Below are 57,671 nucleotides of genomic sequence, written 5' to 3' on the forward strand. Positions count from 1 at the left end.
AGATAGTAATCATCTGTAGCTTCATTGTATTCCCAGGCAGAACCACTGAAAACCGATTCCCAATTATTCGGTTCCTTGCCGTTTTTACCGGGACGCCAAATATAGTAGTCACGATACGGATTATCCCTCGATTGCTTTGCTTCCATGAACCAGTGATGTTCGTCTGAAGTATGGTTGACGACCAGATCCATGATCAGCTTCATCCCACGGTTATGTATTTCGGCAAGCATCCGATCCCAATCTTCCATCGTGCCGAATTCATCCATGATTTTTTGATAGTCGCTGATGTCATAGCCATTATCATCATTCGGAGATTCATAGACGGGAGACAGCCAAATGACATCGATTCCCAGTTCCTTTAAGTAGTCCAACTTTTCGATAATACCGGGAATATCACCAATTCCATCACCATTGCTGTCATTGAAGCTGCGGGGATAGATTTGATAAATGACACTCTCTTTCCACCAGGTCCGTTTCATAGCAGATTCCTCCCTCATAAGTTGCGCAAACGTTTTCCCGTTCATTTTAACATAAATATAGCAACAAAAAATGAATAAGTTACCCTGGAAGATCTAGTATTTATGAAGTCGAACGAAACACTTGCCCCTGTGTTGATACATCGTATCAGCTATCAGACTGAATGATGAATTTAAAGCCTGCTTAGAAAAACTTTGAACAAATCAAGGAAAGATTGTCTGCTTTAAAGGGGATTACCTACCTGGTATCCCTCCAAGGCTATCCATCCAATAAATCACATACAATTTTTAAAATACTTATCGAAAGACTATACCCAGGTATAATATTTTTTCTATATGTCCGGTGATAAAGTATAACTAATGTGGATACGCCAAGGAAAATGAAAAGGAAAGGTGGGAAAAGTATGGAATCTCAAGACGTAAACCAGACCTCTGGTGCAGCGACAAGTCAAGATGTAGAAGATAATAAGTTGATGGCTATTCTTGCTTATTTTATTTTCTTTATTCCATTGCTTGCTGCAAAAGAATCTCCATTTGCCATGTTCCATGGCAATCAGGGATTGTTGTTATTCCTGTTAGCTGTGGCAATCAATACAGCAGGTACGATCATACCTGTCATTGGCTGGTTAGTAATTCTGCCTTTTGGAAATATCTTAGTTTTCGTTCTCTGGGTCATGGGTATTATAAACGCATCTAAAGGGGAATTAAAGCGGCTTCCGATGATCGGAAAATACGATATCATCACAGTGCCCGAACAAAAATAAAGCGTGCTTGCTGCTACAATCCCAACCATCTGAGAAGAACAGGTCTCCCTGTTCTTCTTATACATTTCGCGTTATTTCCATGATTCGCTTGATGAGTTGCGTACGATTTTTAACCTGAAATTTCTTCAATACACTGCTAACGTGCTTTTTGACAGTTATTTCTGTAATATAGAGTTCTTTTGCAATAGCTTTGTTCGAATACTCCTGGTGGATGAGACGGAGAATTTCCTGCTCCCGAGGCGTCAGTCCCAGCCGCTTAATCTGTGCAACATCCAACGATTGTTCTTGAGAATACATCCGAACGACAAGCTGCTTCAAATATTCAGCCAGCCTCGTCCCCCTGACATCCAAAATATATGTCGGTGAAGGCGCATTCGGACCATAATCATAATGAGTGGCCTTTGTGACTTTTTCAAAACCAAATACTTGGATCAATTGTTGAAAAAAAGGAATCGGTGTAGAAGTGATGATTCTTCCTCCAGATAGCAACAAAGGAAATAAACTATATAGCAGATAAGAACGTGTTTCCGCATCATTTGTATCCAGACAATCGAGCATACGGATGAACCAGCCGGACCGTGTGTCCTCTGAAACTGCATATTCTTTTTCCTCATTAGTCGTCAAGCTGGTAAAATAAGCACGCGAGACTGGTTCCTTTTTCAGATGTGGAATTGTTCGACGGTTAATCGGCACGATAATCGAAACTCCTATCGTTTCACCTGACTTACTCTTTACTAATCTGCATACGTCATTGCCCAATTTCCTCACATAATCCGCTCCAATCAGCTCGGATTCTTTCTGGTTATGCTCGAAAGACACATAGTGCTTGTAGGTTTGTTTTGACTCACGATGATAATAATGGGCGATACTCTCCGAGAACTGCTTGCCTCGCCTTTCAAAATAATTTTCTACCTCCGGGAAATTGTGGTCCCCTACTGGTTCGATATAAACATCCGATGAAGCAGGAGCCTGAAAGAAAGCAGACTGAATCATCTCTTCATCCAGATGATAAAAGAATTCGGCCATTTCTCTTTCCGCTTCTTCATTGGACTGAATACGATCCAAATAATAAAAAGCACTATTCATTTTTAACGTTTTATACCTGTCTGGCTTACGGTGCTTTAGATCGAAACAAATAGCAGAGCGCACCAGGTCATGTAGCGCCCAGCCACGCTTATTCCTTTTTACAAAGGAAAGCTGGTTAAGCTTTCCAAACATCGAAAACTCAATTTTTTCTTTTGTTACATATGCCAAAACCTCCTGATCAAAATGCCGAAGGATTGCCGCTGCTTCCAATAGCTCTTGCAACTCCGGGTCAGCTACTTCGCTTAGCCAGCGCTGTACCAAATATGAAAAAAGCTCATTTCCTTCTTCCTGTTGGAGCATAGCACCGAGATCTTCGTCACGGTTGATCACACTTAATGATAAAGTTAATGGATGCCCTCTGGTGAAATACCAATATTCACTAATGGCATCTTTACTGCTAATCCCCGCGTTATAAAGATATTGCTGCGTCTGTTCCTTATCAAAAGATGATATTTCCAGTTGTTTAATCAACCTGCGCCAGGAAGGGGATTCTATCCATGAACCAGTCAGCGGTTGACGGCCCGCCAGGACGATCGACACGTTTTCGGGAAGCTGTCTTAGGACAAAGTCACGGAACCATCGGTCGAGATGGTTCATTTTTTCGTACGTATCAATTGCCAGAATTAGATGATGAGTTTTTGCAGCTTGCTGTAATCGTTGAAAACAATCATTCATTGCGGGAGAAGAAGGGTGAACTTGATCAGCAGCTGACTGGGTAGCTGCTTCTAACATCGTTATGATATGCCCGGCAAGCGTTGAAGGAGAATGGAGGAAATCTTCACTATCTAAATGCAAATAGATGGTTGCTTCCATTTGAAGGGCTATCCGATGGAATGCATGTAGCAAAAATGTTTTACCAACGCCTCCGGTTCCGTAAAGGTGAAGAATCTGTTTATTGCTGTCACTTCCACTAATAAAATTCTGGAATTCTTCCAGCTCTTGTTTTCTTCCAATAAAAATATCATTTTCACTCGTCATCAAATGCGTGTCTAAACCTTCCAAAGCCGTTCCTTTATCAGGTTCAGGAAAATACATGCCTCGCCCTCCTTATTTAAATGGCCGTTTCAGTAATATGCATCCAGCTTTTGAACTTTAGAATTGAATGTATGAGAGAGGTGTATGGATGAAACAGTGGTTAAAACAAATATCTGCAAAACGCAGTCCTCCTAATAGTATATTAGTTATATTTTGCTTTATCGGTAAAAATTCCTGTTTTTTAGTAAAATAGATCTATGAAACTGTTTTATCATCAAAAAAAGCGTGGAGTGGTCTCCACGCTTTCTAATTATTTAGCTGCTAAAATTAAAGCTCCTTTTATGCCGGCTTCATTGGTCAAGCCAGGCGGCACAATATAGTTATCTACGCGATCTGGAGTCAATAACGGAGAGCTGACATAACCGTTCAGCATGTCCACTACGTTTTTTCTGATTAAATCGAACAAATGGGATTGCTGCATTACGCCGCCCCCCATGATCACCCGTTCAGGTGACAAAATGTAAATGTAATTGACGATTGCCTGCGCTAAATAGTAGGATTCCATTTCCCTTACCAGTTCATTGTCTGTTAAATCTTTACCAGGTTTTCCCCAGCGCTGTTCAATGGCAGGACCTGCCGCCATTCCTTCCAGACAGTCGCCGTGATAAGGGCAGGTTCCTGCGAACGTATCTTCTTCATGACGCCGGATAGCAATATGCCCCATTTCCGGGTGGGATAATCCTTTCAGTGTTGTACCGTTCACGATGGCTCCGGCGCCAATGCCAGTACCGACCGTAATATAAAGGCAGGACCTCACATCCGTAGCATTTCCCCATAAGGATTCAGACAAAGCTGCCACGTTGACGTCAGTATCCACAACTACCGGAACGCCTGTATGTTTATTGACTTCGTCTGCAAGCGGAAAATCGATCCACGCGGTCTTTGGTGTCTTTTGAATTGTTCCATAGGTGCCTGTTCCTTCATTTAAATCAATCGGACCAAAGCTGCCGATGCCTATCCGTTCTATACCGGTATTTTTAAAAAACTCATAGACTTTGGGCATTGTTATTTCCGGCTTTTCTGTAGGAATCACGATTTTCTCATAAACGTCGCCATCTTCATTCCCGACTGCACAAACAAACTTCGTACCTCCTGCTTCAATTGCACCAAGCTTCATAGATTTTCTTCCTTCCCTTATATCATTTTCATCTAAACGTCCTGATGGATAGCGTTATTTCTCAGCTTCCATGCTGTCAGTTTCAAACGCTCTTTCCCTTTATGCACAACCTTCATCATGCGTTCATCAGGGTCAGCAAAAATGCGTGATGTGAATACTTCTTTTCCATCATTGACAAAGATCTCAACGGAAGAATGGTCAATGAATACGTGCATTTGCTGTAACCCTTCCACTAAACGGCAACTGCGACTTTCTGTATTGCCATTCGCCAAACTGGAACGTTCCATAGTAAAGTATCCTGTTTCTTTACTATACGATAATTTAAGATAATCGAACAGCTGCAATTCAAATTGGTTAAGCGAGCCATCTACATCCATTACCAGTTCAGAAGTACGGGGAAGCTCATACGATAAATCAACTCCTACTACTTCTTCAAACAGCTTTTCTTCCCGCAGCTGTTCTATTTCTTTTACCGGCAGTTGATACAACTTTCCATCTACAAGCTTCAGTTCTCTCGGAAGCGTCAGATTATGGATCCAATGATGCTGAATTGTCGGATGGTGTTTTTCGTTTTGATCAGGTACCCCCATCCATCCAACAAGTAAGCGTCTGCCTTTTTCATCAAGCATGGATTGCGGGGCATAAAATTCAAATCCTCGGTCTAATTCGGTGAAAATTCCATGTTCCAGCTTCCCCTTTTCATAGTCCATCTCCCCGACGACATAACCGGTTTGATACTGATTATTGAAATCGATACCTTGCGCTTCCACTCCTTGAGGAGAAACAATCAATACATCTTTTCCATTCAAAGAAAAGGCATCCGGGCATTCCCACATATAACCGAGTCCTTCTACAGGGCCAGCCAGCTCGCCTTTATGAATCCAGTTTTCCAAATCCTCAGACTCAAGAAATGCTACCGTTCCCTGATTTCCCAGAGTTTGTGCACCAACCACCATGTACCATTTGCCTTCATGCTTCCAGACTTTTGGATCACGGAAATGAGCGGTATACCCTTCAGGGAGCTCGAGTTTTACACCTTGTTTTATAAAGTCAATCCCATTTTCCGATTCTGCCAGGCATTGATAAGGTTCTCGTTCACCATGTTCATTACGCACATTCCCTGTATAAAAAACTTTCAATTTATCATCATGCTCGATAGCACTGCCTGAATAGCAGCCATTTTTATCAAACCAGTCACTCGGCGTCAATGCAATCGGTTCAAGCTCCCAATCGACCAGGTTTTCAGAGCTGTAATGCCCCCAGAACTTGGCTCCATGTCCGGTATGGAACGGCATCCATTGAAAAAACATATGGTACGTCCCTCGCCATTGGATCCATCCATTCGGATCATTCAGCAAGCCGACTGGCGGCATCATGTGATAGCCCTGTCGGTAAGGATCCTTTTGTACAGTCTCTCTATATTTTTCCACAGCTTCATAAGCTTGTTTACGTAACTTTTCTTCAGTAGTAATCATGGCTGCACTCTCCTAACCTTCCAATATCAAAACGGAAGAAGACCCAGTACAGGATGCCCAGGTCTTCTTATACTCCTTATTTGTTATCTACCATTTTATCGTTGAAACCAAACAGGTAAGTCAATACAAAAGCAGTTCCGATGGCAACGAGGTTGACTATAATATAACCGAAAATCTGACCATTCAAGTACAATAGTGTACCAGGGATAACTGTAATTGCCATTCCTGTTGCTTTCAAGCCCATAATTGCTGCGAGGAAGCCGGAAACACCGCCGCCGATCAGTGCCATCACGAATGGCTTCATGTAGCGAAGATTGACACCGAAGATAGCTGGTTCCGTAATACCAAGGAATGCAGACAGAGCAGATGGATAACAAAGTGCTTTCAATTTCTTTGACTTCGTTTTGACACCGACAGCAAGTGCTGCGCCACCCTGGGCTGCAATCGCACCTGTGATAATCGGGTTGAATGGGTTGAAGCCGAGGCGTTCCAGCAATTGAATTTCCATAAAGTTAAAAATATGATGGACACCAGTAATGACAATGATCTGGTTGAAGAAACCAATCAGCAGACCACTAAGTCCGAATGGTAGTTCCAATAAGAACATGGTGCCAGAGAAAATCCAATTTTCTACCGAATGGAAAACCGGACCAATCGCAAACAATGCCGCTGCGATCATAATTAGTAATACTAAAAATGGCGTAAGAATCAAATCAAGTGCTTCTGGAATTCGCTTACGCAGCACCTTTTCAAGCTTTGCACCTAAGATACCGGCAATGAAAGCGGGTAATACAGAACCCTGATATCCTACGACAGGAATAAAGCCTAAAAACGTAATTGGCGATGCATCACCGGATGCTACTTCCCAAGCATTCGGTAATGCCGGTGACACCAGCATCAGCCCAAGTACCAGACCGATGACCGGCGTTCCTCCGAATACCCGGAAGGTCGACCAGGCAACAAGTGCCGGTAAGAAGACAAATGCTGTATCCGTTAATACCTGGGTAAATAAAATGAAGTTTTCTGAAACACTATCCGGCGTAAGTCCGAACCATGAAAGAATTGCTTCCTGCATGACCAGACCCCGGAGCCCCATAAACAGCCCGGTAGCTACCAATACGGGAATAATCGGGACAAAAACATCACCAAAAGTACGAATGGCACGCTGGAATGCATTACCTTGTTTGGCTGTCTCTTCTTTCATTTCTGATTTGGATGTTCCATCGACATTATATTTAGTTATCTCTTCATAAATCCTGTTGACCGTACCCGTACCAAAGATGATCTGGTATTGACCAGAATTGTAAAAAGCACCCTTAACTTTTTCAATTTGTTCAACTGCGTCAACGTCCACTTTATCTTTATCATGGACCATGACTCGCAGCCGCGTCGCACAGTGAGCGACAGACTGAATGTTTTCTTCGCCGCCGACAGCTTCAAGTACTTCTTTAGCAATTTGAGAATTACTAGCCATTGTTTAAATCCTCCTTGGAGTGATTAGTTGTGTAATCGATTACACACCATGTAAAAAATATAAGCGTTAAAATGAATACAAATAGGGAATCGATTCCATATTGCTTAAAAAAATAATGTAAGCGGTTAATTAATAGTTTAAAAAAAGAGAGAGGAATGTGTGTAATCGATTCCATATCCTTTGTTGGTTAGTACTATACACTATCTCTCTCAATTAGTCTATAATTTTGAAGAAACTTTTTCTTGGTATTTTTATCCTGCAATTGCTCTAACAATAATTCAGCTGCCATGGTTCCAGCCTCTTTATTGAAATAATCAATGGTCGTCAATGATGGGCTTATATATTTGGACATTACCGAGGCACCTATCCCGGTAATGGCGATGTCTTGAGGAATCCTAAACCCTTGTTCCTTTAGATATTCCATTGCACCTACCGCCATTCGATCCGTGACGACAAAAACTGCTGTAGGCAGATTACCTGGGTTGGCTTCGATGATTTGCTTCATACTTTCATAACCTGATTCGATGCTAAAATCACCGTATCCTATCCAATTTTCTTCCAATTCAAGACCAGCTTCTTGTATAGTTTCTATAAACCCTTGTTTACGCAAGACACCTACTGCCGGATCATCTTCTCCCACCCCAATATAGGCAATTTTTTTATGCCCTTTTTGTATGATCATGTTAGTCATATCTTTCGAGGCATGATAATCGTCGTAGACAATTGATGTCACACCAGGGAGTTCCTGGCCAAGCGATATGAATGGCAGGTTGGCAACCTCGATTGCATTCAGCAGCCGATCATTGACATTGGTGGCAAGCAAAATGATGCCATCTACATGACGACTATGCAACAATCGGATATATTCTATCTCTTTATCGTGGTTTAATTCGGTATCGGTCAAGAGAATTTGAAATCCTTCTTTTGCAACCACTTCATTGATACCGCCTACCACTCTGCTGGCTGTCTCTGTACTGATTTTTGGTAAAATAACCCCGATTACACCAGAGCGTTTGGTACGTAATGATTTGGCTGAAACACTTGGGATATAACCTGTTTCTTCAACAACTTTCATGACACGCTCCCGGGCAGACTCACTGACGTAGCCATTATTATTGAGTACACGGGAAACGGTCGTACGGGAAACATTAGCCATTTTTGCAATATCGTTGATTGTCGTCATAAGCCTTTCCTCCATGAATCTGAATCTATGTACATACTATTGCAAATGACTGGAAATGTCCATCATGAAAAAAGAACGTCCTTTGTGTGTGAAAAACAGCAAAAAGCAAGGCCACCTCAGGTCCTCACAATTTAGAGAAACCAAGGTGGCATGTAGTTACTAAAATGGAATTTTTTCACCATCAAGCTCGATCACTCGTTGGACCGGCTCTTGAAGAGGCTCTCGCCCGTTCATATATGCATCTTCTTCATATAAATTCTTTATTTGGACTTTTCCGGTAAATGGGGACCCTTCCCAAGGAACCATTATTATTTCAAAAACTTCGCTACTAGTAAAGTATTGCTTCATTTCCTCGCTTACAGAAAGTCCATTCACCATTACAAACCAATTACGCTTATCTTCTTCATGCGCAATTAATATACCTTGTTCAAACACTAACGGTTTCCCGTCAGGCATTATGACTATTCTTAATGGAAACGACAAAGGCATTGGCAGTATCACTCCTTCACCTATGCAATTCGACAGTTTTAGATGAAATCCTCTCATCCAATTTTCGTATTTTATACCTTTGATAACAGATTACTTCACTTATAGTATGAAACTTTCATCCTATATGCAGGAAGCTTAGAATAATACCCCAAATAATTAAATTCTCTAAAATAAACAAAAAAATCTACAATATTTAATTTTACCCTGTTTTATAATGTCGAAAATTTAATATGACAAATAGGAAGAATTGGTTTATGATAAAATAATACTACTTATTTTAATAAATTAATATAAAGGAGCATTCTTATGGCAAAAGGAAACAAAAAATACGATTATGACCTTAACCAAGTCAAACAACTCCTCGAAGAATCAGACAAAAACTACCGCCAGATTGCTGCAGAAACAGGTTGCCCCTACTCTAACGTAGTATACCACGGCCGTAAAATTCGCGGGAAGCGATACAAAAACAACGTACAGGAAGTCGTTTCTTTTGTAACGACAGAGGACAAAGCCCCTGCCCAATCACTCCAATCAGAGAATGAGACGGTTTCCAATCGAGCAAATTCTCCATCAGATGATAGTATTCCGAGATTTGAAATCACTACTGCTAATCTTTCACTGGAACAGGCAGAAGAAAAAGCAAAAAATATGATAGAAGCTGCAAGAGTGTTAGGAGTCAATAAAGTGACTCTACAAATCAGTAGTCATAAAGAAGAAAATTAATAAAAAATAAACCGCTGTTATCGCAGCGGTTTATTTTTTATATGTATTACCTTTAAGCTTGGAGCATATAATTCAGCTTATTTAAAAGTTGATCTAAAGATTGGGAAACAGAAACTAATCGCGGATCAGAAGGATCATTTTTATATAATTGATACATTTCCTGTCGTAAAGCTTCAATTTCAACTTCCAACTCGATTGTTGCAGCCATACCATATCCTCCTCATGTAAGCTTCAAAGTTGTCTATAACTTAATTTCCCGTACCACTATCATTCCCATTCGGATCCTCTGGTGCAGGCGGTTCTTCCTCTCCTTCTTGAGAAGGTGGAGTCTCATCCTCCGGTGGGGCAGTTTGGTCTTCATCTTCACTTACTTCTTCATTATTTTCATCGTTATCTTTTTCTGTGTTCTGGTCTTGGCCTGAACCCTCATTTTTATCTTTTTCTCTCTCGGTTTCTTCTACTTGAGGAGTGGTATCCTGGCTTTCGTTGGTTTCTTCATTATCCTTCGTTGTATCTTCCTTTTCAGTTACAGAGTCACTTTTATCGTCCTTACCTTTTCTGCTACTTGAGGAAGACGAAGATGATGTGGTTGAATTGGAAGATTCGGCAGTTGAATTTCTTTCAGCTGGATTTTCGTCCGGTTCCCAAGTTAGAGTAGTTTCCTGGCTTTCTATGGTCTCTGCTTCTGTTTCGGTCTCTGAATCTATTACCATACTTTCTTCCTCTAATTCAGTATTTTCCTCTTGCATTTTTTCTTCCATCCCACTAAAAAAATCTTCCGATGGATTACCTATTCCTGATTTATAAAAACGGCCTTTTTCTTGATGCAGCTGCGCATCACGAGGTAGCTGGTAATCAGCCTGGGCAGTTAAGACAGTCCTTCCATCTTTTATGCTCTTCACAACAAAAAAGCCGCTAACAGCTAGACCTGCTGCCAGCATTACTGTTGCCATAATAGCGATGGTTTCTTTATTTATTTCCATTACCTTCTCTCCTCCCTCCCCACTAATTTACCATAAAATTATCTTCTTTATTTATATTTCGGCAGGATTAGCAGGTAGTTTTAGGAAATTGTCGAAATAAAAGACCAGACGACAAAGTTCGCCTGGCCATGGTGTTAACTATCTTTATTTTGCAGGGAAGTCATAAAAGAACTTCGCTGTTACCGATCCATCTTCATTTTGTTTAATATCAGTTACATGGATACCGGAGTCTGCCGGGACAGGATTATCTTCTCTCCAGAAGTAATAGGAACCTGTATGGACGTTTGCAGAATTAGGAGTGATTTCATCTCCAGTTGTGAAGAAGTCAGCTTCGTCCCCACGGTTGTTGTTCCGCTCCAAGTCATACTTGCCATCTGCCTGCAACACAGACAAACCGTAATGAGTAATCAGGGCTCCGTCTGCTGCAGTTGCCGATTGGTTATATTGGAAACGTTTGTTCATCCAGTTTTCTACGTTATTCGGACGAAGACCGGCAGTGTGGTATTTATTGATGATATTTTCATCAACATGCCATGCAACCAGCCCTTCTGCATTTTCCCCAACGCGGGCAAGCCCTTTATTGAAGCCTTCCTGCTGTACATTTTCAAATAGGAAATACTCTGTACCATTAGAACCAGGAACATCCATTTTCACAACATCTTCGGATTCATTGACTGGGTTCAATGTCAATTCCTGAACACCGTCTTCAGGTGTAACTTCTGTCGGTTCCAACCAGCCTAAGAACATTTTGGAATATGGATCAAAACCGGTTGGTGAATTGCCGGAATAAGCGGAAGCATTCGGGTAACGCATCCAGGAACCGCCGGCCATCATCGAGAAGTTTCCAATTCCTTCAGAAGAATAAGCGGTATCATAGAAATCAGGCAAACCAAGTGCATGGCCGAATTCATGGGCGAATACGCCTGGCTGCGCCGGATAAGGTCCTGCTTCCAGTTCTTCTTTGTAAGTGTCGTTAGCGAAATCATAACCAGCAGCATTTCCTCCGATAGCCGGTTCGACGGTGTAATTGTTGACTACTACGCCATCATAAGTCAAATCTTCTTCTGTTGTTTTCTTGATCCATTCGTCCATAGTCAAACCTGCTTTTTGATCAGCTGTCACACCATCATCGTAATATGGACCGTAATACAATGCGCTTAGTACGCCCCATTTATGAGACCAGATTTGTGCAGGGTCACGACTGAATTCCGCCCCAGTTCCTTCATGGACAACGAAGATATTAGGAACCTCTCCGTTTTCTGCATATTTAGAGAAATCGACATGAGGGTCAGCAGCTTTCAACAAATCGCGGACCAATTCTCCCATATGAGCATCCCCATTGGCATTACCATTTACGTAGGTACCGCCATTGGCATATTTGCCTGTCTGGTCAAGGTAATAAGAAGCTCCTCTTGGCAGCTCAACCCAGCCGATATCGGTCATATCGTCATATGTAGTCAGCTCGACTTTTCCATAACTGGATTCCTTATAAATATTTTGCATGGTGCTGTTTGTCGGAACCTTTTCGCCTTCAAACTCTGCATATTGTTTGAATTCCTCTAATTCGTACGGGTTATATTCTTCTCCAAAAATCAAGTCATTCAAATACTTCGCTGGTACCGGTTCATCCAGTGCACCTTTAGGCTGATCACCGTCCGGGTATTTTGCCAGCAGGACAAGCATAGGGACTTCGCCTTCAGTTTTTTGATAAGTAACTTGGTCTCCTGCTGCCTGTTCAAATTTAGAACCTTTATTGGCAAATTTCTCAGCTGGATCATTTTTAGAGATATCGACGCCAGCTTCTTTCGCTTTTTCCACCAATTCCGGTGCTGCAGGAACATAATGGCCTGGTGATAAATTGTAACTCTCAGCTGCTTCTGCATCGGTTGCAGTTCCGTCTGCAAGTCCTGTCGTCAGTCCGGAGACTAACAATAAAGAAGCTGCTGCGGAAGATAAAAATTTCTTATTCAACATTGTGTTTCCTCCCCCTATTATCTAGTTGCTTCCAGTTAATTGTAGAATATTCAGAATATATTTGAAACAAAAACTTACAAATTAAGTAATTAAGTCTAGTAATTCTTACTAAAGCGACAAAATACGACAAGTGGATAGTGGATCTTTTGTCTCATTATCAACTTATATCTACCGCTAAAATACCTACCCCTTATCACACACAAATCCAGATAAAAAAGCCTCATGGGAACTCTTCCCATGAGGCGGTTTCACACTATTTAGTTGAATTTCTCTATCTAAGATTGATACTCTTCAATCATGCCATTCACTTTTTCAACTTCTTCCTGAGGAACATTTAAATAGTAAATGCCATCAATTCTAGTTCCATTACCTTTAATTTGGTAGGTTTCAGTTTTCTTACGGGCGCTGCGATAATCGGTGCCCAACTTGCGCATATCTGAAAAATCCATGTTGGTATTGACATTCGTGCCAAGGACATCCATAATATCACCGATTTTATTTACGCCTCCAAGACTTGCTCCTTTTTCAATAACTCCTTCAATCACCTGACGCTGTCTTTCATTTCGTCCAGCGTCTCCTTGAGGATCCTGCTTTCGCATACGAACATAGGCCAAAGCTTCTTTCCCATTCAAATTCAGTTCACCTTTTGGAAACTCATAACTGCCATTCGTGAATGCCAGATTATTATTCACGGTAATACCGCCTACAGCATCAACCAACTGCTCCAGCCCTTCCATATTCATACGGACATAGTAATCAATCTCGATGTCCAGAAAGTTCTCTACTGTATTTACGGACATATCACTGCCGCCAAAAGCATAAGCATGATTGATTTTATCTTGAATTCCTTTACCTACAATTTCGGTACGTGTATCACGCGGGATACTAATCATCTGCATCCGGTCATTATCAGGGTCTAATGTCATAACAATCATCGTATCAGAACGGCCTTTGTCATAATTCCTTTCATCAACACCCAATAAAAGTATATTTAATGGTTCTTTACTTTTGACTTTCTTCTTGGTCAAATCCGTGTCGATGGAGGAAACCGGAGCGTGTAAATCATTATCTACCGTATTCTTAACATTACTATATATCGAATATACATAGGCGCCTGCCCCTAACACAATCAATAACATTACTAACAGCGTAATCTTCCACCATTTACCTTTCTTACGCTGTTGTTTCTTTTGATCTTTACGACTTCTCATGTCTCCACCTCATTAAATAAATATCAAACCATTAATCTATTATACTGAATTTGACGAATGTTGTAAAAGTAGATTCTTTCACTCTGAGTAGTCCCCGTGTTTATTTTCTCAAAGATTTACCCATACTTGTGATAACTATAAGAATCCTTGTTGGATGGGGGTTGAATATGAATAAACTAAGAGGAATGTTAGCGCTGTTAGCACTTATTACTGTTCTTGCTTCCACGGGCACGTTACTTTTACTCATGGTAAAAGTTCCAGAAGAAACAACAGACGATAATTGGAAGACATTTGTGCAATCTGATTATGAACAGCAAGCAGATAAACAAATATCCTGGGATGAACCAATCACTGAAAAGCCCATCAGTACCCTTCCTTATCGAAATGAAGAACAGGAACAAGAAATCACAGCGGAAGACATAAAAGATGATTTTCAACCAAAGCTCAATGAACTCGAAAAACAAGTGTACGTACGTATTGACCAGTTAATTGAAAATGCAGTAGCAGAATACCAGGAGCAAGTGGAGAATGGGGAAGCAGTATCCTTTGTCCAGTTATATCAGAAATACACCAAGGCAGCAGAAGAATTAGAAGAGAAAACCGATGAAGCTTTCCAGGAAATATACAGCGACTATCAAAATGAACTAAAAACCAATGGTATCAGCCCCACAGAAGCAGTGGATCTGAAAAAACAATACGAAGAAACAAAAGAAAGCATCCGAACAAACCTCCTCCGTGAAGTAGCCAGCCGCAGCTAAAAAAGACACCTCACATTCAGAAGGAATGTGAGGTGTCTTTTAAATTGGTCCAGTTAAACGTGGTTGATGATTAATCATAAAAGGGTCATTCAACTATAGAGTGTAAAGCCCAAGACTTGATTTCGAGAAAAAACTCTAAAATAATGCCGAATTAATTGTATTTTCTGCTTCAAAAACACACCATTCTTGAGAGGAGTTTCGAGAATCTAACCCTTGTATGGTGGTTGGGAAAACGGTGAGACTCCTGTGGGATGAACATGATCGGTGAGATCCCGCAAGGCGAAGCCTGAGGAAGCTCACCACATGCCCACGGAAAGCGAGTGATTTCCCGGACCTCCAAACGCTCACAACCGTAACGGAAACAGTTTCTCTCGAAACTGAGTCTTCAACAATAGGAAGCTTTAATGAAATTTATACTGAGATTTATTAAATATCGAGCATCGATTTGCGATTAGAGTAAAAGATAGGCAATCGGTGTAACGATGAGAATCGTCAAAATCGTACGTTCAATCCAAATCACAATCAACTTCGGAATACTGACCGGTATATCGGTTGATAAAATACAAGGAATAAGCGCAGAAAAGAAGAGAATCGCTGATACCGACAACGTCCCGATTACAAACTTCGTAACCATCGGCGCCTCAGCGACCAACAGCGCAGGCAAAAACATTTCTGCAATCTCAATAGCCGAAGCCTTGGCTGCCAGCAAAGGTTCCGGAACTTGCACCAACAACGTGAATGGATAAAAGATATAGCCTAAAATATCAAATACTGGGGTAAATTCAGCAAGCACCAGACCAAGCAACCCCACAGACAGTATCGATGGTAAAATCGCCATCGTCATGATGAAGCCATCCTTCAAGTTCATCCCTATATTTTTCCCAATCGAGGGAGAATGTTCTGCAGCCTCCATGGCCTGCTTCCAGGCTGCCTTCACTCGATTGCGCTTGACCACTTCTTCCGGCTGGCCCTTTCCATCAACATAGTCATCACTAATTTTATTAAGCGGCCATATACGTACAGTTATGGCTGTCACCAAAAATGTAACGAATAGCGTGACCCAGAAATAAGTGTTCCAAATTTCCATCAGTCCAAGTGTTTTGGCAACAACAATCATGAAGGTTGCCGATACGGTCGAAAAGCCAGTGGCAATGATGGTCGCTTCTTTGATCGTATACTTGCCTTCTTTGAACACACGATTGGTAATCAATAACCCGATGGAGTAGCTGCCGACAAACGAAGCGACGGCATCAATAGCAGAACGTCCAGGTGTTTTCCATATCGGACGCATGATCGGCTGCAGGAGGACACCGATGAATTCAAGCAGACCATAGCCAACAAGCAAGGCCAGAAAAACAGCACCGATTGGAACAAGCAGCCCGACTGGGATCACCAATTTCTCAAATAAGAACGGCCCCATACTAGGTTCGAAAAGCCAGGCTGGCCCGAAGTTAAACATTAACATTGCCGCAACCAGCACACCAAGCACTTTGAAAAAGGAGAGCGTCATATTGACTGCATCCCTATTCCATGTCTTATTGTAGAACGGATAGGCTGCGCCTAAAATGATGACAAGCAGCGCATAATATGGAACTACAGCGCCCATTGACGTCTGGATAAAGGTGACGATATGATCCAGCGGAATCGAGGACGTGCCTTTAATAGTTACGGGTATAAAGAAAGTGAAAATACCAATCAAACTGTACAAGAAAAACTTTAATAGATTTTTTCCGCTTGACGACTGAGGTACTTCAGGGAGCTGGACATCCTTTTGCACATTCTCCATTTTTCCTACCTCCTGTTATGTGAATAATCAGATAATTTGAAAGGTAAAGGAAGGACGAGTTTTCCTCGCCCTACCGCTTACAATAACCGGTCAAAAAAGACAGCATGACATGAACCGCACTTTTCACTGCCACCTCACCGACATCTTTTCGTGGATCTAAACAAACGATATCTAACGCCTTCACTTTTGAATGCTCACCGGCAAGCTGGACCGCTTCAAATAATTCTTCCGAATACATCCCACCTGGGGTTGCTGCAGGAGCAGCCGGATTATGGGTGATATCCAGCACATCCATATCTACCGAGACATAAATCGTGTCTACCTGCCCTGATAATTGTGCCAGGGCACTGGTGACGACTTCTGTGATACCTTTTTTTCGTGCCTGCTTCATCGTTGTATAATGGAGGCCAACCTCATCTGCATAGTCTTTCAGCTCTTTCGCATTGAAAAAACCATGGAGGCCAATGTTATGAACATGTCTGCCTTCCACTGTGCCGCTTTCAACCAGGTTACGGATCGGTGTTCCATTTGCAGGCCCTAACTCACTAACATCACGTAAATCAAAATGAGTATCAAACTGTAAAATACCTACTTTTTCATCCGGATGTGCCTGCTTCCAACCCTTGACGAGCATCGCCGTTATCGAATGATCGCCACCCATCGCCACTGGTAACGTGTGGGGATGGTACGTGCGCATCGCAGCCATCGCTTCGGTAATTTTCTGATGGGTGAACGCGATGTCTGTGACATGCTGTTTGACATCACCAAGATCGATCGCCTTCAATTCAGCAAGGTCAATATTCTCATCCAAATTATACGTGCCGAATGATTTCCAGGCTTTCCGCATAGCATCCGGGTTTTCACTGGCAGCCGAAGTGCTGATCGACGACTTTGAAAGGGGCACACCAAAAATCGTCACATCATAACCTTTCCAAGCAGGGGTATGCTCCCCAATCGTTTCAATCCATTCATGCACCTTTAAATCTGAACGCTTCTCTGAGTTACGGGACCAGACCATGCTCGGCCTGTCGAGCATCGGATAAGGATAGCCACTCATTGCAGCTGCCCTCCCAGTACCAGCGCCTTGCCTGCTTTGATGACCGTATCAACATGATTCATGCCATACTGATAAGACAATACGAGATAGTTAGGTACATCAAAAATCGTTACATCGCCTTTTTTTCCTGGTTCGAGACTTCCGATCTCTCCGGCTGCGCCAATCGCATGGGCCGCATTGATGGTAGTCGCAGTCAATACTTCTTCCGGCGTCATCCCCATTTTCAAACAACCGAGGTTCATAATGAACGGCAGGGAAATGGTCGGTGATGACCCGGGGTTGGCATCTGTCGATAACGCTACGGCAACGCCGCCATCAATCATCCGGCGTGCATCAGCGAATTCAGCCATTAAGAAAAACGCTGTACCAGGCAATAGAACCCCGACTACATCAGCCTCTGCCATATCTTTGATGCCCTGTTCCGAAGCTTTCAAAAGGTGATCTGCTGAAATAGCACCGACTTGTGCGGCTAACTCTGCTCCACCATATGGTTCGATTTCATCAGCATGGATTTTCGGGATCAGTCCATGTTGTTTGCCAGCCTCCAGAATCCGCTTCGATTGTTCTGGTGTGAACACCCCGCGTTCACAAAATACATCATTGAAAGTTGCCAGTTTTTTATTAGCCACTTCAGGAACCATTTCATCGATTACCCGATTCACGAACGGTTCCGGATTATCTTTTTCATCCATTGGTACCGCATGAGCCCCCATGAATGTCGACACGATATCGACCGGGTGGTCGCTATCAAGCTGCTTAGCCACTTCCAGCTGTTTCAATTCATGCTCAAGCGTCAGACCATAACCGCTTTTTGCTTCAACTGTCGTGACCCCGTGGAGTAAAAATTGATTAAGACGCTTCCGGGACTCCTCATATAACTGTTCATGACTAGCCGCTTGTGTCGCCCGTGTCGTCGCATGAATCCCACCGCCTGCCTGCATGATTTCCATGTACGTTTTACCTTTCAAGCGCATGGCATACTCATTTTCCCTGGTACCGGCATGCACCAGGTGAGTATGAGGGTCGATCAGTCCTGGCGTGACAACCTTCCCTGTTGCATCTATATGTGACTCCGTGCCAATCAAGTCCTGATAGTCAGCTCTGATCTCTTCGTCTGTTCCAACAGCAACGACTTTACCTTCCTCGATATAAACAGAGCCATTTTCGATAATTTCCAGCTTAGACATTGCTTCCTGTTTTGCGGGATGGTCGTTATGACCGGACATCGTAATCAATTGTGCTGCATTGGTGATCAATAGTTTCTGTGTCATATGCATCTCCTCCCTGTTAGTTTTTCATCATTGGTATTTGGACGCCTTTTTCTTTCGCTGTCTTTTTTGCCAGATCATAACCGGCATCAGCGTGGCGAGCTATTCCCATCCCCGGGTCGGTCGTCAGTACACGTTCCAGCCGTTTTTCTGCATCTTTTGTGCCGTCAGCAACAATCACCATACCGGCATGAAGCGAGTAACCCATCCCGACACCTCCGCCATGATGGACACTGACCCAGCTGGCTCCACCTACACTATTGATCAATGCGTTCAAAATAGGCCAGTCGGCTACTGCATCGCTGCCGTCTTTCATCGCTTCTGTTTCCCGGTTCGGTGAAGCAACTGAACCGGAATCGAGGTGATCACGGCCAATTACAATCGGTGCCTTCAACTCACCGCTTGCAACCATGTCGTTGATGATTTTGCCGAACTTCGCCCGTTCTCCATAGCCGAGCCAGCAAATACGTGAAGGCAGCCCCTGGAAACTGATTTTATCCTGTGCCATCCGAATCCAGTTGCACAAATGCTCGTTGTCGCTAAATTCCTTTAAAATCACTTCATCTGTCTTGTAAATATCTTCTGGGTCCCCGGACAAAGCTACCCAGCGGAACGGTCCCTTTCCTTCACAAAATTGCGGCCGGATATAGGCTGGAACGAAGCCAGGGAAATCAAAGGCATTGGTGATGCCTTCATCTTTTGCCACCTGACGGATATTGTTGCCATAATCGAACGTTACCGCACCTTTTTGCTGCATCTCCAGCATCGCTTTGACATGAGCAGCAATACTTTGTTTGGAAAGCTTCACATATTCTTCTGGTTCTTCAGTACGTAAGCGGGCTGCCTCCTGTAAATCCATCTTGACCGGGACATACCCGTTCAATGGATCATGCGCGGAAGTTTGATCTGTCAATACATCAGGTGTGAAACCTTTCGCTATCATCTCCGGTAAAATCTCTGCTGCATTTCCAAGCAAGCCAATCGATAAAGCTTTTCCCTGATCACTTGCTTCCTTAGCCATCCGAATCGCTTCCTCAAGGTCATCGGTCGAGGTATCCAGATACTTGGTGTCCAAGCGGCGCTGAATACGGTGTGGGTCAATTTCAATCGCAATACATACACCGCCATTTAAAGTGACCGCAAGTGGCTGCGCTCCACCCATTCCTCCAAGGCCTGCGGTCAGTGTAATCGTACCGGCCATTTTCCCGTCAAAATGCTGGCGGGCACATTCGGCAAACGTCTCATAAGTACCCTGGACGATTCCCTGGCTGCCAATATAAATCCAACTTCCCGCCGTCATCTGGCCAAACATCATCAACCCCTTGCGGTCAAGTTCATGAAAATGCTCCCAGTTGGCCCAGGCCGGCACCAAATTTGAGTTAGCGATCAAAACCTTCGGGGCATCCTTATGGGATTTAAACACTGCTACAGGTTTTCCAGACTGGATCATCAGTGTTTCATCAGCTTCCAATGTTTTTAAAGAATCGACGATTGCATCATAGCTTTCCCAACTACGGGCCGCTTTCCCGATCCCACCGTAAACGACCAATTCATCAGGATTTTCTGCTACATCAGGATGGAGGTTATTGCTAAGCATCCGTAAAGCAGCCTCCTGAATCCATCCTTTCGTATGCAAATCCGTGCCGCGGTATTGTTTCACTTTATCTGACTTCGTATTTGTCATCGTACCCATCCCTTCTTTGGATTTCATAGTTATAGCTTAGCAATCCACCTGGCCGGATAATAGATGACTAACTTTCGAATTATGATATTTTAATATTAAAAAGATAAACCTATATATTAAAACGCTTTCAATTTTAGCAATAATTTTATGTAGAGATAAAAATAATAGAAAAACACCCAGCAAGTGGGTGTTTTGGTTAAGAAAGCTTGCAGCATATAAGTTTTGCTTCCAACATCGCCCCTGTTAGTAGTCTATTTAATAGTGGAGGGGACTTAGCCTTGCAAATCCCGGTACTCACGGGGGGTTTTTCCAGTCGCTGATTTAAAGACACGGCTGAAATAGTTCGGCTGGTTGAAACCGACTTCCGCCGCTATCTTCTGAATGGTATCATCCGTAGTTTCAATCAGTTCTTTTGCTTTTTGAATTCTGATTTGAATCAGCATCTCACGAAACGAATGTTGGTATTTCTTTGATAGCAAGTGGCTGAAATAAGCGGGACTCCTTCCGATATGTGCAGCAACATCATTAAGCGATAGACTTGCATTCTTATAATGCTCTTCCATATAGGCGAGCGCAGCTTCCCCGATATTTCCTGTTCTTGCACCTTTTTGAGTCGATAAGGATTTAATAAGCTCATGGATGAAAAGAACAACTTCTTGCACGATTCGATATAAGACAGGACTATATAGGATTTTGTCGAATATTTTTTTATATTTGACTTCATTCTCATCAGTTTCTAAGCCTTTTCGAATCATAAACCTCCGGATTTGAGCCAGTATACTTGTCAGTCGAGTTCGAAGTAACCCAGGATCAGGATAGGGTGGTTGAAGATTGAAAAATTCACGATACAACCACCGTTTGATTTCTTCTGATTGACCCTCATCAAGACTACGAACCCAGAACCGCTGTTCATCCATAGTCAGAAAAGGATCCATATCTCTCCATATATATGCTTCATTGTACGTCAGCACCTGTTTGTAACCTGTAAAAAAAGTAGCCTCCATCACCTTTCGTAGACGCTGGTAAATACTATGTAAGGATAGAAAGTCATCCTTTTCATGGACAGCGATAGCAAGCGGTCCTCCGCCAGCCTGTTCCCATTCGCGCAAAAAACGCCTTGCTTGCTGAAAAGGTTCAGGAATAGCCTGATGAAATGCAAGGACTATCTGATCACTAGTTGAAAATACGAAAGGATGACTATAAAAGTCGAACTGTCCAATAAAAGAACGCAGACGGTATAAATCACGGGGATACTCCGGTCTTACCAGATAAACTGGATAAATGTAAGGTAGATGATCATCAATAAATAAAGATTCATAATTGATGATAGGAGGTGTGCTTACTCCCGTTTCTCCGCCCTGTCCATGGGTAAGCATCCGGCATCCTTGCTGAACAGTATGTTTGAGACGAGATGGCGATATCGGTTTGACTAACAGGTCGATTGCGTTAATTTCGATCGCTTGCATAGCACGTTCAAAAGTTGGCTCGACTGTAACTGCTATTACTTGATTACTAAACCTCTGGATGAAAGTCTTCGCAAGCTCCCATTTGGTTTCAGGGATCATATCAAGTTCAATAAAGAGAAGGTCTGGACGATCATTTTCCAATGAATCCAGTATTTCAGCAAATTGGCCTGCTCGCTTGATTGTTGAAACAGGAAAAGAATATTTTGATAGTAACCACTCGATTCCGGCGAGTTCCTGGCTGTCACGATCTGCCAGCAGCAACTGATACATGCACTCCCCCTCCTTTATCCCTATTCTACCTTAAACGCCCCAGATCCTCTAGATAGTACAGGATCTGGAGCGTAACTATTTGTGTCGATTTCCCGGGAAATAAATTAATTTGTGTTAATAAGTGTCGATAAGTTACGAACAGCTTTGATAGCGTCACATAAGGTTTACATGTACAATGTAGACCCTTTGATAACTACCTTATGGCATTATATAACACTATATCTATTTATCTTCTACTACAATATAGGTAACTTTGATCGGTCCATGGACACCTACAATCAAGTTCATTTCAATATCTGCACTGTTGCTTGGCCCAGTGATGAAGCTGACACAGGACGAGACTTCGTGCCCCTGCTGATTAGCTTCATGGATATGCCTGGCAGCCTGCGTTATCCTCGGTACAATTGTACTTTTTGGTATGACCGCAATATAAGTCTTCGGGAGCAGGCTGATCGAGCGGCCATTCCCTTTATTGTTGAAGAGGGTTACAGTTCCGGATTCTGCAAGCGTCGCATCGCTGAAAGTGATACCCACATCCGCCCGCTCGGCGAATACTTGATTTTCTTTCCCTTTCCCGGCATCCCAAATATGGACTTCAACTCCTTCAGCTTCCATTCGTTGATAAAAGCTGTCCAGGCTGTATTCCTGGTTGCGCGAATCATCAGCTGCAATGATTGACTTTCCTTGGTAACGGTCAACCGTCTCTTTCAGAACATCCTGTAATCCAGCCGCATCCGTTTTTCGAAAATCCGTATGAATGACTTCACATTGCTTTTTCAGAACATCGACCAGCTGATCCTGAGAATAACCCTGGTAAACTTCCCACTGGGGGCTTACACTCCACTCCGGGCGCTCGACACCTTCTGTACGCCGACTACGGCCAAGATTTTCCGCCAGATTATTTAAAAATGATTCACGATTTTGAATTGACATCAGGATTCATCCCCTTTCTTACGGGATTTGTACCAGGAACGGAACGACTGCTTGCTTGGAGCCGGGAAGTCCCGGACATCTGTCCAGGCTTTCATCGGACCTGGTCCGTTTTCAATTTTTTCGTCTTTTGTCCAAGGTTTCAACGCAGTACGAGCCATTTTGGTACTCATCTTATAGGCAGCCGGACTTGATCCCCACTTGGCAAAACCTTTCATCGCAAGCTTCTCAGCTTTAGGAGCTTTATTTTCTTTTTCTACTATGATCTGCCGGTGTCGGATTAAATGCTCATGAAGGGGAATCTTCACCGGACACGCTTCGGTACAGGCAGCACAAAGCGTAGATGCATACGGCAGTTCCTTATGGTCGTCATATCCATCAAGCAATGGCGTTAATACTGCCCCGATCGGCCCTGGATAAATAGAACCGTAGGAGTGTCCGCCGACATGCCGGTATACAGGACAGGCATTGATACAGGCAGCACAGCGAATACAATGTAGCGCTGACTGGAACTCGGTCCCTAAAATCTTCGAGCGGCCATTATCAACGATTACCAGGTGGAATTCTTCCGGTCCGTCCACTTCTCCTTCCAGACGGGTTCCAGTCAAAGAAGTGACATAACTGGTCAGCTTTTGACCAACAGCTGACCTGGTCAGGAGACTGACTAACACTTCAAGATCTTCCCATGTCGGAACAAGGCGTTCCATCCCCATTACAGTAATTTGCGTATCGGGTAGCGATGTGACCAGTCTTGCGTTCCCTTCATTGGTTACAAGGGTAACTGCCCCTGACTCCGCTACAGCAAAATTGCACCCGGTGATTCCGATATCTGCTGACAAAAAGTCTTTCCTGAGCTGCTCTCTCGCAAATAAAGCGAGCTCCTCCGGTTTATCGGTCTTATCATAGCCTTTCTTGGCGGCAAATGTTTCCCGAATTTGTTCTTTATTTTTATGAAGTGCCGGTGTAACAATATGGGAGGGGGGGTCTTCATCCAATTGCAAAATCCATTCACCGAGGTCCGTTTCGACCACTTCGGACCCGGCTTCCTCCAGTGCCTTATTCAGCCCGATTTCCTCGGTCACCATCGATTTTGATTTTACTACTTTCTTGCCGTTCTTTTTCTTGATGACATTTTGAATATAGTCATTCGCTTCCTCAGCTGTTTCTGCAAAAAAGACATTACCGCCACGTTTGGATACTTGCTCGCTCAACTGTTGAAGATAAAAATCAAGATTTTCCATTGTGTGATTACGGATTTCTTCCCCGAGGGTGCGCCAGTCTTCCCAGTTTCCAAGTTCTTCTGCCGCTTTCAGACGCCCGCTCCGGAACCGTCCTTGAGCAGACGATACCGCACCGCGCATGAAGTCATTTTTTATCCCTTCCTGAACTCGGTGCTCAAAAGAATTCGTGCCAATTCGGATACTCATAGAATCCCCTCCGTTCTATTATTGATAGTTAAGTATATTGGCGATATGCAGGACCTTGACCGGTTTGCCATTACGCGTAAGGCGCCCGCCGATATTCATCAGGCAGCCCATATCCCCACCGACCAGGTACTCCGCTCCAGTTTCTGTGACATGTTCTGTTTTCTCCTCGACCATCTGCTCAGAAATCACTGGATTCTTCACCGAAAATGTACCACCAAACCCGCAGCAGTCCTCTTTCACGGGAAGTTCTACAAGTTCCAAACCTTTCACATTCTCCAACAACGTCATCGGTGCATCTTTGACACCAAGCAGTCTTGTCATATGGCAGGAAGGATGATAAGTCACTCTTCCCTGGAATTTAGAGCCGACATCTGTGATTCCCATGACATCCACTAAAAACTGCGTCAATTCATAAGATTTACCCGCCAGGTCATTAGCCGCTTCTTCCCATTCGGTATCCCCTTTGAAAATATGCGGGTATTCATGCAGCATAGCTACACAAGAACCCGATGGCCCAACCACATATTCCGAGTCTTTGAACGCCCGCATCATCTGTTTCATCGATTCCTTTGATTCTTTCAAATAGCCGCTATTATAAGCCGGCTGCCCGCAGCATGTCTGCAGCTCAGGAAAATCTACCTCACAGCCCACTTTTTCTAAAACTTCCACCGTGTCTTTCCCGACGTCGGACGACATGATATCACACAAACATGTAATGAATAAGGACACTTTCATGCCATTCACTCCTTCTTTTAAATAAAAGCAGGTCATCTGATGACCTATACGAAGAAAAGACTGGGTCCAGTCTGATCATTCGATATACTCTGCTAACGCCTGCTCTACTCCAACTAAATGATTCAGCATATGCTTTTGTGCGAGCTCTGAATCTCTGTTCTTAATTGCTTCAAAAATCAGCCAATGTTCTTCTAACAGCCTGGCTGTACTTTTCTCGGAATGCAGCCAATGCCTGCGTGTTTCACGCATCGTTTCCATCATAATTTCGGAGACACTATTCATCAGATTGATCAACATTTGATTATCGGTCGCACGGGCTATAGCGATATGGAACTCCAAATCAGCTTTCTCACCCAGCTCGCCATTCCCTTTCGCTTGTTCCATTGCATGGAGCGCTTCAACCATAGCCGCTATGTCTGAATCACTATGTCTTTCGGCAGCAGAACTAACAGCACCCGCTTCCAGAATTTTTCGTACTTCCAGTAGTTCTTTGACGTCTTCGCGTTTCATGATGAGCGCTGCAGCAACAGGCAGTGAAAAGCGTGAGGCGTCAAACTCTTTGATATACGTACCTTCGCCCTGCCGCATTTCAACAAGCCCCATCGCACGCATCGCACTGAGTGCTTCCCGGATAGCTGAACGGCCGACATCGAAATTCTTTGCCAGCTGTTCCACTGAATCTAATTTATCGCCAGGCTTCAGATCGCCGTTTTTTAACATGGCAACCAAAGAATCTGCTACTTCTTCATAAATTTTCCGTGCGCGTATTCGTTTATATTCCACTATTTCTTCCTCCAACTGCTTATTACCTTCATTTTAATGGAAAGAGAAGGAATTGGAAAGGCGGACTGTATTTACAAAAATTGTATCAACATAAACCCTCCGACACCGGCAAGTAAACCATATAAAAGAGCCGGACCCAATGTCTTTCGGATAATGTCACCTTCCTTACCGGATAACCCAACGACCGCAGATGCGGCAACGACATTATGCACACAAATCATATTTCCTGCCGCAGCACCGATCACCTGAACTGATAACACCACATCAGGGTTCAAACCGGTTTCATTGGCAATACTGTACTGGATTGGCGAAAAAGTCAGGGTAGACACCGTGGCACTGCCAGTGATGAATGCTCCTAATTCACCGAGAAATGGGGCAACAAAAATCCACATCGGCCCAAAACCTTGTGCCAGGGCCTGTGCGATATATTGAGGCATGCTCATCAAATCATTCATATTCATTCCGGAATTCGTGAAAACCTGCACCAGTGCAAGGGTTGAAATCAAAGCAAGTCCCGCATTTTTAATCGAGCGGAGTGACTCTTTGGATGCTTTCTTAAAATTAGAAAACGACTTTCTTTGGATCAGTACAGCTAAAATAGCGGCCAACACCAGTACCGTTCCTGGCGAATATAGAAGCTGCCAGTCAGAAGTAATGCCCTCAATACCGAGAATATTGCTCCAAGTGAGGTCGATGGCTGTCAATGTAAAATCTTTAACAACCGGAATAATGCGGGTGATTAACAATAGCCCTACTACAACCAAATACGGAGACCACGCTGTTACCAGACCCATCTTGGACTTTTTCGTTTCAGGCTGGAATCCTTCCTTTAAGGCATCTGTCCATTCTTCCTTTGGCAGCAGGATACCTTTTTTAGCCGTCAAAGTTGCTACGATAAGTCCGGTTAAAGAGGCTAGAATGGCAACGAATTCATGGCCGAACAGTGTAGCATAAAGTAGTGCGGATGCCGTATATGTAACCCCGATTAATAACGTCCATGGCAGCATGGCTACAGCATCTGTGATTCCTTTTCTTTTTCCAAAGAAAACAGTCAAAATAACAATCAAAATGAATGGAATGAACGTCCCCGCGAACATATCAATCATAGCGATCTTGACACCGACGTTTTGAAAGAATGGAATATCTGCCCCTGGTATGTTACTTAACCCTACTTGAATTGGTGTTCCAACAGCCCCAAACGAAACACCAGGACTATCAGCAATCAGCGCCAGGGCAGCCGCCGCCATCGGGTTGAACCCTAATGCTACCATCAGCGGGCCGGTAACTGCAGCGGGGGTTCCGAACCCTGCAGCCCCTTCAATCAAAGCGCCAAATAAGAAAGCGACGATGATAACCTGGACGCGCATATCCCCGGAAATACTCCTGAACCCTTGATTGATCCGGTCGACAGCACCAGTGTGTCGAAGTGTATTTAATAGAACGATTGCTCCAAATAAAATCAATAGAATCGTAAACGCTTTATGTGTCCCCTGTAGTATAGAAGCGAGAACAACTTCTCCTTCCATCCCCCACGTAGTAAGCGCTAACAAAATAACGATAATTGCACTGAAAAACATTCCTTTGAGCGCAGACATCCTCAATAACACCAGGAAAATAAATGGTGCGATAATGGCACTCAAAGCCACAAGCAACAACATAGCTGAAAACTCCCTTCTGGTTGATTACTAGTTTTCGATAAAACGTTTTCAAAGATAAATATAACTAATAAGGTCATCAGATGACCTGCTAACTAATCTACATTTTAATCTCATTTACGAGAAAACACAAGTTTTTTTGAAAACACTTTCATATAATTAAACCATTTATTCTCCCGCCTCCTACTGCCGAACAAGGATGATCTGTTCTAATAAGCAATGACAATTTTAGCGAAACGTTTCACTTATAATGAAGAGCAAAGCGGAAACTATCCAGCAACCACCACTTTTTGCTCAGTTATATCTTCCGAAAAGACTATTACAAAGGATTTATTTTTTTAATTTTCTGAAATTATTTCTTTTAGAGCATTTACGTTAACGCTGGATTTTTGTATACTCAACTCGAAACGTTTCACTAATCCACCGAAAGGAAGTGACATATTGAAGAAATTCTTTTCCAGTATTTTAATTCTCATTGTTTTGGTAAGTATAGTTTTACCGGCAGGATCTGCAGCCCAACCGGCAAACAAAGGTAATGAGGTGGCTTTTTCTAAACAATTGAAAACGATTTCAAAACAAACCTACCGGTACTTTGAAGATTTTACAAATGAAGAAACAGGACTTACAGATGATGCTGTCAGATTAAACGACGGTACAATTAAACCTCAAACGCATACATCTCCAACAAATATCGGAATGTACATGATGAGTACAATCTCAGCTCAGGAAATGGGTCATATTTCAAAAGAAGAAGCAGTTGATAGAATTCAAACCACCTTGAATACATTAGAAGGGCTCGAGAAATGGAACGGATTATATTACAACTGGTATAACACGGAGGATGGCTCGCTGATGACCGATTGGGGACAGTTCATTTCCACGGTAGATAACGGATGGCTGTCAGCAGGGTTGATTGTTGCAGGACAAGCATATCCTGAATTGAATGACCAGACCAGCAGCCTGGTAGAAGCTATGGACTACTCAAAGCTTTATACTCCTGAAGTCGGACAAATGAGAGGCGGTTATGATGTCGCAGCCGGAAGCTATACTGCTCACCATTACGGAGCCTTTTATACGGAACCCCGTGTCGCGAGCTACATCTCTATTGGGAAAGGAGACGTACCGTCCGAACATTGGTGGAAGATGTACAGAACCATGCCTGACAGTTGGGATTGGCAGGCTCAAAAGCCTGAAGGCTATCCAGTGACCTATGATGGAGTGGAAGTTTTTGAAGGTCACTACAGTTATAATGGGAAAAAATATGTTCCAAGCTGGGGAGGAAGCATGTTTGAAGCATTGATGCCGCAGCTGGTTCTTAAGGAAAAAGAGCTGGGGAAAGATGCGCTCGGCCTCAATAACCAACGTCATGTCGATATTCAAATCGAGTATGCAGAAGAACAAGGGTATGAGGCTTGGGGCATGTCACCGGCTGCAACACCGGAAAACTATTCTGAGTTCGCTGCCACACCTTTAGGAATGGATGGATACAAATCCGATGGTACCGTTACTCCACACGCTACATTCCTTGCACTGGAATACGCACCAATGGAAGCATTTGAAAACATTCAAGTGCTGAAAGAATTCGATATGTATGGAAAATATGGTTTCCTTGATTCCGTCAATGTTGAGACAGGTGAAGTTACGCAGGCCTATCTGGCATTAGACCAGGGGATGAGCATGGTTGCTATCGCAAATTACTTGAAGGATGGCGTTATCCGCGATTATTTCCACCAGGATGAAATCGGAGAAAACCCTGAGGAATTACTGATTAAAGAAGAATTTTCGATAAAATAAAATGCTAATTCGGCTTTCCTTTAGAATAGGGGAAGACTATGTTAGCATTATCAACACTATCGCTTAACAGAACCAAATAAAATGGCCAGACACTCTAATGATAGAGTACCTGGCCATTTAAATTATGGTTTCATAATCAATTTACCCTTCGTTTCTCTTCCTTGCAGCTTACGATGTACTTCTGCTGCTTCTTCCAGGTCAAAGACTCCTCCGATTTCCAGCTTGACTTTTCCTTCTTCAATATAACCTAAAATTTCTTTCAGGCTTTCCTGGAACAAGGTGGGCTTTTTCATGATTTGCGGCAGGAAAAAGCCGACGACGGATTGGTTTTTCGCCATTAAGCTGGATGGATAAAAGTGGGGCTGTTCCCCGCTTGCGACACCATAAATGACAAGTCGTCCAAATGAGGCAAGGCAATCGAGCGTTTTATGAAAAACATCTCCACCTGCCATTTCCAATGCAACATCGACTCCTTTGCCATTGTTCAAACGGCGTACTTCTTTTTCCCAGCCTTCTTTCGTATAGTCGACAACTTCATCCGCACCGTATTCTTTAGCCAGTGCCCGCTTTTCTTCACTGCTCGCTGTACCGATCACTTTGCCTGCGCCGAAAATTTTTGCAAGCTGGACGGCGAATAACCCGACACCCCCTGCTGCGGCATGTACCAGGATGGTCTCTCCTTTTTCTAACCGTCCCATCGTTTTGATAATGTGGTAAGCACTCAATCCTTGCAACGGTATCGCAGCTGCATAGGCTTCATCAACGCCTTCCGGAATCGGAATAAGTCCCCTTTCATTCGCTATCGTGTATTCGGCATATCCGGTAGCACGTTCATCACCAACCAAGGTGACAACACGATCGCCTTCCTTGAACAATTGTACTCCAGAACCTGCTTTAGCAATGACGCCTGCTACTTCTGAACCTGGTACGTAAGGCAGTTTCGTTTCCACCACATACTGGCCTTCACGCCTTGCGGTATCTGCATAATTGACACCTATCGCTTTTGTTTCAATCAATACTTCATGCTCGCCCGGCTCCGGAAGCTCCATATCAATCAGTTCCAGTACTTCAGGACCTCCGAATTCTTTAAATTGAATTGCTTTCATGACTACATCCATCCTCTGACTAGTTTTTTCTGCTTTCACTTCTGTTAGTTTAAAGGTGCTATTGCTTTGCTTTATTAACAGTTTCTTCACGTATTTTTCGCCGCAAGATTTTACCGACATTCGTTTTCGGTAGTTCGCTTCTGAATTCTACCGATGCCGGAACCTTGTAGGCTGCCATATTGTCCCGGCAATATGCAATTAATTCCTCCTCTGTTGCTGATTTTCCATCTTTCAACACGACAACGACTTTCACGGTCTCGCCGCGATATTCATCCGGCATTCCGACCGCAACCGCCTCCTGCACGGCTTCATGCTCGTAAAGGATTTCTTCAATGTCACGCGGGTAGATATTAAAGCCGCCTGCAATAATCAAATCTTTTTTTCGATCGAGGATATATAAGTATCCTTCATCATCCACACGGGCGATATCCCCAGTGTAAAGCCAGCCATCGCGCAGGGCAAGTTCCGTTTCTTCCGGCATATTCCAGTAACCTTTCATTATTTGAGGACCCCGCACAACCACTTCTCCGGTTTCCCCGACAGGAACCTCATCCATCCCGTTACTGACATCGACAATTTTATAATCGGTGGATGGAACCCCAATCCCGACACTTCCGGGTTTACGTTCACCGAACATTGGGTTGCAGTGAGTGACAGGTGCTGTTTCCGATAGTCCATATCCTTCATAAATACGGCCGTCTGTTTTCGACTCAAAACTCCTCATCAATTCCTGAGGCATCGGCGCACTGCCACTGTTGCAGACACGAATGCTGTCTATGCCATATTGCTCTGCTTTCGGATGACTGGTAATCGCCACATACATCGTCGGTACGCCCGGGAAGTAAGTTGGCTGCTCACGCTTGATCGTTTCCAGCACTTCTTCCAGCTCAAACCTTGGAAGCAGAATCATACTCGAGCCAGAGTGGATCGCCTGATTCATACACACCGTCATTCCGAACACATGAAATAAAGGTATAACAGTAAGATAACGTTCCTTTCCATGTTCAATATCATCTTTAAAATACTCATGCGTCTGAATCACGTTAGCGACCAAGTTTCGGTGGGTCAGCATTGCACCTTTCGACCTGCCCGTTGTTCCGCCTGTATATTGAAGTACAGCGACGTCTTCAGCAGGATTGATTGTCACTTGTTTCGGCGGACCAGGTGCTGTCTGTAAAAACGTGGTGAATGCTATTTCTTCACCTGCAGGTTCATATTCTTGCGCAAAATCTACGACGATCACATGCTTTACCGGGGTATCTGCTTTGATTTTTTCAAAAACAGGTACAAGTGGAGCATATAGTACAAGTGTTTCCGCTCCTGAATCTGTTAAAATATGTTCAAGTTCCCGTCCTACCAGCATCGGGTTTACTTGAGTCACCACGGCACCTGTCATCAATGCTCCATAATAACTAATGACATAATGGGGACAGTTCGGAAGCATAATGGCGACCCGGTCACCTTTTTTCACACCGCGATCCTGCAGAGATGAAGCGAACGCGCTCGCTTGCATCCCTAATTCCTTATACGTGATCTTTTTGTCAAAAAAAGTGATGGCTGTGTTATCGGGAAAGCGTTCGACTGACCTCGTCAAAAACTCATTAAGAGCAATGTCCGGAATCTCAACTTCGCTTTTGATATGAGCCGGATAATGCCTTTTCCATACTTTTTCCAATATGTAACCCCCCATAAATTAATGTAAACGCTTACAAATAAGCTGTTCATGTACCCTAGCAGTTACTTCCAACTATATACCAATAGTTCAGAATATTCAATTAAAATAATCGGTAGTAAATATATACCAGAGCACGTTTATAGTTTTTTTGGCTCTGTTAAATCTCAGTGTTGATTTTACAGTTAAAGTTCCCTTTACGTGAAGACTCAGTTTCGAGATAGTGGGGTCCGTTGCCATGAGATGAATGGGATGGTCCGGGAAACCACTCGCTTTCCTGCGGGGGACCTGGCAAGCTTCCTCGGGCTAAAGCCCTGTGGGATCTTGCCTACCCCCTTCTCCCGCGGGAGTCTCGCTGTTTCCCTGCCCATCCAGCCAGTTTTATACTAAACGGACCCTTCAAAAGGAGAAAGAGTGTAGTAGAAACCTTCATGTTGACGCATTTACAAAGGATATAAAGGTGCCAAAGTCTTCTTTCTATTATCATGGTCGATTTCCATAACGATTTCGAGAATTTCCTATAATGGCAAGGGGCGTAGGGAAACGGTGAGACTCCTGTGGGAGCTGAGTGATAGGTGAGGCCCCGCAAGGCGAAGCCTGAGGAGACTCAGCACACGCCCACGGAAAGCGAACCGTTTCCCGGAGCCCCTAAACTCCGATATTATCTCGAAATCAAGTCTTCGACTTTACGGTCCTATTGTTGAATAACCCTCTTATAAAAAAACAATAACAAAGTTTAACAGAGGCATAGTTTTAATGGAAAAATATAAAAGCTGCAAGCAACTTAAGGTCACCTGCAGCAACGATTATTGATTTAATTTTTTCGCTACTATTTTTAAATATAACCGATAGAATGCGGAGAAAGAAAGGAATGCAAGCAAGCTTCCACTAAACAATGGAATAATGATGGGGAAGATATAGAGACTGATATACAAAACCACTCCGCTGCTGATAGAGACAGCAAGAAATAATAGCGGGCTGCCTACCGTTATAAAAAAAGCCTGCCGTAACAGGCCGCGTAATTTTATATTATAATGAGCGCTGACAGAAAAGAAATTCAGGGTGAAAATGAACAACAGAATTCCCATCACGACAAATAAGTTCATCAGCACTTCATTTCGACCAGAAAAATAATAAATATCAGCAAGCAGTATGCCCCACAACGCTACAAATACAATTCCTGCAAGCAAGCTGGTCAGGTAGTTTTCTTTATAGTAGCTCACATATTTGCGGGGTTTCCTTTCCTCTTCGTCCTTACGCACCCATTCCCTTGCTTTGGCAAACATGGCCGTAGTTGCAGGGAAAAATAAAGGAGGCAGCAGTACTACCAGCGGAACTGTTAAATAAATTAGCTGATCAGAACTTTCTATATAGAACATGCTGATGAGAAGGAGGGCGATTGGCAAGTTGAAAACAACCCACTGTAAATTTACGAGTGAAAATCGCATGATCCACTCACTTACTGCATAGAGTCCGCCCATAAAACCTGTATTTTTCACCTTGCTCCCTCCTTCATGCCATCAACCTTAGACCCACCACATATCTGCCGGGGGTTCTTCGATATTGACTGCTTTCAAATTTTTCACTGCTTGATTGAAACCTTCGCTGATCGACATGATCGGATCCTCATGTTCGATGGAGATGACATGGTCATAACCAAATGTTCGAAGGGCACTTACAATATTAGACCATTCCTGGATACCGTGTCCATAACCGACTGATCGGAAACTCCACGCTCTAGTCTGAACTTCTCCATACGGTTGCATATCCGTAAGCCCGTACATGTTAACATTTTCCTGGTCGATATACGTATCTTTCGCATGAAAATGGTGAATGGCGCCAGCTTTGCCCAAAATTTTGATCGCTGCGACTGGATCGATCCCCTGCCACCACAGGTGACTTGGATCCAGGTTAGCACCGACAGCCTCACATGTTTCCTCACGCAGTTTAAGCATGGTATACGGCGTATGGACAAGGAAGCCGGCATGCAGTTCTAAGCCTATTTTCACGCCATGATTTTCAGCGAACTTCCCTTGCTCTTTCCAATAGGGAATCAACTTTTCCTTCCACTGCCATTCCAGGACACCCGAATACTCTCCCGGCCATGGTGTTACCGGCCAGTTAGGTGTCTTGTCCCCTTCTGCCCCGCCTGGTGTTCCGGAAAATGTATTGACGACAGGTACATTTAGAAGCTGAGCCAGCTTGACGGTTTTCACAAAAATCTCATGAGATTCTTTTGCAAATGCTTCATCTGGTGACAATGGATTGCCATGGCAGCTGAAGGCACTGATGGTGAGCCCGCGGGAATGCACTTTCTCCAAGTATGCTTCCCGTTTCTCTTCGCTTGCCAACAACTCATCAACATCACAGTGAGCATTGCCTGGATAACCGCCAGTTCCTATTTCAACTGCTTTTAATCCGGAATCCTGTATATGGTCGAGCATATCTTCAAAGCTCATATCTGAAAACAAAACCGTAAACACGCCTAATTTCATATTGCTTCTCCCCTATCCTTTAAACTAATTTGATGCTTGAACCTGTTTCACTGCTTAAATAGATAGCTTCCATCAATTCGGTAACTTTCAGGGCTTGTTCCGGTTCAACGACTAATTGCGCATCCCCTAAACAGCTTTCGACAAAATTCTTCGCCTGTAAAACTCCCGGACTGAGTTCTTCTTTCGGAAGCTTGACCATGCTGTCCCATACAGCCCCGTATTTTGCCTGATAGAGCTCAAAGGGATAGACATCGAGCCCGCCATCGACTCCTGAAATACTGAGTGATGTCTTATCTTCTTTTATGTTGGCAGCCCAGGATGTTTCGAACTGCATCGACATCCCATTGTCAAAGGTGATGTAGCTTGTTACATGATCGTCGACATTGAAGTTTTTATGATCGAACGGTCCCCAGTCATTGACCTGGCCCGGGATTTTGCTCAGCCGGTCATACGTTCTTCCCATCACTTCTACAGGTTTTGGATCATCGAGCAGCCAAAGTGACAGGTCAAGCAGGTGACAGCCAAAGTCAATCAGGCTGCCGCCGCCCTGCAATTCTTTATTGGTAAAAACGCCCCAGCCTGGCACTTTGCGCCGTCGTAACGCCTGAACACGTGTGACTAAAGGATCGCCGATTTCTCCATTGGTGATGACGGTCTTGGCCAGCCGGGCTTCGGGTGTGTAGCGATAATGGTAAGCAATCGACAAAAGCCGATCGTTTTTCCTGGCTGCTTCCACCATGGCTTTCCCTTCTTCTGTCGTCATGGCCATCGGCTTTTCGCACATAACGTGGACACCCGCTTCCAGTGCAGCAATGGAAATCTCCGCATGAAACTTGTTCGGGGTACAGATAGTCACTGCATCGACATGATCAAAAAGCGTGCCATAGTCTTCATGCACCTGTGGGATATCAAATTCTTCTGTCACTTGCCTGGCACGTTTCTCGTCAACATCCTGAATTGCTGTTATTTCTACTTGATCAGAGAGTGATTGATAGGCCGGGATATGTCGTTGTGTAGCTATCCCTCCGACTCCGATAATTCCCATACGCAGCTTTGGCATCATTAATCACTTCGCTAACCTGGTAATTTGTTTGGTTTCTCCAGACTCCACGGCTGCAAGGATAACCTCTAAGGAACGTTTTCCTTCCTCACCATCAATCAACGGCTTTTTATCATGGACGATACAGTCTACAAAATGATCGATGACACCTGTATTGGTTTGCCCGCCTTCATCATTTGATTGAATTTGCCCAAGCTCATATTTGACTACTTCCCCATTGGTATATTGGACAATAAGGGAATAATCAGGATCGTCTTCCAGTCGAAGCGTCGCCTTTTCTCCATAGATGACAGTGGAGTTATCTTCCTTTGCGTTGTATGCCCAGCTGGCTGTCAGTGTCCCCACAATGCCGGACTCACTTCGTAAAATACAGACAGCATTATCATCAACGGTAACATTATCTTTCGCATTATTTTCGACGAATCCGGCCACTTCAACAAACTCTTCTCCTAATAAATGGCGCAAGAGATCCGCCTTATGTACACCAAGATCGCCCATAGCCCCAATAAAAGCTTCATCTTTTTTAAAGAACCAGCTATCATCACCATCGACACTCCATCCCTCAGGACCACCATGGCCGAACGTCGTGCGGAAACTGTAGATCTTTCCTGCTTCACCTGCTTCGATTAGATTACGCGCCCGTTCATGGGAAGAAACGAACCGCTGGTTGTGAGCAATCATCAGTTTCTTGCCGTTCCGTTCAGCAGCTTCAATCATATTTTCTGCTTCTTCCCGGGAAGTCGCCATCGGCTTTTCGCACAGTACATGACAGCCTGCGTTCAAAGCAGCAATCGACACAGGAGCATGTAAATAGTTCGGCAGGCAGACGCTGACCGCATCAATCTCCTCTTTTTCCAGAAGGTCTTCATAACTGGTATAAGATTGAGCGCCGAATGCCTCACCAGTTACCATTGCCCGTTCCTCAACAATGTCACAAACTGCGGTAATATCTATTTGTTGATTTGCTTCAAACTCAAGCAAGTGACGATTTTGCGCGATACTTCCACATCCGATAATAGCTACTTTCAATTTTTCCATTTGCATTAGCCTCCCCTGATTATTACTTTTCAGAAATAGTTTCTAATGGTTTTGCATTGCCATATACGTGTTTTGGAGTTCCTTCATTCTTGACCCAATTTACGCCATTTTGAATGACTTTTTGGATTTCTTTATTATGATAAGTTGGATAAGTTTCATGACCAGGACGGAAGTAGAAAATCTTACCTCGGCCACGACGGAAAGTGGCTCCGCTTCGGAATACTTCTCCTCCTTCAAACCAGCTGACAAATAATAGTTCATCTGGAGCCGGGATGTCAAAATGTTCCCCATACATTTCTTCTTTTTCCAGTTCGATATACTCTCCAAGCCCCTCTGTGATCGGATGGCTTGGCTCAACTACCCATAAGCGCTCTTTTTCATCGGCTTCACGCCACTTCAAATCACAGGTCGTACCCATCAATTTCTTGAATACTTTGGAAAAGTGAGCCGAGTGAAGGACAACCAGCCCCATGCCTTCTAATACACGCTGCTTTACTTTTTCTGCGATTTCGTCTTTTACTTCGTCATGGGCTTTATGTCCCCACCAAACCAGAACGTCGGTCTCAGCCAGCACCTCATCGGTCAAGCCATGTTCTTCTTCATCGAGGGTTGCCGTTTTCACATCGTGGCCTTCCTCCTTTAAAAACCCGGCAATGGCCCCATGAATCCCCTCGGGATAAATATCAGAAACCACTTGATTTTCTTGTTCGTGACGGTATTCATTCCATACTAATACTTTCATGACTACATCTCCTTTAACAAATTGATGGCAAACGTTTGCACTATTTAATACAAAATAACGGACTTACTTTTTATCTGCCATAGCTTGTTTAGCTATACAGGACTCCCTTTCCACAATAACAGTCGGTACAATGACACTCTTTTTGAACACTTCGCCCCCACCGAGTAGTTCGACCAGACAATCCGCAGATTCATAACCAAGCTGATAAGACTGTGTATCCACTGTCGTCAATGGAGGATTGGCCAGTCTTGAGATAATCGTATTATTAAAAGAAAGAACACTCATTTCCTGTGGAATCTGTACATTTTTTTCCTGCAATGCAAGCATAACAGATAACGCATTGAAATCATCAGTTACGATCAATGCTGTCGGAGGATTATCCACTTCCAACAGTTCAGAAACAATTTTCTTTGCGTCACCGCTATCAAATTGGATATTTTTAAATAAAGATTCTGGAAGCTCGATACGATGTTCTGCGATTGCCTGTTTGAATCCAGCCAAACGGGCAGTCGTTACTTCAAAATGGGAATCACCGCCAATATAGCCGATTCGGTTATGACCAAGGCTGATTAGATACTCTGCCACTTCTTTCGCAGCCAGTACATTGTCGTTATCGACATAAGTAATTTCGTTGGCATCTGCCGGTGGTTTCCCGATCATGACAAACGGGAAATCCCTTTCCCGCAAGTAAGGAACCACCTTGTCATCTTCCTTGGAGTACAAAACAATCACACCATCGACACGTTTTCCCTGCACCATTTTAACCACATCTCGGAATATCGCTTCCTCGGAATCACCTGTGGTGATATTGATACTATAATCATGTTTATGACAGGAAGCGCTGATACCCCGCAATACCTCAGCGAAAAAGGGATTATCGAACGAGTGGCTGGAGGACCTTTTCATCACAATTCCAATCGTCTGTGTTGATTGCTGCACAAGCACTCGACCACTGAAATTCAAGTGATACCCCATGTCGTCCATTACCTTACGTACTTTACGCTTCGTCTTCTCACTGATTCTCGGACTATCCGATAGGACACGCGATACCGTGGATGGCGCCACATTCGCCTGTTTGGCTACATCTTTAATTGTAACTGACACCTGCATCCACTCCTAATAATTATTTTACCGCGCCCTCAGAAACTCCATTGATAATCTGCTTCTGAGCGAAAAAGTACCCAATAATGACCGGGATGATGGCAATTGTCAAACCTGCCAGAGCCAAATGCCACTGCTTAGTATATTGTCCAAAGAAATAGAACATTTTTAATGGAATCGTTGCATTCGCTTCACTTAAGACAAGCGATGGCAATAGATAGTCATTCCAAATCCAGATGACGTTCAGGATTGCGACTGTTACAGAAATTGGCTTCAATAAAGGGAATATAATTTTCCAGAATAGCTGGAAGCGGCTGGCTCCATCGATGATTGCTGCTTCATCCAATGATTTGGAAACACCAGTCATCGCCCCGTGATATAGGAAAATCGATAAGCTGCAGCCGAATCCCAGATACATGAAAATCAGTCCAGCCGCATTCAACATGTCTGCCTGACCAAAAATAGAAATTAGTGGAATCATAACCGATTGAAATGGAATCAACATTGCCGCTACGAACACAAAGAACATCACTCCACTGAGTTTGCTCTTATTACGAGCAAGTGCGTAACCAGCCATTGATGAAAAAATTACAATGATTCCCACACTAAGCCCCGTAATCAAAACGGAGTTGAATAACGATTTTAAAAAGCTTAAGTCAATAAATGCCTGGACAAAGTTATCAAATTCCCATTCTGCCGGGAACCCGAGAACCCCGCTGAATATATCCCGTTTCGTTTTAAATGCATTGACAATCATTAAATAAAAAGGTGCGATCCATAATAACCCCAGAATAATTCCGAGAATTTCGATTGAGAATAGACTTTTCTTTTCTTGATTTTTCATTACATCTCAACCTCTCGTTTCTTATTATAGTATACCTGTGTCAGCGCAACGACAGCGACAATCAGAAAGAAAATGACAGCCTTTGCCTGGGCATAGGACATTTGATTATCTGAGAAAGCTGTCCGCACGATTTCCATCGCCACCATCTGTGTGGAGTTATAAGGTCCCCCGTTTGTCAGCGATAAGTTCTGATCATAAATTTTGAAGGACGTGGAAAGTGTCAAAAACATACTGATGGTGAAAGCTGGTGCCACAAGTGGGAAAGTAATATTTTTAAAACGCTGAAAGCTGCTCGCTCCATCAATTTTAGCCGCTTCAATTAATTCTTTCGGAATGTTCTCTAAGTATGCAATATAAATAATCATGATATATCCGGCCATCTGCCAGGACGTCAAAATGACTAAGCCCCAAAACCCGGTCTCTGTGGTCGAAAGCCAGCCTTGCATGGATTCCACCCCTAGCAATTCTCCGATATCACCGAACACACTGACAAAAATAAACTGCCAGATAAAACCGAGAATCAGACCGCCAATCAGGTTCGGCATGAAAAATACTGTCCGTAACAAGTTGTTGCTTTTAATATTACGTGTGACTATCAAAGCAAGTGCAAGACCGAAAAAGTTTAATAGCAATACAGATGCTACTGCAAATTTAAGCGTGAACCAGATCGAATTCATAAACTCTTGTTCCTGGAACAAGTTGATGTAGTGTTCAAAACCGATAAACTCAGTCGCTGTAAGACCATTCCAATTGGTAAACGAGTAAACAAGCCCATACAGGAACGGAATGACCACCACAATTCCCAAAGCTAGAATAACCGGTGTAAGAAAAAGCCAAAAGGCCGGGCTGCGGTTTTGCATGTGTTTCTCCTCCAATTCTGAGCACGATAACCCCTTTTGCTATCGTTTTGTGGTTTGCATCTGATGTATAAATGAAAACATCTCAACCATCAGGTATTATGTTCTATCACCTGACAGAAGAGATATTTTCAATTAGGTTCGACAAGAGAAAATTGAAGACAGCTTGTCTACGTACGTAACATTCACTTATTTATTGACGTGAATCTTCCCAGTCTTTTCGAGCATTTTCTTCTACTTGTTCCCATGTGATATCTCCACTTAGATACTGCTGCATGTTGACCGCAAGACTTCCTTCTGTCCAATTCGTTGGTGCTCCAAGGAAGACCCATCCTAACGTGTCTCCAGCAGCTGCATATTCATAGATCTCTTTAGAAATTGGATCCGCAATCTTTTGATCTTCATAACCTTCGTATGCCGGGATGAATTTGAATTCTTCTGTAACGAATTTCTTACCTTCTTCAGAAGTATACATCCAGTCTAAGAATTCTTTACTTTCTTTGACTACTTCATCTTCTGATTGTTTGTTGACAGCCCAGTACATTGGAACGCCTACAGGGATACTTCCTTCATATCCTTCAACCGGAATCGGCAAAAGACCTACATTATTCTTGGCCATCTCCTCATCCATTTGAAGAATTGTGTTGTACACCCAATTCCCTTGCTGAATCATAGCTACTTCACCTAAAGAGAACAATTCTTCAACCTGCTGGGAATAATCCAGGCTCAAAGTCGGCTGTACGGAATATTCGTTTTGCAGGTCCAGAAAACGCTTCATCTGGTCTCCCATAGCGAATTCAACTGTATCTGCCTGATAAGCTTCCATTACATCATGATTGAATTCATCAGCCAGGAATGTATTAGCAAGGTGGTTTCCGATTACCCAGGTTTCTTTCGCAGGCAGAGCAAATGGTGCCTGAATTCCGAGGTCTTCTTTTTTGCTATCCAATGTCTCTGTCGCTTTTACTAAATCCTCATGGGTTTTAATGTCATCAGGGTTGATGCCGGCCTCTTCAAAAATTTTCTTATTGTAAAGGATCCCGTATCCTTCCTGGTTGAAAGGCAGGCCTAGGGTTTCATCATTCTTGTTCACGCTCGTAAGCGTACCTTCCAAAGCTGTTTTAGCAGCTTCGGTATCTGACATATCTGCTAAATATTTTTCATACGTTTCTACGTCCGATGGACCGCCAATGTTAAAAATATCAGGTTCTTCGCCTGAAGAGAATGATGTCTTCAAGGAAGAGCCGTAATCATTTCCACCGCCGACAGTTTTAACATTGATATTCACATTAGGGTTTTCTTCCTCATATTTCTCTGTCAACGCTTCAAACTGATCCTTGAATTCTACTTTAAACTGGAAAATATCTACGGTCACTTGATCTCCAGATCCCTCGTCCGAACCAGAATCTGACCCTGCACCAAATGAACAGCCAGCCAATGCGATACTGGAAGCCAGCAGAGCAGAAGCTACGCCATAAAACTTTTTCTTCTTCATGTAAAACACTCCTTAAGTTGGAATAGGATTGAATGAATGCGCTTCCATGATTCACAAAAATTATGCCTGTCCTGCTAGATTGATAGAAAAAACCGCTAGCGCATACGTTTGCATTGAGATATGTAAAAAAATGCAAATTGCTGTAATTGCACGTAATAAAATCATAGAGCAATTGTTGCGCAATTTTTGTGAATACGTTTGCACAAAATCATTAAACAAATAATACCATGCCACTTTATGAAATACAACCTTAATTTTCAGAAAGTTTACGCTTGATTCTATTCAACCATTCAAAGGCTAATAAATGGAAGAAGATTAGTAAATGGAACGCACTTCAACAGACTTACTTTCAGTGAAAGTAACTAAAAATTATTAAGCCACGATTAAAAAAAGAAAAAGACGCCCATAAGCCGGGCGTCCCAATATCGATATAGCTATTTATTGAAGACGTGGATCTGCTAACAGACGATCCATTTCTTCCATATGCTGTGTTTCATCAGCTATCATATCATCCAGTTTAACGACAAGCTCTGTAAGACCTAATTCTTCCGCTTGTTCCTTACGGATTTCATAGCGCTTGATTGTTTCTTCCTCAGATTTACGTGCTTCCTGAAGCATCTCTTTTACATTTTCCAGCTGTTTGACTTCTGCTGGCTTCGTGGTCGGTGTCCCACCTAATGTTTTAATTTTTTCTGACAAGTAAAGAGCATGTCCCTGCTCATCAGCGATTTCTCCTTCGAAAAATGGCTTCAGTACAGAATAGTACAGACCATCTACCGTAGCAGCATTGAACGTGTACATAATTGATGCTGCATACTCATGTGCTAAATCCTCGTTAAGACCTTCGATCAATTCTTTCATTTTTGCATCCATTAAACAACATCCTTTCCACGAAATAGTTTGTTCGACCTTCTACAATATACCTATCCCCGTATTCTTCCGATTTAAAACATTTTCTCTTTATATATATTTCATTTTAGGGATTTTTTAAACTTCACGAAGTGAGAAATATCACAATATGTTTGAATTTAGCGTTTGCGATTATGAAACCGAAGAGGCTGCCACTGGAAAGACCCAACACCTAAATGTAGAATCAGCAAATTACTTAAGATATTTTCACCCATTCCGAAAAAAGCATACATTATTATATAAGAACCTTTAATAAGCATGATCGGGAACCATTTCCTTTAAGAAGAACAACTTGTTTTTCTGCTTTAAGTTTGTTATCAGCCCTACGGACACCATATATTGGTTTCAATGGGGGTTGTTTACATATTTTCATTCTAAATACTTGTTTTTTTACGTATGCATTACATAACTATTAAATTATTCTGATAATCTCCTCAAAGTTTTTACGTGCACTAATATTTATGGTAGTTTATAAAAGGGGAAAAGCAACCTAGCCACCTGGCAGTTGTTTTATTATTCAGTCTACCCCCAATAAAGGCAATTTCCACTATCCATTTATCCCACAAAAACTGAATATCATAACACGTAGGAGGGAACCACACTATGAAACTGACAACTAAGATACTGCTCGGCCTCGTTTTAGGTGCCGCCGTAGGTTTGGTCTTGCATATGACTGCTCCGGACTTATTCACTACATTAGACACTTATATCTTCAGCCCGCTTGGAACTATTTTCCTCAACCTGATCAAAATGCTTGTCGTACCGATCGTATTCTTTTCCATCACACTTGGAGTGGCAGCATTAGGTGATCCGAAAAAGCTGGGACGAATCGGAGGAAAGACGATTGCATTTTTCCTTGGTACAACGACATTGGCTATCACTATCGCAATCGCCCTCGCCTATATCTTCCAGCCAGGAAGCGGCGATTTTGATACAGGCGGAGCTGAGTATGAAAGCCAGAAAGCGCCTACAGTAGTGGAAACATTTACCAACATCATTCCGACCAACCCTATTCAAGCAATGGCAGAAGCTAACATGCTGCAAATCATCGCATTCTCTGTTTTCATTGGTTTTGCACTTGCCATGCTTGGTAAAAAGACGGAAAGTGTCATGAGAGTTATCGAACAAGGTAACGAAATCATGATGTTCCTCGTCAATTTAATCATGCGATTTGCTCCTTATGGTGCATTCGGTTTGCTGGCTTCAGCAATCGGAACGATGGGGATCGATGGCATGATGGCAATGATTGCCTACATGCTGGTCGTAATAGCTGCATTATTCATCCATTTATTTGCTGTATATGGTTCAGCTGTTTCTTTCTTAGGCAAGATGAACCCTGTTCACTTTTTCAAAGGATTTTTCCCTGCCGCCACGGTAGCATTCAGTACATCAAGCAGTAGCTCGACGCTTCCGGTTTCCATGAAAACAGCACAGGAAAACCTTAATGTTCCTAAACCGATCAGCAGCTTCGTTCAGCCTTTAGGAGCAACCATCAACATGGATGGTACAGCCATCATGCAAGGTGTCGCAACTATTTTCATCGCACAGGTCTATGGTACCGATCTGGCATTCAGTCAATTGATCATGATCGTTGTAGTCGCCGTTCTGGCAAGTATCGGTACAGCCGGTGTGCCAGGTGTCGGACTGATCATGCTCGCCATGGTATTAAACCAGGTTGCCCTGCCGGTTGAAGGCATCGCGCTCATTTTAGGTATTGACCGTCTGCTTGATATGACGCGTACAGCTGTCAATGTTTATGGTGATGCTGCATGTGCTGTGGTAATTTCCGAATCTGAAAAGAAACACGGCATTACGGAACATAAGGCAGCCGAAGAAATTTCATAATAGTAATCTTAAGAGCAGGCCTATAGGTCTGCTCTTTTAAATGTGTAGAGATCAACCTTAAACAGTCAGTAATGATTTACAAGAAAATTCGATTTAATCAACCGCTCAGATATTTCCAGTGTTTCTGAATGGACTGGTTCATATTCTGAGATCCTGCCATCATTGCCGATTACGATACTTTCTCCATAATCACCTCGAAGCAGAAATACATCCTTGTTTACATAGCGGTTCATATTATGACCTAGCGCATAAGATTCATAAGTATCAGGTGAAAATCCGAACCAATCCAAAAGAGTAGGAGTAGTATCAACTTGACCCATTACATCGGAAACAACCCCCGACTCACTAAGGGAGGTATCGATCATAATAAATGGAACAGGCGTATAAGTTAGTTTCCACGATTCATCTGTTATTTCTTCCTTTCTCCATCTCTCTACCTCTGATTTTGATTCCTTGAATATGCCGTTATGATCACCGTAAATCGCAACAACAGTATTTTCCAGTTCTCCATTCTCTTTAAGATTGTTTAGAAAAGCACCAAGATGACGGTCTGTATAATGGATGCTCTCAAAATAGTTGCCAAGCTGTGTTCCTTTTAATTCACCTGTGTCCAATAGCTTTTTGTCTTCAGGAATATGGAAGGGCGTATGGGAAGTAAGAGTGATTAACATAGAAAAGTAAGGTTCCTTTTGATTCTTTATTGTATCTGCTGTTTGTTCAAAGAACGTCTGGTCGCTCAGTCCCATACCTATTTCATTTGTTTTTACGTTTTGAAAATCGGTTATATCATAATATCGTTCAAATCCCATTGATGGATAAACGAGGTCCCTGTTCCAAAATGACCCCTCGTCTCCATGGAAGGCTGTTGTTGTGTAACCAAGGGAACTAAAGTGCTTCGCTAAAGAGGGATATTCGGCAACTGGGTAACGAAAAAATGTGCTCCCTTCCTTTAAAGGATATATGCTATTAAGAACTAGTAATTCAGCATCTGAGCTATTACCTTCAGCTGTTTGTGGATAATAATGATTAAAAGATATACTCGATCCCAGCCATTTATTCAAGTTAGGAGTGATTTCCTGGTCATTTACTTTTGCTCCTAGTACAAACTGCTGTAAAGACTCAAATTGAATCAATAATAAGTTTTTTCCTTCAAATATGCCAGCTTCAAGCAGAGGCTCTTCACGCTTTGAAATATTTTCATTACTGGATAAGAAATTATGAATATCATCAATTTCCTCAGCACTTAGCTCAAGTTCTTGCTGAGATGTAGTAAATTCCAAGAAATCAATTACTTGATGACCTACTATTCCGTAATTACCTATATAGGAAGTCGAAGTGTATTTTTTCAATAATAAGTTTCCCATATCATTGAGATACATAGAAGCAGGTTTTAAAGATACCAGCAGTACAGCAAGTATCGTAATCAAACCAAGAACTTTAAAATTACGATGGACTTCAAGACTATTTTTTTGACGCCTCATATAAACAAGAAATCCCATAACCAGCATAACATCAAAGAAAAAAGCAAACTGCCACCAGGCTAACTGGTTGAAAATACTTTCTGACATACCCGATAAATTCGAAGCCTGAAGGGTTATGTAAGTAGAAAACGGGGCCTGAAAATAAACCATATATAGGTAAGAAGCCCACGTATATAAACTGATACCTGATGCCGCAGAAATCCCATACCAAATCCAATATTTTTTAAATAGATACATCGCACTGAACAGCACCATTGAAAAACCTACAGAAACCAAAATTGCCCCTTTCGATAATTCAGTAAGCAATAATTGGCTGACAAAGATCAACTTTAGAGAAGCAGCCAAGGTAAAAAATACATACAAGATAACTCTGTTCATTTTTGAGCGCTCCTTTTTCTATACAGCTATTGCTTTAGTATTCGAATATAATTTTAAAAAATGTATGAAACCTCCTATATGTATGAGGTGCTAAACACAAAAATTCCAATCAATATATAAAAAAATGGCTGTCATGAAGATTAATAGAATAATATTTAGCCGAATTGATCAGTCTTACCTTCTCTTTAATAACTTATGCAGAAAAGGAATTATACAAATAAATAACAGCAGTTTTCCCTCTTTCTATCCCATTAATGTCATATAACAAAGAAAAAGGTACTTGCATTTACGACAAATTTTTAAGAAACTAATGTTAGTCTGAATTTTCCTTCTAATCCGAATAATCAACGCGCTAGTCCAATAATAATTAATGAGAAGGAAACGGATTTTTTGTAAACGATTACATAGCTGAGGAGGAACATTATGTTAAAAGGCATCACATCATTTTTTGATCGTCTGGTCCAGCGCTACCTGCCAGACGCATTTTTGTTTGCGATCATTTTGACACTCGTAGTTTTTGTTTTGGGTATAGGTATTACAGGCAGTTCCCCGGGGGATATGGTTCAATATTGGGGCGATGGGTTCTGGAATCTCCTGGCATTCGCCATGCAAATGTCACTGATTGTTGTTACGGGGTACATACTAGCTAACACTCCTGTCGTCAAATCACTTTTGTCAAAACTAAGCCGACTTGCCAATACACCTGGGAAAGCGATCATGCTCGTAACTTTCGTGACCGCTGTCGCTTGTTTGATCAATTACGGTTTCGGGCTGGTAGTCGGGGCCTTGCTTGCCGTCCATGTCGCGAAAAGGGTGCCAAATGTCGATTACCGGTTATTGATGGCCAGTGCCTATGGAGGATTTATTGTCTGGCACGGCGGCTTGTCCGGATCCATCCCATTAACCATTGCAACAGAAGATCATTTTTTAGTCGATAGTATCGGAAGTATCCCTGTTACAGAAACGCTGTTTAGCGGTTTGAACATAGCCATTGTACTAGCGTTGCTGGTTTCTTTGCCTTTACTGAATTTATGGATGTTGAAAACAAGCGGGGATTTAAGTAAAAACAACCTGGACTTTTTGGAAAACGAATCAGCGGAAGAGGAACTTGCCGCAACTGCTGCAGCTGACATGACACCGGCAGAGCGTTTGGAAAACAGTATGATACTTTCCATGTTGATCGGAATACTAGGTTTAGTTTTCATCATTTATCATTTTGTACAAAATGGTCTTGACTTGAATATCAATATCGTCAACTTTATTTTCTTATTTTTAGGTATCATTTTTCACAAAACCCCAAGACGTTTTTTAAATACGGTGACAGATGGCGTAAAAAATGCAGGGGGTATCATCATCCAGTTCCCTTTCTACGCTGGTATCATGGGAATGATGGTAGCTTCCGGGCTATCTGAAGAGATGTCAAGGTGGTTTGTTAGCATTTCCACTGAATTCACCTTTCCATTATTCACGTTCCTAAGTGCCGGGATTGTCAACTTCTTCGTACCATCAGGAGGCGGTCAGTGGGCCGTACAGGCACCAATTATGGTTCCTGCAGCCATGGAACTTGGGGTAGGGACAGCTAAGACTGCGATGGCAGTTGCCTGGGGAGACGCCTGGACCAACATGATCCAGCCATTTTGGGCATTACCACTGCTTGCAATAGCAGGGTTGAAAGTAAAAGATATTATGGGATTCTGCGTCATTATCCTGTTCTGGAGCGCAGTACCGATTTCACTGGCATTATTGTTTTTATAAGAAAAGCGCAAACGCCCTGAAAGACACGACACGCATAAGCAAAACGGCTGGAGGAAGGCGTCCTTTCCTTCCACAAGACGGGTTGCTTATGACGCGAGTGTCTGGGCGTTGAAGCTAGCCCCATACTTCGCAGAAATGTTCAAACTCTTATCTTTTAATAAAATGCAGGGTACTAAACCAAAAAAGTCCGTCACTTGGGAGCAACTTCCCGAGCGGCGGACTTTTGAATATCTATTGTATGAATGCCATGAATAGTTTAATTTTGATATTGATAACCTTCAAGATTAGCGACAATTTGTTTGATCATTTCTTCAGAAGACTCGATTTCTTTCGCTTCCGTTTTCTTAATCAAATTCTGCAGCATTTCCGTCAGTTTCCGCTGTTCTTCCAACTGTTATCCCTCCTAATCTATCGATTCCCGTTTGTCGATAACTAGAATAATACCATAAATTAAGAGGAATGGCTGTAGTTTTTTGTAAACTTTTGTGTTTATTTACAATCCGTCACCCAGTTACTGGTTATCTCAGCTGTCACCTTTTTGTCTGGTGGAATTCGAAACAGTCCGGGCATAATTCTTTCCAGTAAGTTCTGCCGTCGGTTACAGTCACAATTTCTGATTGATCTACTGTTTCCTCGCACCTCCAGCAAGTCGTTGTATACTCATCCATTATTTCACGCAGTTCCTCCTGGCGGATTTCTTCCTTCAAATCTTCATACATAGCATGTACCCCCTTTATGGAATATAGCTATATCTTATTCCTTACTCCAGCAGTTTGGCGAAGCGGGAAAAAAGTAAAATCTCAAACATTTAAGCTTGTAAAATAGATTTTTCACCTATATAAAAACGATAATAGCTATTCATTTCTGTAGGAAAATATCAATCTTCGACAATTTTCTTTATAATTGATAGAAAAGGAGGCAGTATCATGACTACACAAACAAATGTAATTTTAGATTGCGACCCTGGGCATGATGATGCGATCGCCATTATCATGGCCGCTTCAAATACTAATCTAAACATTGAAGCAATCACGACCGTAGCGGGAAATGTATCCGTAGATAAAACTACCCTCAATGCACAGCGTATTTGTGATTTGATAGATTTAAATGATGTACCGCTTGCCAAAGGAGCGAACCGGCCATTAGTTAAAGGGAGTGAAATTGCGGAAGAGATACATGGAGATAGCGGCCTTGATGGCCCTCAGTTTCCAGACCACCCGACTAAAGGAGTAGAAGAAATACACGCAGTCGACTTGATTATTGATAAAGTCCTTACATCAGAAAACCCAATTACACTTGTCCCAACCGGACCACTTACCAATATTGCGTTAGCGATGATAAAAGAACCTGCTATCCTTCCTAATATCAAGGAAATCGTGTTGATGGGCGGCGGCACATTCGGTAACTGGACACCTGCAGCTGAGTTCAATATCTATGTTGACGCAGAAGCAGCAAAAGTGGTTTTTGAAAGTGGCATACCGATAACCATGTTCGGACTGGACATCACCCACCAGGCGCAGGCAACTACCAATATTATTGATGATTTGGCTACAATAAAAAATCCAGTCGCCGATACCGTGGTTGAGCTGCTTGATTTTTTTAAACATACATATCAAGAATACTTCGGCTTTGACGGGGCTCCGATCCATGATGCCTGTACGGTCGCTTACCTGATCGATCCTTCGATTTTTACTTTCAAACATGTCCATGTCGATATCGAAACAAAAGGGGAATTCTCCTACGGCATGACGTGCGTGGATTTGTTAAGGGTAACAGGCAAAGAGCCGAATGTTCATTTCGCATATGAAATTGATCAGGAAAAGTTTTGGAACCTGTTGAAAGAAAGCCTTGCTTCCTATTCTAAATAAATTTTGCCGGAGTAGCTGTGATGCTTCTGCGGTATATTATTCTGTCTGCTTTTATGCTGGCATACAAAGACTGGCCAGCAACTCTGTAACCTTATTTCTCGTCCTACTAACATCACCTATGTTATTGTTGGATAAAGTATTGGATCGTTTTTTCGATTAGTAGGAGGAAAACGCGAATGCCGAGTGAATATAACTTATCTAGTTCTGATTTTCATTCATTGGTTACAGCCTCTAGAAAAATGTTTGAAGCAATCAGTAAGCAGTTGAATGTAAATACAGCATATGTAACAAAAAGAGGTCCCACAGCAATGACGGTACTCAGTTCCTTTAATGAAAAGGAAGAGATCATTCCTGAGGGTTATGCGGTAGAATATAGCGGGACCTATTGCCGATTGATCATAGGTAATGAAGAGGATACCATGAACACGGTCAATTTGACGAAAGACGCTTTGACGAAAGAGTTGGAAGTTACCTCTCAATTAAAAGTCAAAGGTTTCTTAGGCGTAACCTTGAAATATCTGGACGGTGAAGTGTTTGGTACGTTATGTGTGATGGATAAAGAAGAGAAAGATTTCAGCGAGGAAGATATCGAGTATCTGAAATCGATGGCTGCCATTTTGTCTCATATTATTGAGTTGGACCAGACGAAGTATAACATGGCATTTCTTAATGTTCCTATCATCCCGATTACACATGGCATCTCCATCCTCACGATACAAGGGATAATCGATGAAGTCCGGGCGGAAAAAATCATAAATGTTGTACTGGATTATGGCGCAAAAAACGATATCGAGTATTTTATAGTAGATTTATCCGGCCTGGTCATATTAGATGGGACTTTTCCACCTGTCCTGCTTGAGATTGTCACCGCCCTTGAAGTGATGGGCATAAAAACGATTATCACCGGGATTTCTCCGGAAATTGCCAGGCATGAATTATGTGACATCCAGGAGTTAAGGAAAAAATCTAAGACAGTAACCAATCTGGAATCTGCTTATCTTACATCGGTTTTCAATTGACAGAAAAAGAATAAATAGTTGCATTATATTCATATACTCCGGTTTCCATCGGAGTATTTGTTTTATATTTACTTCCCACCACTAAAAAGCATCCATACAGCAAATGGCTACACGGTGGAATATAGTCTAACGCTGTGTTTCACAACCTTCTCTTTTCGAGTCAGGCACCTAACGACAAATCACGTTATGTTAAGGTACAAAGTTGCACACTATATTTACAACAAAAAAGCTGAACGATCCCGTTGGGGATGTTCAGCTTTTTCCAGTAACCTAATTTACGTCTACGATGCGTCCTTCTATTTCAGGAGCAACTGTTTCTAATGAAGTAACATGATCAATGAACATTTCATAGTCGATAAAACCAGGTTCACTGACACGGTTTTCTTCAAAAGCCTGGGCAAAAACATCATACCCATCGCCACCTTTAGCAGTAAAAGCGTTAGTAGCAACGTAGTAGTATTCTTCTTCGTTCAACGGTACATACGAACCGTCTTCCTGTTCGATTTCTACATTTACGACTCGCTCGCCTGCCGGCTGGCTGCTATCGTATTCAAACTGCATACCGGCAACCTGCAGGAACCCTCCGCTTGTGCTTGGCGCCTGGCTGACACTGTGCTCCAGTGCTTCAAGAATTTCAGCACCTGTCAGGTTCATAATCGCTAGTGAGTTACCAAACGGCATAACGGTCAACACTTCACCTACAGTGATGTCACCTGTATCGATGGAAGTACGGATACCGCCACCGTTAGTTACAGCGATTGCTGTTTCCGGATTAACAGATTTAGCTTTAGCAAGCATGCCGTCCGCAATCAAGTTGCCAAGGTTTGTTTCTTGTGTACGGACAAATTCACGTTCCCCATTTAAGTAAACCTCAGCTGTAGCACCGATGGATTCATTCTTTACCGCTTCCACCTGCTCTGCATATGGAGCAAGCATTTCTTTTACTTCTGGATCTTCTTCCAAATCACCGATAGCCACCAATTCACCTTCGTAGCTTAGGAGTTTACCTTTTTTATCAAAAGTTACGTCGAGTGTACCAAGGTTATCATTGTATTCACCAGTCTGAACAATAACCGTCGGCTCTTCTCCGGCATCAACAAAGCGGGGTTCGAGCAGCTCGCTATGTGTATGGCCGCCGACAATGACATCAATGCCGTCCACTGTTTCAGCTAAGGTAAGATCGTTGTCATAATCCGCATTGTCATCCAAACCCAGGTGTGTTAATGCAACAATTTTGTTGACGCCTTTGTCTTCAAAAGCATCTACCATTTTTTCTGCTTCTTCGATGTAGTCTTCAAATGTGATGTCTTCCGGGCTGGAAATGTCGGTAGTTTCTTCCGTCGTCAAACCGAAGATTCCCACTTTTTCTCCTTCCACCCATTTGATAATGCCGCCGTAAATATTTCCGTCTTCTGCTTTATGTGTTACTTTGTCATAAAACATACCATCGAACAAAGCATCGTTCGAAAAATCTGTATTAGCAGCAACGAATGGAAATTCAGCATTTTCCACAAAGTCAGCTAACGCCTGGTGACCTTCTTCGTTAGAACCGAGATCGAATTCATGGTTACCGAATGTCATGGCATCATATTCGAAGTAGTTCATGAATTCCAGGTCTGCTTGTCCAAGGAATTCATTAAAGTATAGGGTACCGGAGAATACATCTCCTGCACTCAACAATAGGGATGCTGGATTCTCGCTACGATAGTTCTCGATAGCTGTTGCCGTTTTTGCGATTTCATCCAGGTTTCCGTGTGTATCATTCGTGTGCATCAAGTTTAATTCATACTCTTTGTCTTTCCCAGGCTTTTTACCTTTCCCTTTTCCAGGATGGTCATTGTTGCCTTTGCCTGTCTTCTCACCTTTTTCTACTGTTTTCTTTGGATGGATCTGCACCACTACTGGGTCGTGGTCACTTGCGCGTCCATCTTCAACCGAAAAGTCAGAGTTGATATTAACAATATCCACTTTAGTACGATGTGCCAGGTTGTTGCTGACCAGAATGTGATCAAGCACCTGAGAGTTTCCTTGGTAGATATACGTGTAACGTTCTTCTCGTGGAAGTTCTTCAATCATGTTGGTCAGGACGTCACCTTTCAACGTTTGAACTGGTGCTGAGAATTCAAAGTCATTCAAATCACCTAGAACCACCACGTTAGCATCAGCATCTTCTGCCTTAATGTCTTGCACAAATCCGTTAACAACCTCTGCCTGCTGCAGACGCTGCTCTTCACTTCCAAGTACAACTGGATGCTCAGAGCCGAATAATGCTCCGTCGCCTCCTTTGGAATTAAAGTGATTTGCGATAACCGTCACTTTTTCGCCATTGAACATGAATTCTCCGGCAAGAACTTTACGAGAATCATAGAATGCATCGTTTGTCGGATCGATGCGACCCGGGTTCAAAGTCAAACCGCTGTCATCTACATCAACTGCAGATGTTGCATCGCCAGCTGGCTTGTCTGTCATCGATACACGGTCAGGGTTATAAAGGAAACCTACACGGATATTTCCGCCTGGCTGACCGCCATCTTCTTTGTCTTCTGGAGCAATATCAGAAAACTCGTAGCTTGGACCGCCAGCTGCTTCGATTGCTTCAATCAACGTCTGATAGCTTTCAGAAGCATCTACGGTACCGTCATCAGTCGGGCCATTGTTGTCCTGTACTTCGACTAGTCCGATAATGTCTGGGGCATTCAAGTTTTCTACCATTGTTTCAGCAATACGTTCCACTTTTTCCGGATCTGTACCTGCGTGGAAATTTTCAACGTTATAGCTTGCTACAGTCAACTTTGGTTTCAAGCCTTTGAGCTCAGTGCTATCAGGCTCTGTACCGCCGTCCTGGATTTCTGGGAAATCACCTGTCGGACGAATTTTGAAGTTACTGTAGTCGTAACTTACAACACCTGTGATTGGTTCAACAAAATAGTCGCCAGTTTTAGCTGTCAAATCAATTCCATCGACATCAATCAGCATACGCTCTGGATTATAGTCATCTAGAGAAATCAACAACCCGCCAGCATCAGTGCGAAGTTGATCTTCACTTGTTTCAACTACCACTGGAAGTTCATCATACTTAATCGGACCAGTTACAGACGCATCGTTTAACTGGATTTGCATAGCTTCCAGGCTTTCGTAAAAATCAAGGCCATCTGCTGCCGGGTCGAAGGATGTCATTTCATCATCTTCGATTACTTCCGTTGGCTGGATACGATCTTCACCGATTACTACCGGATCAGGAAGTTCCACACCAGATTCTACTACTTTCACCCCGGAGCCTGTGATTTGAGTCGTTAGTAAATCATTCGCATCGGAATAACCATCTTCACGCCACTCTTTTACCTGACCATTAACTTCAACGACGTCTCCGACTTCTACGCCATGGCTGCTCTTATATACATAAATACCTTCAGAGGTTGCAATATCCTCATCAGGGTTCAGGCTTTGCATGTAAAAACCATTGTTTCCATCAAGCTTTGTCACTACGCCTTCGACACCTGCTACAGCACTGCCTTCATAAGGGGAAGTGTGGCCGGCACCCTGGATGTCATGGATTTCTACTTCATCCGCAGGCTTTAAAACTGTGTAGTCAAATGTAGCAACTTCACTAGTTTCACCGTTATCACGGGCAGCAACCGCTTTAATTGTAGTGTCTTCTGTAATCTCGATTGCTCCCTCATAAGGAATGCTATCAGTAGTAGGCTCAGACCCGTCGATAGTATAATAGATTTCCGCGCCTTCTTCGTAAGTCTTCAATTCTACTTCTGTACCTTCAAAAACGGAGCCGGAAGCAGGGTTTGCTTTTACAGAGAAAACAACATCAATAACGTCGTCCCCAGAACGAGGAAGAAGTTTATAGTTTCCATAGCTGTAATCAACGACACCTTGAACAACTTCATAAGATTCTCCGATTTTTAAATGATCTTCTTCTTGCGGCTGAATCAAGAAAGTTCCATTTTCATCTGTTGCTGTATATTCGCCAAAATTATTTTTTTCTACAATTTCAACATTCTCAGTAGAAACAAATTCGCCTTCAATTGCTTCTCCATTTTCTGTGGAAAAATCAGTAGAAGTAACAGCTTGCGCCTCTGGGATACCTGCGCCTTCAGTAACAACATCCACAGTAGCTGAAGAAGCAACAATTTGAGCCATTCCATGATAATCAGAAAGTTCACCTTGTGCTTCCACTTCATCTCCAGGCTCGATATCCAAACCTGGTGCGCGGACGATCACTCCAGCTGTATCGTCTTGTATGTAAAGGTTCGTCTGTCCGCCAGCGTAGAATGATGCCGTGGCAATACCTTTCACTTTTACTTCTGTTCCTTCTTCAGCCTGACGAGCCTCTTCGATCGTCAGCAGTTCAACCGGTTCAACCTCTGGCATTTCATAAGAACCAAGGTATTCAAACGTGTCTTTCGGATAGCTATCCCACTCGTCATTTACGACAAATGCATCACTAGCATCTGTGTCGCCAGTAGTTACCTCAGCACTACGCACCAACGTCACATCTTTTCCGAAATCGTCCGTGCTTCCAAGCTGGCCGATGGAATCTACTACATTACCCTGTTTTTTCAATAGGACTACATCGTCCCCATTGAAATTCACGACTCCACTATTCACATCTGTTACAGCTTGAGCTTGTTCCCCTGCTTGACTGTGGGAAACTACATATACATCTCCAGCCTTCAAGGTGCCGGATAGCTCATACGTATTATTCGAATCCGTATCCCCATTTGAATACAGCTCCAATGTATACTCCGATAAATCTATTTCACTGCTTGTACCATTGTAGAGTTCGACTGCCTTATTGTAGCTGCTTCCCTCTACGTATTCAGATATTATCAAATCATTCATGTGCTCATCCGCTTGGACCGGCTGAACCGGAGCCACAAACGTTCCGAGCAGCAACACAGCAATCAAACTCAAAGCTTGAATCCGATTACGCAAGACTTTTTTCATCTACGTACCCTCCATTTAGATTAGTAGTCATACATCTAGCACTACCATTATAAAGAAATTCTGACAATAAGAGTATAATTGTGACAATTTTTATTGAAAACGATTACATTTCCCCATGACTTAAGACATAACTTCAAATAGGAGTTTTCACCTGAAATACCTGGGATTTTGCTCCAGCATCACTCATCTTCCCATTAAAAAAGTCCGTCACTAAGGACGGGCTTCTTTGTTATTTTATTATTCTACTAAATGACATGCCACCCAGTGTTCCGGTCTCACTTCAACAAATTCAGGCAGCACATTCCGGCATTGCTCCTCGGCTATCGGGCACCGTTGATGGAATGGACATCCGCTTGGCGGATCAGTTGGACTCGGAACATCCCCCTTCAGAATGATTCGTTCTTTTTTTACCAGGGGATCGGATGTTGGCACGGCTGACAATAAGGCTTTAGTGTAGGGGTGGAGCGGTTCCTGATACAAAGCCTCGGTATCGGCAAGTTCCATTAATTTCCCAAGATACATGACGCCGACGCGGTCGCTGATATGTTTGACGACGTTCAAATCATGGGAGATGAACAGATAAGTCAAGTCAAACTCCTCCTGCAGGTCGACTAGCAGCTTCAAAATCTGAGCCTGGATGGACACATCCAAAGCTGAAACAGGTTCATCCGCGACAACGAGTTTCGGCTTCAATACCAGAGCCCTGGCAATACTGATCCGCTGCCGTTGTCCACCACTGAATTGGTGGGGGTAGCGTTTTGAATGCTCTAAAGGCAGTCCTACTTTCTCCAAAATCTCATCCACCCGCTGATCAGCCTCCACCTTACTGATGGAAAAGTGGGTGTATAAAGGCTCGGACACTAACTCTCTTACTGTCATGCGGGGATTTAAAGAACTATATGGGTCCTGGAAAACCAGTTGCATATCCCGCCGCATTTTTCTTAAATCCTGTTTGGAATAATCAAGGATGTTTTTCTCGTTGAATAACACTTTCCCACCTGTCGGTTCCAAAATACGCAAAATACTTCTGCCTAATGTGGACTTCCCACAGCCACTTTCGCCGACTAATGACAGGGTTTCTTTAGCCTTCACTTCAAAACTTACATCGTTGACAGCTTTTACATACCCTTTCGTTCGCTTGAAAACGCCAGCTTTGACTGGGAAAAATTTTTCTAAGGATTCTACTTTGAGTAATGTCTCAGACATGGTTTGCCATCTCCTCCTGATAAAGCCAGCATTTGCAGCGATGGTTTTCCGCAACTTCCCGATCATCAGGTGACACATTTTCACATATATCCATCGCTTCGGGACAACGTGTCACAAACCTGCATCCTTTCGGCATCTGCTCCACAGACGGAACTTTTCCAGGAATAGAATACAATGCATCCGAACGATCCCCTACCATAGATTTCAACAAACCTTTTGTATAAGGGTGCTTCGGTCG

General features: G+C 42.9%; 47 protein-coding genes (2 of these 47 running past the window's edge). 8 read left to right on the forward strand and 39 right to left on the reverse strand.

From position 1 onward, the window contains the following. On the reverse strand, positions 1 to 479 hold the start of the coding sequence (locus ACGTN9_RS06010) for a glycoside hydrolase family 13 protein (protein ID WP_499591447.1). It extends 1,201 nt beyond the left edge of the window; 479 of the gene's 1,680 nt are visible here — the first part of the coding sequence; its start codon is at positions 477 to 479; its stop codon lies off the left edge, out of view. Positions 480 to 880: 401 nt separating this feature from the next. On the opposite strand from ACGTN9_RS06010, the gene ACGTN9_RS06015 reads away from it, so the two are divergent. Next, on the forward strand, positions 881 to 1,240 hold the full coding sequence (locus ACGTN9_RS06015; RefSeq protein ID WP_499591448.1) for a DUF4870 domain-containing protein: 360 nt from the start codon (positions 881 to 883) through the stop codon (positions 1,238 to 1,240). Positions 1,241 to 1,297: 57 nt separating this feature from the next. Here the strand turns inward: ACGTN9_RS06015 and ACGTN9_RS06020 are convergent, their stop codons facing one another. The 6 genes from ACGTN9_RS06020 to ACGTN9_RS06045 all read right to left on the reverse strand — a co-directional run bounded on the left by ACGTN9_RS06020 (position 1,298) and on the right by ACGTN9_RS06045 (position 9,099). Then, the gene (locus tag ACGTN9_RS06020) at positions 1,298 to 3,361 is read right to left on the reverse strand and encodes a LuxR C-terminal-related transcriptional regulator (RefSeq protein ID WP_499591449.1); all 2,064 of its coding nucleotides are present in this window, start codon (positions 3,359 to 3,361) and stop codon (positions 1,298 to 1,300) included. A 250-nt stretch (positions 3,362 to 3,611) separates the two neighbouring features. Beyond that, positions 3,612 to 4,478: an ROK family protein gene (locus ACGTN9_RS06025; RefSeq protein WP_499591450.1), complete on the reverse strand. Its 867-nt coding sequence runs from the start codon at positions 4,476 to 4,478 to the stop codon at positions 3,612 to 3,614. A 32-nt stretch (positions 4,479 to 4,510) separates the two neighbouring features. After that, complete coding sequence (locus ACGTN9_RS06030) at positions 4,511 to 5,953, reverse strand: sucrose-6-phosphate hydrolase (RefSeq protein ID WP_499591451.1); 1,443 nt, start codon at positions 5,951 to 5,953, stop codon at positions 4,511 to 4,513. A gap of 76 nt (positions 5,954 to 6,029) precedes the next feature. Beyond that, positions 6,030 to 7,427 carry a sucrose-specific PTS transporter subunit IIBC gene (locus ACGTN9_RS06035; RefSeq protein WP_499591452.1) on the reverse strand — a complete coding sequence of 466 codons (1,398 nt, stop codon included), beginning with the start codon at positions 7,425 to 7,427 and terminating at the stop codon, positions 6,030 to 6,032. 193 nt (positions 7,428 to 7,620) lie between these two features. Next, on the reverse strand, positions 7,621 to 8,610 hold the full coding sequence (locus ACGTN9_RS06040; RefSeq protein WP_499591453.1) for a LacI family DNA-binding transcriptional regulator: 990 nt from the start codon (positions 8,608 to 8,610) through the stop codon (positions 7,621 to 7,623). 159 nt (positions 8,611 to 8,769) lie between these two features. After that, a complete protein-coding gene (locus ACGTN9_RS06045; protein WP_499591454.1) occupies positions 8,770 to 9,099 on the reverse strand; it encodes a hypothetical protein in 330 nt (109 codons plus the stop codon). 306 nt (positions 9,100 to 9,405) lie between these two features. On the opposite strand from ACGTN9_RS06045, the gene ACGTN9_RS06050 reads away from it, so the two are divergent. Continuing rightward, positions 9,406 to 9,822 carry a hypothetical protein gene (locus tag ACGTN9_RS06050; protein WP_499591455.1) on the forward strand — a complete coding sequence of 139 codons (417 nt, stop codon included), beginning with the start codon at positions 9,406 to 9,408 and terminating at the stop codon, positions 9,820 to 9,822. A 52-nt stretch (positions 9,823 to 9,874) separates the two neighbouring features. Here the strand turns inward: ACGTN9_RS06050 and ACGTN9_RS06055 are convergent, their stop codons facing one another. The 4 genes from ACGTN9_RS06055 to ACGTN9_RS06070 all read right to left on the reverse strand — a co-directional run bounded on the left by ACGTN9_RS06055 (position 9,875) and on the right by ACGTN9_RS06070 (position 13,990). Beyond that, positions 9,875 to 10,030: an aspartyl-phosphate phosphatase Spo0E family protein gene (locus ACGTN9_RS06055; RefSeq protein WP_499591456.1), complete on the reverse strand. Its 156-nt coding sequence runs from the start codon at positions 10,028 to 10,030 to the stop codon at positions 9,875 to 9,877. A gap of 40 nt (positions 10,031 to 10,070) precedes the next feature. After that, positions 10,071 to 10,805 (reverse strand): hypothetical protein, encoded by a 735-nt coding sequence (locus ACGTN9_RS06060; protein WP_499591457.1) that lies wholly within the window; start codon positions 10,803 to 10,805, stop codon positions 10,071 to 10,073. A 144-nt stretch (positions 10,806 to 10,949) separates the two neighbouring features. Further along, entirely contained in the window at positions 10,950 to 12,779 is a 1,830-nt protein-coding gene (locus ACGTN9_RS06065; RefSeq protein WP_499591458.1) for a M6 family metalloprotease domain-containing protein, read from the reverse strand. A gap of 275 nt (positions 12,780 to 13,054) precedes the next feature. After that, positions 13,055 to 13,990, reverse strand: coding sequence for an LCP family glycopolymer transferase (locus ACGTN9_RS06070; protein ID WP_499591459.1), 936 nt, complete (start codon positions 13,988 to 13,990; stop codon positions 13,055 to 13,057). A gap of 167 nt (positions 13,991 to 14,157) precedes the next feature. On the opposite strand from ACGTN9_RS06070, the gene ACGTN9_RS06075 reads away from it, so the two are divergent. Further along, positions 14,158 to 14,748 (forward strand): hypothetical protein, encoded by a 591-nt coding sequence (locus ACGTN9_RS06075; protein WP_499591460.1) that lies wholly within the window; start codon positions 14,158 to 14,160, stop codon positions 14,746 to 14,748. Positions 14,749 to 15,199: 451 nt separating this feature from the next. Here the strand turns inward: ACGTN9_RS06075 and ACGTN9_RS06080 are convergent, their stop codons facing one another. The 10 genes from ACGTN9_RS06080 to ACGTN9_RS06125 all read right to left on the reverse strand — a co-directional run bounded on the left by ACGTN9_RS06080 (position 15,200) and on the right by ACGTN9_RS06125 (position 27,812). Beyond that, the gene (locus ACGTN9_RS06080; protein WP_499591461.1) at positions 15,200 to 16,534 is read right to left on the reverse strand and encodes a YjiH family protein; all 1,335 of its coding nucleotides are present in this window, start codon (positions 16,532 to 16,534) and stop codon (positions 15,200 to 15,202) included. Between the two features lie 70 nt (positions 16,535 to 16,604). After that, positions 16,605 to 17,591, reverse strand: a complete 987-nt coding sequence (locus tag ACGTN9_RS06085) for an agmatinase family protein (protein WP_499591462.1) — start codon at positions 17,589 to 17,591, stop codon at positions 16,605 to 16,607. Then, complete coding sequence (gene hutI / locus ACGTN9_RS06090; protein ID WP_499591463.1) at positions 17,588 to 18,862, reverse strand: imidazolonepropionase; 1,275 nt, start codon at positions 18,860 to 18,862, stop codon at positions 17,588 to 17,590. Before hutI ends, ACGTN9_RS06085 begins: the two co-directional genes overlap by 4 nt. A 16-nt stretch (positions 18,863 to 18,878) precedes the next feature. Beyond that, entirely contained in the window at positions 18,879 to 20,543 is a 1,665-nt protein-coding gene (hutU, locus tag ACGTN9_RS06095; protein WP_499591643.1) for a urocanate hydratase, read from the reverse strand. A 272-nt stretch (positions 20,544 to 20,815) separates the two neighbouring features. Then, complete coding sequence (locus ACGTN9_RS06100; protein WP_499591464.1) at positions 20,816 to 22,279, reverse strand: helix-turn-helix transcriptional regulator; 1,464 nt, start codon at positions 22,277 to 22,279, stop codon at positions 20,816 to 20,818. A gap of 222 nt (positions 22,280 to 22,501) precedes the next feature. Then, the gene (locus tag ACGTN9_RS06105; RefSeq protein WP_499591465.1) at positions 22,502 to 23,212 is read right to left on the reverse strand and encodes a LutC/YkgG family protein; all 711 of its coding nucleotides are present in this window, start codon (positions 23,210 to 23,212) and stop codon (positions 22,502 to 22,504) included. After that, entirely contained in the window at positions 23,212 to 24,636 is a 1,425-nt protein-coding gene (locus ACGTN9_RS06110) for a LutB/LldF family L-lactate oxidation iron-sulfur protein (RefSeq protein ID WP_499591466.1), read from the reverse strand. The genes ACGTN9_RS06105 and ACGTN9_RS06110 overlap by 1 nt, the downstream gene beginning before the upstream one ends. 18 nt (positions 24,637 to 24,654) lie before the next feature. Further along, positions 24,655 to 25,371 carry a (Fe-S)-binding protein gene (locus ACGTN9_RS06115; protein ID WP_499591467.1) on the reverse strand — a complete coding sequence of 239 codons (717 nt, stop codon included), beginning with the start codon at positions 25,369 to 25,371 and terminating at the stop codon, positions 24,655 to 24,657. 75 nt (positions 25,372 to 25,446) lie between these two features. Next, positions 25,447 to 26,154 carry a FadR/GntR family transcriptional regulator gene (locus ACGTN9_RS06120; protein WP_499591468.1) on the reverse strand — a complete coding sequence of 236 codons (708 nt, stop codon included), beginning with the start codon at positions 26,152 to 26,154 and terminating at the stop codon, positions 25,447 to 25,449. A 71-nt stretch (positions 26,155 to 26,225) separates the two neighbouring features. Continuing rightward, positions 26,226 to 27,812, reverse strand: a complete 1,587-nt coding sequence (locus ACGTN9_RS06125) for an L-lactate permease (protein WP_499591469.1) — start codon at positions 27,810 to 27,812, stop codon at positions 26,226 to 26,228. 438 nt (positions 27,813 to 28,250) lie between these two features. Between ACGTN9_RS06125 and ACGTN9_RS06130 the strand changes: the two genes are divergently transcribed. Beyond that, a complete protein-coding gene (locus ACGTN9_RS06130) occupies positions 28,251 to 29,603 on the forward strand; it encodes a glucoamylase family protein (RefSeq protein WP_499591470.1) in 1,353 nt (450 codons plus the stop codon). A 122-nt stretch (positions 29,604 to 29,725) separates the two neighbouring features. Here the strand turns inward: ACGTN9_RS06130 and ACGTN9_RS06135 are convergent, their stop codons facing one another. From ACGTN9_RS06135 to ACGTN9_RS06190, 12 genes are all read right to left on the reverse strand, one after another. Continuing rightward, the gene (locus tag ACGTN9_RS06135; RefSeq protein ID WP_499591471.1) at positions 29,726 to 30,709 is read right to left on the reverse strand and encodes a quinone oxidoreductase family protein; all 984 of its coding nucleotides are present in this window, start codon (positions 30,707 to 30,709) and stop codon (positions 29,726 to 29,728) included. A 58-nt stretch (positions 30,710 to 30,767) separates the two neighbouring features. Beyond that, the gene (locus ACGTN9_RS06140) at positions 30,768 to 32,399 is read right to left on the reverse strand and encodes a long-chain-fatty-acid--CoA ligase (RefSeq protein ID WP_499591472.1); all 1,632 of its coding nucleotides are present in this window, start codon (positions 32,397 to 32,399) and stop codon (positions 30,768 to 30,770) included. Between the two features lie 788 nt (positions 32,400 to 33,187). Continuing rightward, a complete protein-coding gene (locus ACGTN9_RS06145) occupies positions 33,188 to 33,880 on the reverse strand; it encodes a YesL family protein (protein ID WP_499591473.1) in 693 nt (230 codons plus the stop codon). A 27-nt stretch (positions 33,881 to 33,907) separates the two neighbouring features. Continuing rightward, on the reverse strand, positions 33,908 to 34,876 hold the full coding sequence (locus tag ACGTN9_RS06150) for a sugar phosphate isomerase/epimerase family protein (RefSeq protein ID WP_499591474.1): 969 nt from the start codon (positions 34,874 to 34,876) through the stop codon (positions 33,908 to 33,910). A gap of 19 nt (positions 34,877 to 34,895) precedes the next feature. Continuing rightward, a complete protein-coding gene (locus ACGTN9_RS06155) occupies positions 34,896 to 35,936 on the reverse strand; it encodes a Gfo/Idh/MocA family protein (protein WP_499591475.1) in 1,041 nt (346 codons plus the stop codon). A gap of 6 nt (positions 35,937 to 35,942) precedes the next feature. Continuing rightward, entirely contained in the window at positions 35,943 to 36,974 is a 1,032-nt protein-coding gene (locus tag ACGTN9_RS06160; RefSeq protein WP_499591476.1) for a Gfo/Idh/MocA family protein, read from the reverse strand. Between the two features lie 22 nt (positions 36,975 to 36,996). Further along, a complete protein-coding gene (locus ACGTN9_RS06165; protein WP_499591477.1) occupies positions 36,997 to 37,716 on the reverse strand; it encodes a ThuA domain-containing protein in 720 nt (239 codons plus the stop codon). A 63-nt stretch (positions 37,717 to 37,779) separates the two neighbouring features. Then, positions 37,780 to 38,820, reverse strand: a complete 1,041-nt coding sequence (locus tag ACGTN9_RS06170; RefSeq protein WP_499591478.1) for a LacI family DNA-binding transcriptional regulator — start codon at positions 38,818 to 38,820, stop codon at positions 37,780 to 37,782. Positions 38,821 to 38,839: 19 nt separating this feature from the next. After that, positions 38,840 to 39,661 carry a carbohydrate ABC transporter permease gene (locus ACGTN9_RS06175; RefSeq protein WP_499591479.1) on the reverse strand — a complete coding sequence of 274 codons (822 nt, stop codon included), beginning with the start codon at positions 39,659 to 39,661 and terminating at the stop codon, positions 38,840 to 38,842. Further along, on the reverse strand, positions 39,661 to 40,521 hold the full coding sequence (locus ACGTN9_RS06180) for a carbohydrate ABC transporter permease (RefSeq protein ID WP_499591480.1): 861 nt from the start codon (positions 40,519 to 40,521) through the stop codon (positions 39,661 to 39,663). The genes ACGTN9_RS06175 and ACGTN9_RS06180 overlap by 1 nt, the downstream gene beginning before the upstream one ends. Positions 40,522 to 40,711: 190 nt before the next feature. Then, positions 40,712 to 42,013, reverse strand: a complete 1,302-nt coding sequence (locus ACGTN9_RS06185; protein WP_499591481.1) for an ABC transporter substrate-binding protein — start codon at positions 42,011 to 42,013, stop codon at positions 40,712 to 40,714. A gap of 438 nt (positions 42,014 to 42,451) precedes the next feature. Continuing rightward, on the reverse strand, positions 42,452 to 42,886 hold the full coding sequence (locus tag ACGTN9_RS06190; protein WP_499591482.1) for a ferritin-like domain-containing protein: 435 nt from the start codon (positions 42,884 to 42,886) through the stop codon (positions 42,452 to 42,454). A 639-nt stretch (positions 42,887 to 43,525) separates the two neighbouring features. On the opposite strand from ACGTN9_RS06190, the gene ACGTN9_RS06195 reads away from it, so the two are divergent. Beyond that, complete coding sequence (locus ACGTN9_RS06195) at positions 43,526 to 44,767, forward strand: dicarboxylate/amino acid:cation symporter (protein ID WP_499591483.1); 1,242 nt, start codon at positions 43,526 to 43,528, stop codon at positions 44,765 to 44,767. A 65-nt stretch (positions 44,768 to 44,832) separates the two neighbouring features. On the opposite strand, the gene ACGTN9_RS06200 is transcribed toward ACGTN9_RS06195, so the two are convergent. Next, positions 44,833 to 46,626: an LTA synthase family protein gene (locus ACGTN9_RS06200; protein ID WP_499591484.1), complete on the reverse strand. Its 1,794-nt coding sequence runs from the start codon at positions 46,624 to 46,626 to the stop codon at positions 44,833 to 44,835. Positions 46,627 to 47,049: 423 nt separating this feature from the next. Here ACGTN9_RS06200 and ACGTN9_RS06205 point away from each other — a divergent pair, with 423 nt between their 5' ends. After that, positions 47,050 to 48,381, forward strand: a complete 1,332-nt coding sequence (locus ACGTN9_RS06205) for a short-chain fatty acid transporter (RefSeq protein ID WP_499591485.1) — start codon at positions 47,050 to 47,052, stop codon at positions 48,379 to 48,381. A gap of 256 nt (positions 48,382 to 48,637) precedes the next feature. On the opposite strand, the gene ACGTN9_RS06210 is transcribed toward ACGTN9_RS06205, so the two are convergent. Then, positions 48,638 to 48,772 (reverse strand): hypothetical protein, encoded by a 135-nt coding sequence (locus tag ACGTN9_RS06210; RefSeq protein WP_499591486.1) that lies wholly within the window; start codon positions 48,770 to 48,772, stop codon positions 48,638 to 48,640. A gap of 139 nt (positions 48,773 to 48,911) precedes the next feature. Then, entirely contained in the window at positions 48,912 to 49,100 is a 189-nt protein-coding gene (locus ACGTN9_RS06215; protein ID WP_499591487.1) for a hypothetical protein, read from the reverse strand. A gap of 207 nt (positions 49,101 to 49,307) precedes the next feature. On the opposite strand from ACGTN9_RS06215, the gene ACGTN9_RS06220 reads away from it, so the two are divergent. Together ACGTN9_RS06220 and ACGTN9_RS06225 are read left to right on the forward strand one after the other, a co-directional pair. Beyond that, positions 49,308 to 50,249, forward strand: a complete 942-nt coding sequence (locus ACGTN9_RS06220; protein WP_499591488.1) for a nucleoside hydrolase — start codon at positions 49,308 to 49,310, stop codon at positions 50,247 to 50,249. 176 nt (positions 50,250 to 50,425) lie between these two features. Then, on the forward strand, positions 50,426 to 51,268 hold the full coding sequence (locus ACGTN9_RS06225) for an STAS domain-containing protein (RefSeq protein WP_499591489.1): 843 nt from the start codon (positions 50,426 to 50,428) through the stop codon (positions 51,266 to 51,268). 270 nt (positions 51,269 to 51,538) lie between these two features. On the opposite strand, the gene ACGTN9_RS06230 is transcribed toward ACGTN9_RS06225, so the two are convergent. The 3 genes from ACGTN9_RS06230 to ACGTN9_RS06240 all read right to left on the reverse strand — a co-directional run. Then, a complete protein-coding gene (locus ACGTN9_RS06230; protein ID WP_499591490.1) occupies positions 51,539 to 56,227 on the reverse strand; it encodes a 5'-nucleotidase C-terminal domain-containing protein in 4,689 nt (1,562 codons plus the stop codon). A 237-nt stretch (positions 56,228 to 56,464) separates the two neighbouring features. After that, entirely contained in the window at positions 56,465 to 57,433 is a 969-nt protein-coding gene (locus ACGTN9_RS06235) for an ABC transporter ATP-binding protein (protein WP_499591491.1), read from the reverse strand. Continuing rightward, positions 57,426 to 57,671, reverse strand: the 3' portion of a protein-coding gene (locus tag ACGTN9_RS06240; protein ID WP_499591492.1) for an ABC transporter ATP-binding protein. The gene runs 738 nt beyond the window's last position; 246 of the gene's 984 nt are visible here — the last part of the coding sequence; its start codon lies off the right edge, out of view; its stop codon occupies positions 57,426 to 57,428. The genes ACGTN9_RS06235 and ACGTN9_RS06240 overlap by 8 nt, the downstream gene beginning before the upstream one ends.

It is taken from the genome of Halobacillus sp. B23F22_5 (assembly GCF_043497085.1).
Lineage (GTDB): Bacteria > Bacillota > Bacilli > Bacillales > Halobacillaceae > Thalassobacillus.

Bases quoted from the DNA above. Each gene is read 5' to 3' on its own strand.
- ACGTN9_RS06040 (WP_499591453.1), bottom strand. From the start codon at position 8,610: ATGACGACAATCAACGATATTGCAAAAATGGCTAATGTTTCCCGTACG.
- ACGTN9_RS06030 (WP_499591451.1), bottom strand. From the start codon at position 5,953: ATGATTACTACTGAAGAAAAGTTACGTAAACAAGCTTATGAAGCTGTG.
- ACGTN9_RS06155 (WP_499591475.1), bottom strand. From the start codon at position 35,936: ATGCCAAAGCTGCGTATGGGAATTATCGGAGTCGGAGGGATAGCTACA.
- ACGTN9_RS06020 (WP_499591449.1), bottom strand. From the start codon at position 3,361: ATGTATTTTCCTGAACCTGATAAAGGAACGGCTTTGGAAGGTTTAGAC.
- ACGTN9_RS06115 (WP_499591467.1), bottom strand. From the start codon at position 25,371: ATGAAAGTGTCCTTATTCATTACATGTTTGTGTGATATCATGTCGTCC.
- ACGTN9_RS06220 (WP_499591488.1), top strand. From the start codon at position 49,308: ATGACTACACAAACAAATGTAATTTTAGATTGCGACCCTGGGCATGAT.
- ACGTN9_RS06070 (WP_499591459.1), bottom strand. From the start codon at position 13,990: ATGAGAAGTCGTAAAGATCAAAAGAAACAACAGCGTAAGAAAGGTAAA.
- ACGTN9_RS06110 (WP_499591466.1), bottom strand. From the start codon at position 24,636: ATGAGTATCCGAATTGGCACGAATTCTTTTGAGCACCGAGTTCAGGAA.
- ACGTN9_RS06065 (WP_499591458.1), bottom strand. From the start codon at position 12,779: ATGTTGAATAAGAAATTTTTATCTTCCGCAGCAGCTTCTTTATTGTTA.
- ACGTN9_RS06075 (WP_499591460.1), top strand. From the start codon at position 14,158: ATGAATAAACTAAGAGGAATGTTAGCGCTGTTAGCACTTATTACTGTT.
- ACGTN9_RS06015 (WP_499591448.1), top strand. From the start codon at position 881: ATGGAATCTCAAGACGTAAACCAGACCTCTGGTGCAGCGACAAGTCAA.
- ACGTN9_RS06215 (WP_499591487.1), bottom strand. From the start codon at position 49,100: ATGTATGAAGATTTGAAGGAAGAAATCCGCCAGGAGGAACTGCGTGAA.
- ACGTN9_RS06085 (WP_499591462.1), bottom strand. From the start codon at position 17,591: ATGAGTGGCTATCCTTATCCGATGCTCGACAGGCCGAGCATGGTCTGG.
- ACGTN9_RS06045 (WP_499591454.1), bottom strand. From the start codon at position 9,099: ATGCCTTTGTCGTTTCCATTAAGAATAGTCATAATGCCTGACGGGAAA.
- ACGTN9_RS06190 (WP_499591482.1), bottom strand. From the start codon at position 42,886: ATGGATGCAAAAATGAAAGAATTGATCGAAGGTCTTAACGAGGATTTA.
- ACGTN9_RS06150 (WP_499591474.1), bottom strand. From the start codon at position 34,876: ATGAAATTAGGCGTGTTTACGGTTTTGTTTTCAGATATGAGCTTTGAA.
- hutU (WP_499591643.1), bottom strand. From the start codon at position 20,543: ATGACAAATACGAAGTCAGATAAAGTGAAACAATACCGCGGCACGGAT.
- ACGTN9_RS06165 (WP_499591477.1), bottom strand. From the start codon at position 37,716: ATGAAAGTATTAGTATGGAATGAATACCGTCACGAACAAGAAAATCAA.
- ACGTN9_RS06060 (WP_499591457.1), bottom strand. From the start codon at position 10,805: ATGGAAATAAATAAAGAAACCATCGCTATTATGGCAACAGTAATGCTG.
- ACGTN9_RS06200 (WP_499591484.1), bottom strand. From the start codon at position 46,626: ATGAACAGAGTTATCTTGTATGTATTTTTTACCTTGGCTGCTTCTCTA.
- ACGTN9_RS06195 (WP_499591483.1), top strand. From the start codon at position 43,526: ATGAAACTGACAACTAAGATACTGCTCGGCCTCGTTTTAGGTGCCGCC.
- ACGTN9_RS06235 (WP_499591491.1), bottom strand. From the start codon at position 57,433: ATGTCTGAGACATTACTCAAAGTAGAATCCTTAGAAAAATTTTTCCCA.
- ACGTN9_RS06050 (WP_499591455.1), top strand. From the start codon at position 9,406: ATGGCAAAAGGAAACAAAAAATACGATTATGACCTTAACCAAGTCAAA.
- ACGTN9_RS06230 (WP_499591490.1), bottom strand. From the start codon at position 56,227: ATGAAAAAAGTCTTGCGTAATCGGATTCAAGCTTTGAGTTTGATTGCT.
- ACGTN9_RS06055 (WP_499591456.1), bottom strand. From the start codon at position 10,030: ATGGCTGCAACAATCGAGTTGGAAGTTGAAATTGAAGCTTTACGACAG.
- ACGTN9_RS06140 (WP_499591472.1), bottom strand. From the start codon at position 32,399: ATGGGGGGTTACATATTGGAAAAAGTATGGAAAAGGCATTATCCGGCT.
- ACGTN9_RS06160 (WP_499591476.1), bottom strand. From the start codon at position 36,974: ATGGAAAAATTGAAAGTAGCTATTATCGGATGTGGAAGTATCGCGCAA.
- ACGTN9_RS06225 (WP_499591489.1), top strand. From the start codon at position 50,426: ATGCCGAGTGAATATAACTTATCTAGTTCTGATTTTCATTCATTGGTT.
- ACGTN9_RS06025 (WP_499591450.1), bottom strand. From the start codon at position 4,478: ATGAAGCTTGGTGCAATTGAAGCAGGAGGTACGAAGTTTGTTTGTGCA.
- ACGTN9_RS06205 (WP_499591485.1), top strand. From the start codon at position 47,050: ATGTTAAAAGGCATCACATCATTTTTTGATCGTCTGGTCCAGCGCTAC.
- ACGTN9_RS06135 (WP_499591471.1), bottom strand. From the start codon at position 30,709: ATGAAAGCAATTCAATTTAAAGAATTCGGAGGTCCTGAAGTACTGGAA.
- ACGTN9_RS06125 (WP_499591469.1), bottom strand. From the start codon at position 27,812: ATGTTGTTGCTTGTGGCTTTGAGTGCCATTATCGCACCATTTATTTTC.
- ACGTN9_RS06100 (WP_499591464.1), bottom strand. From the start codon at position 22,279: ATGTATCAGTTGCTGCTGGCAGATCGTGACAGCCAGGAACTCGCCGGA.
- ACGTN9_RS06180 (WP_499591480.1), bottom strand. From the start codon at position 40,521: ATGCAAAACCGCAGCCCGGCCTTTTGGCTTTTTCTTACACCGGTTATT.
- ACGTN9_RS06185 (WP_499591481.1), bottom strand. From the start codon at position 42,013: ATGAAGAAGAAAAAGTTTTATGGCGTAGCTTCTGCTCTGCTGGCTTCC.
- ACGTN9_RS06080 (WP_499591461.1), bottom strand. From the start codon at position 16,534: ATGGAGAATGTGCAAAAGGATGTCCAGCTCCCTGAAGTACCTCAGTCG.
- ACGTN9_RS06175 (WP_499591479.1), bottom strand. From the start codon at position 39,661: ATGAAAAATCAAGAAAAGAAAAGTCTATTCTCAATCGAAATTCTCGGA.
- ACGTN9_RS06035 (WP_499591452.1), bottom strand. From the start codon at position 7,427: ATGGCTAGTAATTCTCAAATTGCTAAAGAAGTACTTGAAGCTGTCGGC.
- ACGTN9_RS06105 (WP_499591465.1), bottom strand. From the start codon at position 23,212: ATGTCAATTCAAAATCGTGAATCATTTTTAAATAATCTGGCGGAAAAT.
- hutI (WP_499591463.1), bottom strand. From the start codon at position 18,862: ATGACACAGAAACTATTGATCACCAATGCAGCACAATTGATTACGATG.